Source organism: Streptomyces sp. NPDC054883, from assembly GCF_053610645.1.
Genome location: NZ_JBSGYT010000043.1, coordinates 1 through 57,129, shown reverse-complemented (window position 1 = coordinate 57,129; position 57,129 = coordinate 1). Strand labels below are relative to the sequence as shown.

The following is a 57,129-nucleotide window of genomic DNA, read 5'->3' as shown; positions in this document are numbered from 1 at the left end:
AGTCCAGCAGCAACGGCTACCACCTGCTCCGGATGGACACCGTGGACTACCGCGGCTACCCGACCGTCGCGGACTGGGAGTTCGAACGCGAGCAGCAGGGAACCAAGGTCCGGGTCCTCAACCGGGGCTTCCGGGCGGACGCCAAGCACGGCTACGCCATCATGATCAGCTGCGCCGCCGACCAGTGGGACGCCCCGGAGTGCGCCCAGCTGCGCGACACCGCGTTCCAGACCTTCCAGATCATGGGCTGACCCCCGGGTGGTCCCCCGACCGGGGCGGGCCTCGTCAGGCCCGGGACGTGGGCGCCTCGGGCGACGTATCGTGTCCGCGGGGACCAAAGGGGCCCGGCGCACTCGGGGGAGGCGGAGTGGAGGACTACGCGGGGCGGATCCTGGCGGACCGCTACCGTCTGCCGCTGCCGCCGTCGGACGAGTACGAGCTCGTCGAGACGCGGGCCTTCGACACGCGCAGCGGGCAGGAAGTCCTCGTACGGCAGGTGCCGTTGCCGGAGGTCGTGGACGCGGAGCTGCTGGACGGGACGCGCGGGCCGGTGGCCGGGCGGCGCCCGTCCGGGGAGCTTCCGGCGGTGCGCCGGGCGATCGCCGCGGCGCAGGCGGCGGCTTCGGTGCCCGACCATCCGCGGCTGGACCAGGTCTTCGACGTCTTCGCGGAGGACGGGTCGCTGTGGATAGTCAGCGAACTGGTGCCGGCGAGACCGCTGGCCGCCCTGATCGCCGATGAGCCGCTGAGCCCCTACCGGGCGGCGGAGGTGGCCTCCGACGTGCTGACCGCGCTGCGGGTGCTGCACGCGCACGGCTGGACCCACCGGAACATCACCGTCCGGACCGTGTTGATATGCGAGGACGGGCGGGTCGTCCTGACGGGTCTGGCGGCGGGCGCCGCCGAGGAGGCCCTGTGCGGGTACGACCCGGTGCCCGATGGTTCCGACGGCGGTGGCGGGAGGGGCGGGGCGGGGTGGGACGCCCCGGCCACCGGGACGGGCGGGGACGAGCCGTACGGCCCGGGCCCCGGCGCCGAGGCGCTCGCGCCTGCGGCCGAGGTGGAGCCGTATGCCTCCGGTGCGGGCGCGGAGGCGTTCGGGCCGACGTCCGAGGCGGAGTCGTACGCTTCCGGTCCCGCGGCGGAGGAGTGCGGAGCGGGCTCCGAGGCCGGGCCGTACGCCCCCGTCTACGCGCCGCTCGTCGCGCCCGGGTACGACACCGGGCCCCGCTACTCCGACCACATCCGGCCGGACGCGCGCCCCGAGTCCGGGCCGCAGGACGACGGGCCAGACCGGCAGGCCGCCGCCCGCGCCGGGACCGTCGCCGCCTACCGGGCCGGGGCGCGGGCCGCCGCCGCCCGGGTCGGCGAGGAACGCCGGGCCGCGGCGGCCGGCCTGCCGGAGCCCCGGCCCGAGGCGCTGCCCGGGGGCTCGAACCTGCCGCAGGGGTACTCGTACCCCTACGGCGGCCCGGACACGGCCGCCGCCGCGCCCTGGCACGGCGCCACCCCGCGCCGCCGCCCGGACTCCGGGCCCGAGCACCCGGCGGAGCCGCAGCCGGGGCCCGCCGAGCCGCCCCCGGCCCGGCCCGCACTGCCCGCGCGACTCGCCCTGCCCCAGGGCTACCGCCAGGCCGAAGCCCCCGGTTACGCGCCGGAGCCCGAGCGCGCGCCCGCCGCCTCCCCCGGCTGGACCGGCGGCCCGCGCACCGGTCTCGACGCCGAGCGCGCGCGGCAGACCCGGATGGCCGTCGTCGGGGCCGTCACCGAGCGGTGGGCGCCCGAACAGGCCGGCCCCGTGCACGGCCACTGGCAGCTGGCCCCGCCCGTCGGCCCCGCCACCGACCTGTGGGCGCTCGGCGCGCTGCTGTACCGCGCCGTCCAGGGCCACGCCCCGTACCCCGAGGACAGCGTCGCCGAGCTGGTCGAGATGGTGTGCGCGGAGCCCCCCGCCTTCGCCGAGGAGTGCGGCCCGCTGCGCCCGGTCGTGGAGTCGCTGCTGCGCCAGGACCCGACCGAGCGGCCCGACTTCGAGGAACTCCGCGGCTGGCTGCGGTCCCTGATCCGCTCCGCGCCCGAGCCGGACGCCGGTTCCGCGATGCTGCCGATGCCGGAACCGGACCCGGCGCGGCTGCCCGTCGTGCGCAGGCGCGGTGAGGTGCACGGCCGCCACCGCAGCGCGGAGACCGCCCGGGCCCCGCGTTCCCTGGGCCGGACCCTGCTGGTCGGGATCCTCGCGGTGCTCGCCGCGGCGGTGGCGTACGCGGTGCTGTTCATGCCCCGGTCCGCCGACCCGGGGACGGCGAAGCCCCCGCAGGCCGCCCCGGGCGTGCCCACGACGCCCGCGCCGGGCCGGACACCGCCCAAGGCGAGCGCCGGGACGCCCTCCGGCAGCCCCGAGTCCAAGCCGGCTCCGCAGACGAACGCCCCGGCGCCGCCCGGGTACACGACGCAGCAGGACCCCGAGCACTTCGAGATCGCCGTCCCCGAGGGCTGGGAGCGGCGCGGCATCAACGAGGCGGGCCAGGTCCGGTACACCGACGGCCAGTTCACGCTGACCGTCGTGCCGGGCCGGGACAAGGTCGAGGGCAGCCCCGACCCGGCGACGTACCAGAAGGACAAGGAGCCGGAACTGTCCCCGTACCGCTCCTCCACCTGGGCGAGCGGCGGCGACGTGCGGACCACCAAGGTCGGCAACCAGCTGCGGGCCACCGGCCGGTACACGTGGATCGACTCCGCCGGACGGTCCGTCGTCGCGCGCAATTTCGTCGTGGCGCTCGGCGGCAGCTACCACGTGGTGCTCGTGACGGGTCCGCAGGACGAAGAGGGCAGGGTGACCGAGGTCTTCGACAAGGCCACGGCCAGTTACCGAACCGGGGGTTGACCGGCGACTGACGGCCGGTCAGTGCGCCGATTCCGTCACAGTGCGGTCTCACCGGCCCCGCGCGGTGGGAGCATCGCCCGGGGCTCCGTAATCTGGCCCGGAGTGCACAGAGTGGCGGGGTTTCGTGGAACAGCAGACAGGCGCGGGCGCGGTGCTCGCGAGCCGGTACCGGCTCGTCGAGCCGATCGGCAGCGGCGGCATGGGCAAGGTGTGGCGCGCGCACGACGAGTTGCTGCACCGGACGGTGGCCGTCAAGGAACTGACGGCGGGTCTGTACGTCGCGCAGGCCGACCGGGACGTCCTGCACGCCCGGACGCAGAAGGAGGCCCGGGCCGCCGCCCGGATCCAGCACCCGGCCGTGGTCACCGTCCATGACGTGCTGGAGCACGACGACCGGCCCTGGATCGTCATGGAGTACATCGACGGCCCCTCGCTCGCCGAGGCGGCCAAGGCGGCCGGCCGGATCGAGCCCCGCGAGGCGGCCCGGATCGGTCTGCACGTACTGGGCGCGCTGCGCGCGGCGCACGCGGTCGGCGTCCTGCACCGGGACGTGAAGCCGGGCAACGTGCTGCTCGCGAAGGACGGCCGGGTCCTGCTCACCGACTTCGGGATCGCGGCGATCGAGGGGGACACCTCGATCACCCGCACCGGCGAACTGGTCGGCTCCATCGACTACCTGGCCCCCGAGCGGGTCACGGGAGGGGCGCCCGACCCGGCCTCCGACCTGTGGTCGCTGGGCGCCACCCTGTACACGGCCGTCGAGGCCCGCTCGCCCTTCCGCCGTACGTCGCCGATCTCCAGCCTCCAGGCCGTGGTCAACGACGAGCCGCCCGCGCTGCGCCAGGCCGGCGCGCTGGGCCCCGTCATCACCGCCCTGCTGCGCAAGGACCCCGCCGAGCGGCCCCCGGCGCAGGAGGCCGAGCGGATGCTGCTGGAGGCGATGGAGGGCCGGGAGCCGAAGGCGGCGCAGGCGTACGTACCCACCCGTGCGGTGACGCCCGCCGAACTGGCCCCCGCGCGGGAGGCACAGGCGGACCGGGCGCCCGAGGCGCGGACGGCCCACCTCGCCGAGCAGCCGCAGCCGCAGCCGCCGGCGAGGCCGGGGCCGGACCCGCTGCCCGGCAACCCGGTGCGGGGCCGGATCCGGCGGGCCGCGATCGTCGCCCTGGTGGCGGCGCTGATCGGCGGCGGCGGGGTCTTCGGCGTGCTCAAGTACACGCAGGACAGCGACGGGGGCGGCGGCTCCGACAAGAACGCGAGCGCGCCGGACGGGCAGCAGGACGACGACAACGATGCCGTCGCCCCGCCGGCCGGATGGAAGAAGGTCGTCGACCCGGCCGGTTTCTCGCTGTTCGTCCCCGCCGACTGGTCACGCCGGATGGACGGCGACCAGATCGACTACACGCCGGACGGCGGCAGGCACTTCATCCGGATCGCCGTCGACAAGAGCCCGGACTGGCCGAACCCGTACACGCACCTGCTCGACCTGGAGAAGCAGCTGCGCGAGCGGACCGACTACAAGCGCCACGACCTGCACGGGAACACCTTCCGGGGGACCACCCGGGCGGCCCTGTGGGACTTCAGCTGGACCGAGAAGGGCGCCCAGGCCGGACCGCGCCGGGCCGTCGAGCAGATGTACGTGACGCCGGACGAGGTCGAGTACGCGGTCTACATGTCGGGGCCGGCCGCCGACTGGACGACGACCCGCCAGCAGTTCGACACGGTGCTCAGCGGCTGGCAGCCCGCCGCCAAGGCGGGCTGAACCGGCGTCGGCCGGTCATCCTGCCAGCGGACACTGGCGGAAATGGCAAAATCCGGTTACCGACGGGTACCCAAAGGCCCCGGGGCGGCATACGCTCACCGCCATGACGGACTCGCAGGCCCCCGCCGCCCCCCTCCGCTCCGCACCGCAGCCCACCAACCCGGTAGCCGCCGCCCCGGCCGGCGCCCGCACCGCGGCCGACGTGGTGACCCCCGACCTGGTCGCCCGGCTGACCCGCGGAGTGATCGGCTCGGGCCGCACCGCCAACCACACGCCCTTCACCGGGGCCAAGCTGGCGGACCTGCCCGAGGCCACCCCCGAGGACGTGGCCACGGCCTTCGAGCGCGCCCGGGCGGCGCAGAGCGCCTGGGCGGCCGTCCCCGTACGGCGGCGCGCGGCCGTCCTGCTCCGCTTCCACGACCTCGTCCTGGAGCGGCAGGCCGAGGTGCTCGACCTCATCCAGCTGGAGACGGGCAAGGCCCGCCTGCACGCCCACGAAGAGGTCCAGGCCGTCGCCGTCGGGGCCCGCCACTACGGCCGCAAGGCCGCGTCCTACCTGCGGCCCAAGGGCCACACCGGGGCGATACCCACCCTGACCAAGGTCACCGAGCTGCGCCAGCCGCGCGGCGTCGTCGGCCAGATCGCCCCCTGGAACTACCCCCTCGAACTGTCCGTCGGCGACGCGCTGCCCGCCTTCGTGGCGGGCAACGCGGTCGTCATGAAGCCCGACACGGAGACCGCGCTCACCGCGCTGTGGGCCCGTGACCTGCTGATCGAGGCGGGGCTGCCCGCCGAGGTGTTCCAGATCGTGCTCGGCGAGGGCCCCGTCGTCGGCCCCGAGGTGGTCCGGCACGCCGACTACGTCTCCTTCACCGGCTCCACCCGCACCGGCCGCGAGGTCGCCCAGGGCGCGGCCGCCCGCCTGGTCGGCGTCAGCCTGGAGCTCGGCGGCAAGAACGCCATGCTCGTCCTGCACGACGCCGACGTGGAGAAGGCCGCCGCGGGCGCCGTCCGCGCCTGCTTCTCCTCCGCGGGCCAACTGTGCATCTCCATCGAGCGGCTCTACGTCCACGCCTCGGTCGCGGACGCGTTCGTCGAGCGCTTCGCCGCCCGCACCAAGGCGATGCGGCTCGGCAACTCCCTCGCCTACGGCGCCGACATGGGCTCGCTCGTCGGCGAACGGCAGCTGGAGACCGTACGGCGGCACGTGGACGAGGCCGTCGCCAAGGGCGCCACCCTGGTCGCGGGCGGCGTCGCCCGCCCCGACATCGGCCCGCTCTTCTACGAGCCGACCATCCTCGACGGCGTCGACGCCCCGATGGCGGTGTGCGGGGAGGAGACCTTCGGCCCCGTCGTCTCGATCTACCGGTTCACCGACGAGGACGAGGCCGTCGCCCTGGCCAACGCGACCCCGTACGGGCTCAACTCCAGCGTCTGGACCAGGGACGCCCGCCGGGGCCACGCCGTCGCCGCCCGCCTGCGCACCGGCACCGTCAACATCAACGAGGGCTACGCCCCCGCCTACGGCAGCGCCCAGTCGCCGATGGGCGGCATGAAGGATTCCGGCCTCGGCCGCCGGCACGGCTCCGAGGGCATCCTCAAGTACACCGAGGCGCAGACCGTCGCCCACCAGCGGCTGCTGCCGATGGCGCCCTCGCTGGGCATGGACGACGAGAAGTACGCCGAGTTCATGACCCGCAGCCTCAAGATCATGAAGGCCCTCCGCCTGCGCTAGCACGGCACCACCGACTGGGAGGCACGGCAGTGTCGTACGACTACGACGTCATCGTCATCGGATCGGGCTTCGGGGGGTCGGTCTCGGCACTGCGGCTCACCGAGAAGGGGTACCGGGTCGCCGTCCTGGAGGCAGGACGCCGCTTCACCCGCGAGAGTCTGCCCCGCACCAGCTGGGACCTGCGCAACTACCTGTGGGCCCCGGCCCTCGGGCTGTACGGGATCCAGCGCATCCACCTGCTCGGCAACGTGATGGTGCTCGCGGGCGCCGGGGTGGGCGGCGGCTCCCTCAACTACGCCAACACCCTGTACGTGCCGCCCGCCGCCTTCTTCGAGGACCGGCAGTGGGCGTCGATCACCGACTGGCGCGAGGAACTCGCCCCGTACTACGACCAGGCCAAGCGGATGCTCGGCGTACGGCTCAACCCGACGATGACCCCCTCCGACGTCCACCTCAAGGCGGTCGCCGAGAAGATGGGCGTGGGGGACTCCTTCCACATGGCCCCGGTCGGCGTCTTCTTCGGCGACGGCGAGGATGCCGGCGGGCACGGCGGGGTCCGGCCGGGCGAGGAGGTGCCCGACCCGTACTTCGGCGGCGCCGGGCCCGCCCGCAGGGCCTGCACCGAATGCGGCGAGTGCATGACGGGCTGCCGGCACGGCGCGAAGAACACCCTCACCGAGAACTACCTCCATCTCGCGGAACGCGCGGGCGCCGTCATCCACCCCATGACCACCGTCACCGCGCTCTCCGAACACCCCGACGGCGGCCACCGCGTGCGCACGGTGCCCACCGACAACCGGCGCAGGGGCCGGGCCAAGGTGCTGCGCGCCCGGTACGTGGTCGTCGCGGCGGGCACGTACGGCACCCAGACCCTGCTGCACACGATGAAGGACCGCGGTGAACTGCCCGGCATCTCGGACCGGCTCGGCGACCTGACCCGGACCAACTCCGAGGGGCTGGTCGGCGCACAGACCGACGACCGCCGCTACCGCAGGCGCCACGGCGGGGCCGCCCGGGCCGACTTCACCAAGGGCGTCGCCATCACCTCGTCGGTGCACCCCAACGCGGACACCCACATCGAGCCCGTCCGCTACGGCAAGGGCTCCAACGCCATGGGGTTCATGACCATCCTCCAGGTGCCCCACCACAAGCACCGGGTACGGGCCTGGCTCACCCGGACCGCCACCCACCCCGTACAGCTGCTGCGCTCGCTGTCCAACCGCCGCTGGTCGGAGCGGACCATCATCGGCCTGGTCATGCAGTCCCTGGACAACTCCCTGACCACGTACCGCAAGCCCGGCGGGCTCGGCAAGGGCCTGCTGACGGCCCGCCAGGGCCACGGCGCCCCCAACCCGGTGCAGATCGCGGAAGCCACCGAGGCCGCGACCCTGCTGGCCGAGGAGATCAACGGTTTCCCCGGCAGCAACGTCGGTGAACTGACGGGCACCCCGCTGACCGCTCACTTCCTCGGCGGCTGCCCGATCGGCGCGTCACGCGAGGAAGGCGTCGTGGACCCCTACCACCGGCTGTACGGGCATCCGGGCATCTCGGTGGTCGACGGTGCGGCGGTCTCCGCGAACCTCGGCGTCAATCCGTCGCTGACGATCACGGCGCAGGCGGAGCGGGCGATGTCGTACTGGCCCAACAAGGGCGAGCCTGACCCGCGTCCCGCGCAGGGCGCCGGATACGTCCGGCTGGCCGCCGTGGAACCGGTCGCCCCGGCCGTCCCGAAAGAGGCGTTCGGCGCGCTGCGGCTGCCGTTCCTGGCGGTGCCGGAAATTCCCCCGAGGCAAACGGAATCCGGGCACTGACCGCGCCGGGCACCGGGTACGACAACGGCGGGCACCGCGCTCCCCCTCCGAGCGCGGTGCCCGCCGTGCACACATGAGTGACCGGTGGCCGCCGTAGAAGGTTGTAGCGGAATCCCCGCGACCAGGCTGTGGCGTCCATCACACAGCGGCGCGGGCAACTGCGCCGCGCCTTCGGGGGTCAAGGGGGACATGAGAAAGCGCATCTCCCTGCTGGCCGCGTGCGGCCTGGCGGCCCTGGGTACGGCCGCCGTCCCCGCGAACGCCGCGGATCCCGTCTTTCCCCTCGTCGGCCCCTCTGCCCTGGACCTCCCGCTGCCCGTCGGCGGCGACGGGGCCAGGGAGCAGCGGCTGAGCATCAGCCTGGACCACCCGGCCACCGGGACGCCTTTCGCCGGCCTGTTCACCGTCGACCTGCGCAAGGTCGCAGGCGTCGCCACGGTGCGGGAGCACGCGAGTGGCCCCTCGCACCAGTGCATCGAGAGGGAGGGCGAACTGGTCTGTGCCTACCGCGGCCTGCCGGTCAGCCTGGAACTGGACGTCGCCGCCGCCAAGGGAGCCGCGAACGGCGCGACGGGCGAGATCACGGTGACGGGCAAGGTCCCGGGTGCCACCGTCACCCCCGTCACCACCAAGGTCAGTGTCGGCGGCCCCGACCTGGTGATGCGGGAGATGAAGCTCAAGAAGGAGCTCAAGCCGGGCGAGAGCCAGCCCATGCCGCTGGTGTTCGCCAACGAGGGCACGCAGGCGGCGAAGGGCGTGGTCCTGGAGCTGGGCACCACGCGCGGCATGGAACTCGTCGAGACGTACGACAACTGCCGCTCCCGCACCGCGGGCGACCTGACCACCGTGCTCTGCGCCGTCGAGGGCGACTTCGTCCCCGGCGCCGTCTACGAGCTGGCCGGCGACAGCCCGCTGCACGTCAAGGCCACCGCGCACGCCTACGACGACACCCTCGTCTACGGCATCCACCCGGCCGGCGACGAGCCGAAGGCGGCCTCGTGGAGCAGCAAGGCGGCGACCGGCCGGAAGCTGACCGCGGCCCCCGTGAAAAGCGCCCCGGCCGCGCCCGCGCTGCGCGCGGTGGACCTGAACCCGGGCGACAACCGCCGTGAGTTCACCTTCCGCACCGAGAACACCGCCGACTTCGCGACGAGCCCGGTGTCCCTCAAGGGCAACGCGGGCGACACCCTCAAGACGGCGTTCGTGTTCGAGAACAAGGGCCCGGCCTGGATCCGCGCCGCCCGCCCGGCGGACCCGCTGGCCCGCACGGTCGTCGTGGTGCCCGAGGGTGCGAAGGTCACCCGCAAGCCGGAGGAGTGCCTGGCCGTCGACGCGGACGGCACCAAGCGCGCCGAGCAGCTCGGCGCGCCGCGCTACGAGTGCGCGCTCGGGAACCGGGTGAGCGAGAGCGAGAAGGTGGTCTACCCCTTCGATCTGAAGCTGGAGAAGGTGGTGGAGGACGCGAAGGGCTCCGTCACCGTGGGCGACTGGGGCACGGCCGCGCCGCGGCCGCACGCCTTCGACCCGAACGCGGCGGACAACACCGCCGCCGTCGTCATCAACGCCAAGAGCGGTACGGGCACCGGCCCGACCCCCGGCCCGTCGACGAGCGGCAGCCCGTCCCCGTCCCCGTCCCCCTCCACGAGCGCGTCGGCGAGCGCCTCGCCCACGGCCAAGGCGTCCGGTGCCGGTACCGGAACCACCGCGCAGGGCGGCAACCTGGCCTCCACCGGCAGCACGGTCGGGCCGCTCGCGGTCGGCGCCGCGGCGCTGGTCGCGGCGGGCGGCGCGCTGTACGTGGCCGTACGCCGACGGGGTGTGCGCGGCTAGCGGGCGACGGAACGGCCGGCCCGGGGCGTCCCCCCGGCCGGCCGTCCCCTCGGGGTGACCGGGCTGCTGTCCCCTGCCGTCCGGTCACGCGCGGGAGCGAGGTCCCACGACGCACACCCGTCGGGCGGTACGTCTCACGCTCCCGTGGAGCCACGCGTGGTGGTGCCGACCCGCGCCTGGCTGGCGCGGACACCGGCATCAACGAAGGCGGCCGGGACCGGTCACGCTCCGGACGGGTGACGAACGGCCGCCCGTCGGCGCCCGCACCGCCGCGGCCTCAGACGCGGCCGCGGCACAGTTCCAGCAGGGTCATGGCGAGCGAGGTACCGGGCTTGCCGAGGGCATCGCTCCAATGCGAGAGCACCTCCATCTCGCGCGACAGGTGCACCCGGCGCCCGCCGGAGCCGATCCGGGCCTCCTGGATGACCGTCGAGACGGCCATCCGCTCCTGGATCAGGCCGATGATCCGGTCGTCGATCGCGTCGATGCGCGCGCGGGAGCCGGCGATCAGCTGCTCGGGGGTGGTGGTGATCGTGGTCATGGCAGTTCTCCTGTGGTTCGTGCCGACAGGAGCGGAAACGCGGAGCGCCCCGGTCCTCTCGGACCGGGGCGCTCTGGGAAGTCAGCGGCTCAAGCGAGCATCACGAGGACCCATGGCGACCGGACCGGCCGGTGCCATAGGTAAAGAGGAAGCTCAGCTGCTTGCGCATGGAAGGGATTATTACCACCCGTCCCCTTCCCGGCCAACCCCGCCCGGATCGTGAGACGGCCCGGCGGCCGGGCGCGTGACGCGCGCATGGTCGGTGAACACCCGGCGGAACAGGTCGTGGCCGGTCAGCCCGGTGTGCCGCAGGGCCCAGTCCTGCGCGGCTTCCTGCGCGTCCTGCGGCCCGGAGTCGGCCCCGCAGCGGGGGGCCGCGCAGAACGCCTCGTAGGTGATCCCGCCCTCGGGCGCGTGCCGGATGGTGTGCGCGACGTACCCGTACACCGGCCGCCTCAGCACCCGTCCCGCCCGCGGTGGGCGACGATCTCCACGTTGCAGTCCGACACCGCCGAGCGGTCGCCCCTCCGGTGCGCCTCCGACCGCTGCCTGGCGAGCGCGGCGCACACATCGCACCCGGCTGCGGGTCTGGGCGCCCCGGCGGGCAGGGAGAGGTGGACCGGGGGGCTCATGGTGGTCTGCGTTGCCATGAAACGGACGGTAGGGATGGCGACTTGAGGCCGCGAGGCCGTGTTCTCGTTTGTTCTCACCCCCCGCGTGGATGTTCTCGGATGTTCCCTCATGGTCTTGGGTATGACCTACTGCGCCGTCCGGGATCCGTGGATGCTGGGCGTGGAAGTTCCCGACGGAAGGGGCGAGTTCATGGCACGGCGACTGCGTTTCAACGGCACGGGTTCGGTCGGCGGCGGTTGCCCCGCCGTGCATCAGGATCTGGACAGCGGGGAGATCATCGTTCAGGGAAGGCCACTCACGGACCCGGAGGACATCGAGCAGCTCCAGCATCTCGGTGAGGGCGAGGTCCCGGTCGTGGTCCCGAGGGAGCTGCTGGTGGACTTCGGGCCCAAGGAGGCGGAGCGCGTTCCGCACGTCATCGACCTCGACGCCTTCGGGCGGCTCTTCGAGAACTTCGAGCACACGGCCTGGAGGTTGGAGACCAGGCGGCGCTTCGCGTCCGACGAGGCTGATGAAACCTATGACCAGTTCGTGGCCGGTGAGCCCGTCCAGTGGGACTACGACGACGCCTGGTCCCGCACCGTCCGGGGACAGACGGATCAGGGCAAACGCTTCGAGCGGGTGCGGATCGTCGACAACCCGCCGTCCGTGGGGCAGCTCTACCTGCTCGACAACGCCAAGCGGAACTGCGCCGTGGGTGAGGACATCCGCAACCTCTGGCGGGAGGAGGCGGACCGCCTGCGGCTGCCCGCCGAAGACTTCTGGATCTTCGACTCCCGGTTCGTGGCCCTCCTCAACTTCGACGAGGCCGACAACCTGGTCGACGTGGAGCTGATCACGGAGCCGGTGGCCGTCAACCGTTACGCCCAGATCCGCGACGCGGCGTGGCACTACGCGGTTCGCTACGAGGCGTTCGCGGCGGGCCTGGCCGGCTAGGCGGCCCGTAAGTAGCGTGTGACCGGTGAGCACAGACTTTCAGAAGGCACGGGCCGCGCTCGGGGCCAGGCTCCGAGACCTGCGGGTATCGGGCCCTGCGGGTCGGCTCACCGGCACACAGCTGGCGGAGCTGCTCGGCTGGACGCACTCCAAGGTCTACAAGCTGGAGAACGGGCGGCAGACCGCGACGGCCGACGACCTGCGGGCCTGGGCGCAAGCGACCGGCAGCCCGGACGCCGCCGACGAACTTCAGGCACGGCTCAAGGGCTTCGAATCCCACATCCGCTCATGGCGCCGCCAACTGGCCTCCGGACACCGAGCGGTGCAGGACGCCATCACCGCCGAGCACGCCCGCACCACCACATTGCGCATCTGGGAGAACTGCATCGTCGCCGGCATGCTCCAGACGGCCGACTACGCCCGGGCCGTCTTCACCCGGCACGCCGACCTCATGCAGTCGCCTCGGGACACCGAGGCCGCGGTGCGGGCACGGGTACGCCGCCAGGAAGCGCTGTACGACTCCGGCAAGCGGCACCACATCATGATGTGGGAAGGGGCGCTGCACGCCCTGGTGTGTCCACCGTCAGTCCTCGCGGCGCAGCTCGACAGGCTGCTGAGCGTCATCGGCCTCGACACGGTCGAGCTGGGCATCGTTCCGTTCTCGAACCCTTTGAAGATCCACCCGGGCAACGGTTTCTGGATCTACGACGAGCGGCTCGTGATCGTGGAGGACTGGCACGCCGAGCTGTGGCTCGACGACGCAGACAGCGTCGCGACGTACGACCGCGTCTGGAACACGCTCCGCGAGTCCGCCGTCTACGGCGCCGACGCGCAACGGGTGATCGGCGACGCCCGGCGCGCGGTGTGAGCGGGGGATCGCCCTGCGTCACGGTGCGGGAAGGCTCGGACGGTACGACGAAGCAGGGGGTGCCGTCGCCGTTAGAATCGACAGAACAGCCACCTTTTCTCCGCCGGAAGGCCGCCCCCGTGCCAGAAGCACCCTCCGCCGCCCACGACAGCGCCCCGGACACGGTTCTCGTCGTCGACTTCGGCGCACAGTACGCCCAGCTCATCGCCCGCCGCGTCCGCGAGGCACGGGTCTACAGCGAGATCGTGCCCAGCACCATGCCCGTGGCCGAGATGCTGGCCAAGGACCCCAAGGCGATCATCCTCTCCGGCGGCCCGTCCTCCGTCTACGAAGAAGGCGCCCCGCAGCTCGACCGCGCGATCTTCGAGGCCGGGGTCCCCGTCTTCGGCATGTGTTACGGCTTCCAGCTGATGGCCACCACGCTCGGCGGACAGGTCGACAACACCGGCGCCCGCGAGTACGGCCGCACCCCGCTCGCCGTCTCCAAGGCCGGCTCCACCCTCTTCGAGGGCACCCCCGACAACCAGTCGGTCTGGATGTCGCACGGCGACGCCTGCTCCGCCGCCCCGGAGGGCTTCTCCGTCACCGCCTCGACCGACGTCGTGCCCGTCGCCGCGTTCGAGAACGACGAGAAGAAGCTGTACGGCGTGCAGTACCACCCCGAGGTCATGCACTCCACGCACGGCCAGCAGGTGCTGGAGCACTTCCTCTACCGCGGCGCGGGCCTCAAGCCCACCTGGACCACCGGCAACATCGTCGAGGAGCAGGTCGCGGCCATCCGCGAGCAGGTCGGCGACAAGCGCGCCATCTGCGGCCTCTCCGGCGGCGTGGACTCCGCCGTCGCCGCCGCCCTCGTGCAGAAGGCCATCGGCTCCCAGCTGACCTGCGTGTACGTCGACCACGGTCTGATGCGCAAGGGCGAGACCGAGCAGGTCGAGAAGGACTTCGTCAACGCGACCGGCGTCCAGCTCAAGGTCGTCGACGCCCAGGACCGCTTCCTGAACGCGCTCGCCGGCGTCTCCGACCCGGAGACCAAGCGGAAGATCATCGGCCGCGAGTTCATCCGCGTCTTCGAGCAGGCCCAGGCCGAGATCATCGCGGAGGCCGAGGGCGGCCCGGCCGTGGCGTTCCTGGTCCAGGGCACCCTGTACCCGGACGTGGTCGAGTCCGGTGGCGGCACCGGCACCGCCAACATCAAGTCCCACCACAACGTGGGCGGTCTCCCCGACGACATCGAGTTCGAGCTCGTCGAGCCGCTGCGCCAGCTGTTCAAGGACGAGGTCCGGATGGTCGGTCAGGAGCTCGGCCTGCCGGACGAGATCGTCCACCGCCAGCCCTTCCCCGGCCCCGGCCTCGGCATCCGCATCGTCGGCGAGGTCACCAAGGAGCGCCTGGACCTGCTGCGCGAGGCCGACGCCATCGCCCGCGAGGAGCTCACCGCGGCCGGCCTGGACCGGGAGATCTGGCAGTGCCCGGTCGTCCTGCTCGCCGACGTGCGCAGCGTGGGCGTCCAGGGCGACGGCCGCACCTATGGCCACCCGATCGTGCTGCGCCCCGTCTCGTCCGAGGACGCGATGACCGCCGACTGGACGCGCATGCCGTACGAGGTGCTCGGCCGGATCTCGACCCGCATCACCAACGAGGTGCCGGACGTGAACCGCGTGGTCCTGGACTGCACCAGCAAGCCGCCGGGCACCATCGAGTGGGAGTGATCCCCGCCCGTACCCGCTGACGAAGCCGCCGTTCCCCGGATGGGGAACGGCGGCTTCGCCGCGTGTATGGCCTCTTCGGGTGCCCGCCGGTACCTTGCGCCGCGACCGAAGGAGGGGCCATGGCCGAGCGACCCGCACCCGTGCCCCCGGAGCGGCTGGGCTTCGAGCTGCCGCCCGTGCACACGGACCCGGCGCACGAGCGCGCCCACCGCAAGGAACGGCTCGCCGGGGCGCTGCGGCTCTTCGCGCGGCTCGGCTACGAGGACGGGGTCGGCGGCCACATCACCGCCCGCGACCCCGAGTTCGAGGACTGCTACTGGGTGAACCCCTTCGGCCGGGCCTTCGCCGCCCTGACCCCCGCCGACCTGCTGCTCGCGGACGGGGACGGGCAGGTGCTCCAAGGGCCCCGGCGGGTCAACCAGCTGGCCTTCGCCGCGCACGCCGCCGTACACCGGGCCCGCCCCGACGTGGTGGCGGTGGTCCGCGCACAGGCCCCGTACGGCAGGGCGCTGGCGGCGCTCGGCGAGCTGCTGGCCCCGGTCACCCGGGAGGCCTGCGCCTTCTACGAGGACCACGCGCTGCTGGACGAGTACGCCGAGCCGCAGGACCCCGTACGCACCGCCCGCGCGCTCGGCCCGTACAAGGCGCTGATCCTGCGCAACGACGGGCTGCTGACGGTCGGCGGCTCCGTGGACGCGGCCGCCTGGTGGTTCATCGCCGCCGAGCGGGCGGCGCAGGTGCAGCTGACCGCGCGGGCGGCCGGCAAGCCGGTGCCCGTCGGCCACCGGGCAGCCGTGGCGACGCGGGAGCGCTTCGGGACGGACCTGGCCGCCTGGGTGAGCTACCAGCCGCTGTGGCAGACGGTGGCGGACGGGCCCCGCGCGCGGGCCGCCGAGGACGCCCGGCCGGGTGACGTCAACATCATGAACGGTTAATCACCTGCTCTGACATCGTGCGCAATCCGGAACACTGCCGCAGTGGTGCACAATTCGCTGGCATCGCACCGGAGTTCAGAGAGGCGGCACGCACGTGGCTGTCCAAGAGATCCCCAGAAGTACCCACGGCGGCACCTGCACCTGCGACGACTGCCCGCACGGCGCCCGGGAGGGTCACCGCCGCGCGGTCGCCGCGTTCCTGGAGAAGCGGGAGGAGTTCGCCGCCGGGCAGGGCCTGCCGGCCGCCGTGGCCCGCTCCGCCGGGGCGTCGCGGCAGTGGGTCTCCGACGAGTTGACGCTGTCCGCGCGCACCGTCGCCGACCGGGGCCGGGAGGCCGGCCACTCCTGGCTGTACACGCTCTCCCGGCGGGCCGTCCTTACCCTGTGGATCGCCGCCGGCGTGCTGCTGCTGGTCCAGATCGGCACCGCGCTCGGCACCGGCTGGTCCACCGCCCGCACTGCCGGACTGCTGGCGGCGCTGGTGCTGGCCGGGCTGCTGACCGTCGCCGCCCGGGCCCAGTCGCTGCGCGGCGGCCTGCTGGCCCCGCTGGTCGGCGAGGACAACCGGCTGTCCACCTCGAAGGCCGTGCCGGTCGCCTGGCTGGTACTGACCGCCTTCGCCGCGCTGCTGCCCGCACTGCGGCTGGCCGCCTCCGTGCCCGGACCGGAACGCGAGGCCCTGTACGAGGGGCTGGCGCTCGCGCGGGCGCTGCCGCTGCTGGCGGTGCTCGCGCTGACCTCGGGCGTGGCGGTGCTGGTGCGCCGGGTGGTCTCCGTACGGATCGCCGGCCAGCGGCTGCAGAAGCTGCCCGCTGACCACCCCAGCGGGGCCGACCTGCTCACCGACGACGCGGGGCGGGGCAGCTTCCCCGACGGACAGTACGTCCTGGTCTCCACGGTGGTGCTGGCCTACGCGGCGGTGTCGCTGGCCCGCTTCCCCGACCGGCTGCCGCGGCTCCCGTGGGCGCTGACCCTGCTGGTGGCGCTGTCGGCGGCGGTGTACCTCGCGGCGAAGTACGCGGAGGGCAGCCGCCCGCTGGTGCTCTCGGTGGTGCGCAGACGGGAGCCCGGGGACCTGGACGCGGCCGTCCGCCCCGGCGACGACATCGAGGTCCGGGGCGTCGGGTTCGTGCCGCCCGGCGCGCAGACGCCGGAGATGCTGGCCCGGCTGGTGGTGCGGATCGGGGCCGTGCACGTCCACGTGCCGCTGGTGCCGGTGGCGGGCGGCTTCAGCAACCCGTCGGACACCGTGCTGACCGTGCCCGTCCCGGCGGAGGTGGAACCGGGCCGGGTCGAGATCCAGGTAGTCACGGCCGCGGGGGTGGAATCCAACCGCTGTGCCATCGACGTGGCCGAATGAAGGGGGTACACATGGGGCGTGACCCGAACTGATCTCTCCGCGGCCGACGTCCCTCCCGAGGCCGGCTCCGGCCTGCGGGGCCGCGCCGCCCGGTACGCGCTCCTCCCGCTGCGGATCTTCCTCGGCGTGACCTTCGTCTACGCGGGTCTGGACAAGCTCACCGACTCCGCGTTCCTGTCCGCCTCCGGCCCCGGTTCCATCGGCGAGCTGATGCACGGCGTACGGGACACCTCCGCCGTGCCCGCCCTGGTCGACCTGGCCCTCAAGGCCCCCGTCGGCTTCGCCGTGGCCCTGGCCATCGGTGAACTGCTCGTCGGCCTCGGCGTCCTCGCGGGCCTGCTGACCCGCATCGCGGCCACCGGCGGCGCACTGATCTCGCTCAGCCTGTGGCTCACGGTCTCCTGGGCCGTCTCCCCGTACTACTACGGAAACGATCTGGCCTACCTGATGGCCTGGCTGCCGCTGGTCCTCGCCGGGGCGCCCTATCTGTCGCTGGACGCGCTGCTGCGCTCGCGCCGGTCACGGCGCACCGCGTAGGTCACCAGCCCGGCCAGGGCCGCCAGGACGAAACCGCCGATCGTGATCGGGACGACGGCGTACCAGGGCGCGTCGGCCTCGCCGGTCGCGTCGAGCAGGTAGAGCACGCCCCCCGCGAGCAGGGCCAGGCCCGCGATCAGCCGTCCCGGCTGGAACTCATGACGCCGCACGGGCCACCTCCACCTGTCCCACACCCGCGTCCAGGTGCAGCTCGATCGTCCCGCCGGCCTCGGTGCCGGCGGCCGGGGGCAGGGTCGCCCGCCGGGTTTCGCCCCCGCTCTTGATCCGCACGTCCCGGCTCGTCTCGCCGGGCAGCTGGATGTCGCCCACCCGGACCGAGACGTCGGTCTTCGCGGTGACCTCGCGGGGCACGATCACTTTCAGCCGGCCCGCTGCGATCGACGCCCGGACGGCCAGCGTGCCGCCCTTCGGCACGTCCAGGCGGCTCAGGTCCAAGGTGGCGAGCCCGGTCCCCGAGGAGTACAGCGGCCGTACGTCCGCCACCGCGGCCGGCCGCCACCGCACGTCGTGCCAGTCCGTACCGATGTCGCGGGGCAGTACGGCCGCCCCCGCCAGCAGCCCGGCGGTGATCAGGGACAGCAGCATGGTGCCGGAGCCGGTGCGGCCCTTGACGGAACTGACCGCGAGGCCGAGCCCGAAGACGGCCAGCGCCGCCGCCAGCCCCACCTGGAGGGCGTGCGAGAGGGTGCTGCCCTGCCACACCGCCGCACAGGCGGCGCCGCCCGCCAGCAATGCCAGGACGAACACCCTGCCGCCGATCCCGCTGCCCGGGCGCACCGCCCGGGCGGCGGGCGCCGGAGCCGCCGGGGTGGCCGGGCCGCCCGCGGCGGCGCTGTCGTCCGGCCCCCACAGGTAGCCCGCCGAGCCCACGGGACCGGTCGTACCGTCCTTGACCAGCGGATCCCGCCACCACGAGGGGCTGCCGGGCACCGGCGGCGCCTGCGTCTCGGGCGGCGGCACCGGCCGGTGCGCCGCGCCGCGCTGGGCCTCGGGCGAAGCCGGCTCCGGCGGGGCCGAGGCGCGGTGGCGCCGGGACCAGTACGCGGCCCCGCCGAGCGCCAGGACGACCAGGATGGAGAAGATCCCCAGGCCGCCGTTGTCCAGCATCGACAGGAACAGCGCGCAGCCCACCAGCGCCGCGAACAGCGCCGCCAGCGTCGCCCCCTCCACCCGGCCCGTGAGCAGCCTCTTCGCCTCGGAGTCCTCCTCGCCGTCCAGGGGGAGCAGCAGCCAGGCGAACCCGTAGAAGATCAGGCCCACGCCTCCGGTCACCGCGAGGACACCGAGCACGATGCGGAAGACCACCGGGTCCAGGTCGAAATACCGGCCGAGACCGCCGCACACGCCCGCGAGGACCTTGTCGCGCTTGCTGCGGCGCAGCGCAGGACGCCCGTCCGGGGCGGGGGCCCCGGCGGCGTCCTGCGGTGGGGAGTCGTGTACTTCGGTCATGGGTCCATGGTGACGGGCCGCACGGGTCCGTGGAATCCGGCCCGACCCTGGGACAACCCTGATATCCCCCGGGTTGAACTGGGGGAACGCCCTGATGACCGCGGCCCGCCCGGCGTGTGACCATCGGTGGCATGCCCGTAGCCGCCGCCCCCCGGATCCCGAACGCGCCGAAGGACCCCGAGGACACCCCGCACCGCAAGCTCTACCGCAGCGCCGACGGGCGGATGCTCGGGGGAGTCGCGCGCGGACTCGCCGGGCACCTCGGGCTGCCCGTGATCTGGGTCCGCCTCGCGTTCCTCGCGATGTTCATGTGGGGGGACGGCCTCGGCGTGCTGCTGTACGCCGCGTTCTGGGTCTTCGTACCGCTCGGCGTGGGCGGCCGCACCGGCCACCGCTCCTACTTCGAGACCCTGGCGGACGGTACCCGGCGGTTGCGCAAGCCCGACAAGGGGCAGCTCACCGCCCTGGTCGCGCTGTGCGTCGGCGCCGCCATCTACTTCTCCCAGCTCCGGGTCGGCGGCTCCAACGGCCGTTACGTCTGGCCGACGCTGCTGGTCGGCGCCGGGGTCGTCCTCGTGTGGCGGCAGGCCGACAACGCCCGCCGCGCGCACTGGAACGCCGCCGCGGGACGCCAGAAGCGCCTGCTCCAGGTCGGCCGGGCGCTCGCCGGCGTCGTACTGGTCGGTGTCGGCCTGACCGTCTTCATAGTCGTCCGTGGCTCCGCCGCCCAGCTGGGCAACGTCCTCACCGCCACGCTCGCCGTCCTGGTCGGCGTCGCCCTGCTCGCCGGGCCCTGGCTGATCCGGATGACCCAGGACCTCTCCGAGGAACGCCTGATGCGCATCCGGGCCCAGGAACGGGCCGAAGTGGCCGCCCACGTCCACGACTCGGTGCTGCACACCCTCACCCTGATCCAGCGCAACGCCGAGGACGTCGGGGAGGTGCGCCGCCTCGCGCGCGCCCAGGAACGCGAGCTGCGGAACTGGCTGTACAAGCCCGAGGGCACCGGCAAGGACGAGGCCGAGGAACCCGCCACCCTCGCGGAGGCCGTGAAGCAGACCGCCGCCCACGTGGAGGACCACCACGGAGTCCCGATCGAGGTCGTCGTCGTCGGCGACTGCCCCCTCGACGAGAAGCTGACCGCCCAGATCCAGGCCGCGCGCGAGGCGATGGTCAACGCCGCCAAGTACGGTGGCGACGGCGGACCCGTACAGGTCTACGCGGAAGTCGAGGGCCGCACGGTGTTCGTCTCGGTGCGGGACCGGGGCCCGGGCTTCGACGTCGACGCGGTACCGGACGACCGCATGGGCGTACGAGAATCGATCATCGGCCGGATGCGGCGCAACGGCGGGACCGCACGGCTGCGGTCCGCGCCCGGCGGCGGCACGGAAGTCGAGCTGGAGATGGAGAGGGCGGCATGACCGAGGACAGCGGGGCGCAGGAGACCAGGAACGTCCGGGTGGTGCTCGTGGACGACCACCGGATGTTCCGCACCGGAGTGCAGGCCGAGATCGGCGACACCGCCCGGACCGGTGTCGAGGTCGTCGGCGAGGCGGCCGACGTGGACCAGGCCGTCACCGTCATCACCGCCACCCGCCCCGAGGTGGTGCTCCTCGACGTGCACCTGCCCGGCGGCGGCGGTGTGGAGGTACTGCGGCGCTGCGCCCCGCTGATGGCGGCGGCCGAGAACCCGGTGCGGTTCCTGGCGCTGTCGGTGTCGGACGCGGCCGAGGACGTCATCGGGGTCATCCGCGGCGGTGCCCGCGGCTACGTCACCAAGACCATCACCGGCACCGACCTGGTCGACTCCGTCTTCCGGGTGCAGGACGGGGACGCGGTGTTCTCGCCGCGCCTGGCGGGCTTCGTGCTCGACGCGTTCGCCTCGACGGACGCGCCGCCGGTGGACGAGGACCTGGACCGGCTCACCCAGCGCGAGCGGGAGGTGCTGCGGCTGATTGCGCGCGGCTACGCGTACAAGGAGATCGCCAAGCAGCTGTTCATCTCGGTCAAGACGGTCGAGTCGCACGTCTCCGCCGTCCTGCGCAAGCTCCAGCTCTCCAACCGGCACGAGCTGACCCGCTGGGCGACGGCCCGACGCCTGGTGTGAGGGGTTCCGCGCCCGGCCGGCTGTGATCAACGACGCACCGGGGAACGGGAACCCCGGTGCGCGTGCCGGGCCTCTTGGCAGACGTGATGAGCTTGACCGGCACCCCCCTGTTCGCCACGGCGATCGCCCTGACCGTGCTCGCCGTACTGCTGCCGCTGCTGCTGTGGGGCAGGGCGCGCGGGCCGGTCGTCGTACGCGTCGCCACGCGCTGCCTGATGGTGGCCTTCGCGCAGGTCACGGCCGTCGCGCTGGTGTTCGTCGCGGTGAACCGGCAGGAGACCTTCTACGCCTCCTGGGGTGATCTGCTCGGCACCGGCAGCTACGTCACGGCCGCCCCAGACCTCGGGCTGGACGGGCTCGGCGGGAAGAAGGTCGAGGCCGAGCCCAAGGTGCACCAGGACTTCCAGCCGGTCGAGGGACTCGGCGGCCGCGTCAAGAAGACCGAACTCGACGGCAAGGTCTCCGGGGTCAAGGGCGACGTGATGGTGTGGCTGCCGCCCCAGTACGACGACCCCGCCTACAAGAACAAGAAGTTCCCCGTGGTCGAGCTGATCCCGGGCATACCGGGAACCGGCAAGTCCTGGTTCCAGGGCCTGAAGGCGCACGAGGTGCTGGAACCGCTGATGAAGAGCGGCAAGGTGCAGCCCTTCGTCCTCGTCTCGCCGCGCGCCATGCTGCTCGGCAACGCCGACACCGGCTGCGCGAACATCCCCGGCAAGGTCAACGCCGACAGCTGGTTCAGCGTCGACGTCCGCAAGATGGTCACCGACAACTTCCGGGTCTCGCCGGAGGCCCGCACCTGGGGAGTGGCCGGGTACTCCGCCGGCGCTTACTGCGCCGCCAAGCTGGCGATGGTCCACCCCGACCGGTACAGCGCGGCCGTCTCCCTGTCCGGCTACAACGACCCCGGCCAGGAGCCCTCGTCGCTCGTCGCCAAGGACCCGGAGCTGCGCCGCACGCACAACCTCAAGAACGTGCTGACGGCCGCGCCGGCGCCGCCCGCGGTCTCGCTGTGGATGTCGGGGGCCGAGCAGGACGGCTATCTGTCCGGCATGGACCTCAAGGCGATCGCGAAGAGCCCGACCGCGGTGCACGCGGAGAAGGTGACCGGGGGCCACAACCTCGACTCGTGGTCCAAGCAGCTCCCGCAGACCTTCGACTGGCTGAGCAAGACGGTCAGGGCGCCGTAGCGCCTCAGGCGGGCCGGGCCGCGCCGGCCCAGGGCATCGAGTCGATCGGGGCGATACGGACCGGCGCCCCGGGGTGCGGGGCGTGGATCATCTTGCCGTCGCCGATGTAGAGCCCGACGTGCGTGACCCCGGAGTAGAAGAACACCAGGTCGCCGGGGGCCAGCCGGTCTCGGGAGACGCGCTGTCCGGCGTTGATCTGGGTGTAGGTGGTGCGGGGCAGCGAGATCCCGGCCGCGCCCCAGGCCGCCTGGGTGAGGCCGGAGCAGTCGAAGGCCCCCGGTCCGGTGGCGCCCCACACGTACGGCTTGCCGAGCGCCCCGTACGCGAACGCCACCGCGCGGGCGGCGCGGCTGCCGTCCCCGACGGGGGCGGACAACGGAGCCTGCGGGCCGGCGGGCGCGGACCGCGCCTCGTACGCGGCCCGTTGCTCGGCGGTGAGCTTGTTCAGCAGCTGCCGGGCGGCGTCCAGCTTGCCCTCGACGGTGGCCTTGGCGGCGGCGAGTTCGTCCCGCCGCGCGCGCAGGTCCGCGAGCCGCTCGGCCGCCTCGTCCCGCAGCCGGCCGGCCTCGTCGAGCCCGTGGCGTACGGCGGCCACCTGGGCGGCGGTGCGGTCCCCGGCCCGGTTCAGGAGCGCGGTCCGGTCGAGGTACTCCTGCGGGTTGCCGGACATCGCCAGCTGGACGGTGGGCCCCAGGCCCCCGCTGCGGTACTGGCCCGCCGCGAGCGCGCCGAGCGCGCTTCGGGCCGCGCCCAGGCGGTCGGCCTTGCGGGCGGCCTCGTCACGCAGGCCGGACAGTGCGCGCTCGGCCTCGTCGGCCTTCTCCTTCGCCCCGTTGTACTGCTCGGTGGCCGCTTCGGCGTCCTGGTAGAGCCGGTCCACCTCGGCCTTGACCTGGGTGGGGGTCTGGCGGGGGTCGGCCTGGGAGGTGCCTTCGAAGGCGGTGGCGGTGGCAGCGCCCGCGAGGGCGAGGGTGGTGGCGGCGGTCCGTACGGTGCCGCCGGAGAGCGGGCGCTGCCTGGGCTTTCGATGACTGGCCACGGGGGCCTCACGTCCTTCCGTTGGTCTTGGGGGAGGACGCTAAACCTGGAGGTAACGGGGAGAGGAGGAGATGCTCCGAACTGACCGTTGTTGAACGATCAGTGCCAGAGGACGGCGATAAAGATATTGGCCATGGTCAGACCGCCGACCGCGCCGAACAGCGCCTTGTCCACCTGCTCCTCGTCACGCTTGACGTAGACGAGCGCAAGGACGACGAACAGGACCGCGAGCTTCACACCGATCTTGATGTTGTTGACGCTGCCGCCGTCCATCTCGCGGAAGCCCACCAGCAGCACGCCGGTGACCAGCATCGTCAGCGCGCCGTGCAGCATCGCGGGCACGAAGCGGGCGGTGCCCGCGCCCATCGCCTTCATCTGGGTGAGGAAGCCGCCGAGGAGCGAGGCTATGCCGATGATGTGCAGGCCGAGGAAAACGCTGATCAGTACGTCCATGGCGTCGAGCGTACGGGGCGGCCGGCGGCGGCCCGTGGCCAGGCCGGGCGTCAGCCGAGGAAGCGGAGCAGCTCCCCGGTGACGGCCTCCGGCTGCTCCTCCGGGAGGTAGTGGCCGCTGTTGTCGATGCGGACGACCCGGGTGTCGGTGCCCAGCGGCGGCACCGCCCCGGTCAGCAGTTCGTAGTTGCTGAACTCGCCGCCGAGCGCGAGCAGCGGGGCGGTCACCGGCGTGTAGCCGGCGAGGTCCTCGATGTCCTGGGGGAAGGCGCGGTACCAGTCGTTGGACGCCCGGACCGCCTCGGGGGAGTCGTAGGCGCGGGCGTAGACCGCACGGGAGCGGGCGTCGATGGCGGCGGGGTCGGCGGCGGCGTGCGTGAAGAGCCAGTCCAGGAGGTGGTGGTAGCGGCCGGCGAGGAGCTGTTCGGGGAGGTCCTCCACCTGGTTGAAGGCGAACCACCACTTGTGGAACCGGCCGGGCCGGGGGAGGAGCGTGCCCTCGTACCACTGCGGGTCGGGGTGCGAGACGTCGAGCAGGGCGACCCGGTCGGTGGCCTCGGGGTGGTTGGCGGCGTGGGCGTAGGCGACCATCGCGCCGATGTCGTGGCCCACGAGGTGGGCGCGCTCGATCCCGAGGTGGGCGAGGAGGGCGCGGACGTCGGCGGCCAGCGTCTTCTTGTCGTAGCCGCCCGCGGGCTTGGCGGACCCGCCCATGCCGCGCAGGTCCACCGCGATGACCCGGTGCGTGCGGGCGAGGGCGGGCATCACCTTGTGCCACTGCCACCAGGTCTGCGGCCAGCCGCCGAGGAGCACGAGCGGCCGGCCGGCGCCGCCGTCGACGTAGTGCAGCCGGGTGCCGTTGACGTCGGCGTGGTGGCTGGTGAAGCCGCCGTCGAGGGAGGCGGCGAGAGCGGCGTCGTCCAGGGGTGCGGTGGTGGTCACGGGGGAGCCCTCCGGTCGGAGCGGTATCGTACGAGAATCTCGTACGGTTTGGATGTGGGCAACCGTACGGGATCTTCGTACGATGGCGCAATGTCCGTACGTGATTTGCGTACAGTGGGGGCATGGCCGCAGCCGAGCTCACCCACCCCGACGCCGACGCCCTCGACCTCGCCGAGGTGCTCGCGGCGCTCGGCCACCCCGCGCGGCTGGAGATCGTCCGCAGGCTCGCCTCGGGCGCAGAGGCCTTCTGCGGCGAGGTCGTCCCCGACCTGCCCCGCTCCTCCGTCACGCACCACCTGCGGACCCTGCGCGAGAGCGGTGTGATCTGCCAGCGCCCCGAGGGTCGCAGGCAGTACCTCGCGCTGCGCCGCGACGACCTCGAACGGCGCTTCCCCGGGCTGCTGGAGCTGGTACTGCGCTGAGGCGGCACGCCCCTCGCGGGCGCGGCCGGGTCTGTGAGATTTCCCGGGACGGAACCGGCTGTCGGTCCCGCCCCCTAGACTCGGAAAGCGATGAGCAGCCTCTTTGACGACAGTTTCCTGGCGGACCTCTCCCCCTCCGACGAGGTCCCCCCGCCGCCCGAGGACCACGCCGCCCCGGAGCCGGGCGCGGACGACCTCTTCGGGGGCCGGTTCGACGCGCCCATGACCGGGGACGCCTACTACCGCAACGGGGCGCCCAAGCCCGTCATCGACCCGGCGGCGCTCCTTGAGGGGCTCAACGCGGAACAGCGCGCCGCCGTGGTGCACGCGGGCTCACCGCTGCTCATCGTGGCCGGCGCCGGCTCCGGCAAGACCCGGGTGCTGACCCACCGCATCGGGCACCTGCTGGGCGCCCGCGGCGTCCACCCCGGCCAGATCCTGGCGATCACCTTCACCAACAAGGCCGCCGGCGAGATGAAGGAGCGCGTCGAAGGCCTCGTCGGCCCGCGCGCCAACGCAATGTGGGTCTCCACCTTCCACAGCGCCTGCGTACGGATCCTGCGCCGCGAGTCGAAGCGGCTCGGGTTCACCTCCTCGTTCTCGATCTACGACGCGGCCGACTCGAAGCGCCTGATGGCGCTCGTCTGCCGGGACCTGGACCTCGACCCGAAGAAGTTCCCGCCGAAGGCGTTCAACGCCAAGGTCTCGAACCTCAAGAACGAGCTCATCGACGAAGAGGCCTTCGAGGGCCAGGCGGCCGACGGTTTCGAGAAGACCCTCGCCCAGGCCTACGCCATGTACCAGGGCCGGCTGCGCGAGGCCAACGCCCTCGACTTCGACGACATCATCATGACCACCGTCCACCTCCTCCAGGCGTTCCCGGACGTCGCCGAGCACTACCGGCGCCGCTTCCGGCACGTGCTGGTGGACGAGTACCAGGACACCAACCACGCCCAGTACACGCTGGTGCGCGAGCTGGTCGGCACCGGATACCCGGACCTGCCGCCCGCCGAGCTGTGCGTGGTGGGCGACGCCGACCAGTCGATCTACGCATTCCGCGGCGCGACCATCCGCAACATCCTCCAGTTCGAGGAGGACTACCCGAACGCGACGACGATCCTGCTGGAGCAGAACTACCGCTCCACCCAGACGATCCTCTCCGCCGCCAACGCGGTCATCGAGCGCAACGAGAACCGCCGCGCCAAGAACCTGTGGACCGAGGCCGGCACCGGCGCCGTGATCACCGGCTACGTCGCGGACACCGAGCACGACGAGGCCCAGTTCGTCGCCGACGAGATCGACCGGCTGACGGACGCGGGCGACGCCAAGGCGGGCGACGTCGCGATCTTCTACCGGACCAACGCGCAGTCCCGTGTGTTCGAGGAGATCTTCATCCGCGTCGGCCTCCCCTACAAGGTCGTCGGCGGCGTCCGCTTCTACGAGCGCAAGGAGGTCCGCGACGTCCTCGCCTACCTGCGCGTACTGGCGAACCCCGAGGACAACGTCCCGCTCCGGCGCATCCTCAACGTCCCCAAGCGCGGCATCGGCGAGCGGGCGGAGGCGATGATCGACGCCCTCGCGATGCGCGAGAAGATCACCTTCCCGCAGGCGCTGCGGCGGGTGGACGAGGCCTTCGGCATGGCCGCCCGTTCCACCAACGCCGTCAAGCGGTTCAACGCGCTGATGGAGGAACTGCGCACGATCGTCGAATCCGGCGCGGGCCCCGCCGTGGTGCTGGAAGCGGTGCTGGAGCGCACGGGCTACCTCGCCGAACTCCAGGCGTCGACCGACCCGCAGGACGAGACCCGGATCGAGAACCTCCAGGAACTCGCGGCGGTGGCACTCGAATTCGAGCAGGCCCGCGCCGACGACGCCGGTACGCCGGCGGCCGGCGCGGCGGGCGGCACCCTGGCGGAGTTCCTGGAACAGGTCGCGCTCGTCGCCGACTCCGACCAGATCCCCGACGAGGACACCGAGGGCACCGGGGTCATCACGCTGATGACGTTGCACACGGCGAAGGGCCTGGAGTTCCCCGTGGTCTTCCTGACCGGCATGGAGGACGGGGTCTTCCCGCACATGCGCGCGCTCGGCCAGACCAAGGAACTGGAGGAGGAGCGGCGCCTCGCGTACGTCGGCATCACCCGGGCGCGCGAGCGGCTCTACCTGACCCGCTCCTCGATGCGCAGCGCGTGGGGCACCCCCTCGTACAACCCGCCGTCACGCTTCCTGGAGGAGATCCCGGCGGAGTACCTGCAGTGGAAGCGGACGGGCGCCTCCCAGAAACCGGCCGGTCCCATGCGCAGTTCGGGCGGCGGCAAGGCATCGTTCGGGACCTCGCCCGAGGCGTTCCTCTCCTCGTCGCGCACCAAGTCGGGCCCCTCCGGCTTCGCGACGCGCCGGGCCGCCGAAAAGCCGGTCGTCGCGCTGACCGTCGGCGACCGGGTCACGCACGACCAGTTCGGCCTGGGCACCGTCATGGAGGTCCGCGGAGCGGGCGCGGACGCGCAGGCCACCATCGACTTCGGGGACGACAAGCCGAAGCGGCTGCTCCTGCGCTACGCGCCGGTGCAGAAGTTGTAGCCGGGCGCCCGCGGCACTGCCCGGCGTGGGGCCGGAAGGCCTACGTCGGGTCGAGGCCGTGGTTGCGCAGCCACGCCTGCGGGTCGATCGGGGAACCGGCTCCGGGGCGGACCTCGAAGTGGAGGTGCGGGCCGGTGGAGTTGCCGGAGTTGCCGGAGTAGGCGATGACGTCACCGGCCTTGACCTTGCCGGAGCGGATCTTGGTGCTGCTGAGGTGGCAGTACCAGGTCTCCGTACCGTCGGGGGAGGTCACTATGGCCATGTTTCCGTAGGCGCTGTTCCACTGCGTGCGCACGGTGCCGTCGGTGGCGGCCATGACCGGGGTGCCGTAGGAGACCGGGAAGTCGATGCCGGTGTGCACGGACATCCACATGCCGCCGGCCTGCCCGAACCCGGCGCTCAGGCCGTGCTGTGCGACGGGGACGGCGAACTTGGGGCGGGCGGCCTCCTTGGCCGCGGCCTCCTCGGCCCGCTTCTTCTTCTCCTCTTCCTGACGCTGTTTCAGGTCGAGGCGCTCCTGGGTGCGGCTCGCGCGGTCCGCGAAGTCACCGGCGTCCGCGCTGAGGGCGGTGAGCTGGGTGTCGAGCTTGTTGTTCGCCGCGACGGGTTTCACCGAGGCCGGGTCGGCCGCGGCCATCGTGGTGGTGTCCTGGGCGGGCTTGTCGGTTCCGGTGAGCCCGCCGACCGAGGCGGCCGCGACGCCCGCGACACCCATGACGCAGACAGAAGGCACTGCGACCGTCAGGAGGGCGGAGCGTTTGGCCGGGGTACGGCGCCGGCTGTTTCCGCCGGCGGCGGCCTTGGCGCTGCCCGCCTTACCGCCGGCCACCTTGGAGCCGCTCGATTTGGAGCCGCTCGTCTTGCTGCCGGCCCGGCGCGAGGCGCGCGGCTCGGCCGTCGTGGGACCGGGCGTGACCGGCATCGTCTGGGTGGCCATGGCGTGCACGGCGGCCGAGGACTGCTGCCCGTCGTCGGCGGAGAGGGTCTCGAAGACGGCGGTCTCGGCGGCGTGGATGTCGGCGCCGTGGATGTCGGCGCCGTGGGTGTCGGCGCCGTGGGTGTCCGAGGCCTGCGAGGGGTCGTCCTGCGGCATGACGATCGGGACGACGCTGGTCGCCTCGTAGCCGTAGGACTCATAGCCGTTGTGTGTCGTGCCGTTGTGTGCCGTGCCGTCGTGCTGCGCGCCGTCGTGCTGCGTGCCGTCGTGTGGGGCGGCGTCGTAGGAACCGTCGGCCTGGCCGGTGTTCCAGGCGGTGGCGTCGTACGCGCCGGTGTCCTGTTGCCCGTACCCGGGGAACGTGTTCCACTGCGCGGTCTGGTCGGCGGACTGCTCGGTGCCCGACGGCTCGTAGCCGAAGGAAGTCGGTTGGTAGGCGGCGGTGTTCGCGCCGGCCCAGGCGCTCGCGTCCCACTGACCCCTGGCGTCTTCGGGCCCGGCCTGGCTGGGCACGGAGGAGAGGTAACTCTCCTGTCCCGCCCAGGCGGTGGTGTCGTAGCTGCCGGTCGACTGGTACGAGCCGTAGGCGTCGTACGCGGCGGAATCAACGTAGTTGTAGCCGTGACCCTGCGTTTCGTAGGAAACGTAGGTCGGGTCACCAGCGAAAGTGGTGGTGGAGAGGCCGTCGTACCCGTTTTCGGGGTACTGGCCCGACGAGGGGCGGTCGTTCACCAACTTCTCTTTCGCCTCGGCAGTGGGGGCCTGGGTGGCCGGGGAATGAGAGGTTCCCCGGAGGAGAGCAGTGGCGCGACTGTACCCGGCGGTTACTGGAGACGACAATCTTCGGCGGGTTTCGGCTTCACGGGAACCGGGCATTCGGCGGTCTTTCGGTCGCGTGAAGACCGAGCCTTGGCCTTGAGTTCGAAATTCGTTCGACTGTGGGCCGTTCGGCGTTTCCCCTGCCTCAGATGGCTATGCGGCGCACTTCGGCTCCGTCGGAGCCGGACGAAGAACGGGCCTGCGGGCCGTCCAGGGCGCGCCGGATCGCGCTGATCACGGTGGGGTGGACCGGGAGCGCCAAGTGGCCGATACCGGTGACCAGCACGTTTTCGGCGATCAGGTCGGGGTGGTCGAGGCGGGCCGTCCCCGGGGGCGTCATCAGGGCGTCGAACTCGCTCCAGAAGGCCACGCAGCGGGTCCGGCAGCCCGGGGCCGGAGCGTCGAGTTCCGTCATGACCTCGGAGCCCGGCCGCATCTGCCTGACCAGCGGGTGGGCGTCCATGAAGGGCGCCACGGTGGTGCCGGAGTGCGGGGTGCCGAGGGTGACCAGGGTGCGCACGCGGGCGTCGCCGCCGAGCCGCTGGATGTAGTACCGCGCGACCAGCCCGCCGAGGCTGTGTCCGACCAGGTCGATCCGCTCCTGGCCGCTGCGCTCGCACAGCTCCTCGACGCGGCGGGCCAGGTGCCCGGCGGTGGTGCGCAGGTCGCGGGTGAACGGTGAGTAGTTGTACGACTCCACCCGCCGCAGCCCGCCCGACGCGAGGGAGCGGCGCAGCAGGACGAAGACCGAGCGGTTGTCGGTGAAGCCGTGCAGCAGCAGCACCGGGGGCCGCTGGTCGGCGGCCCCGCCGGCCGGGTCGGCGGCGAGCCGTTCCGCGAGAACCCCAGTGGGGTACAGGACCAGGTGCCCGGTCAGCACCACCGCCTCGAGGACGGCCGCCCGAAGGGCCGCCGCCGACTGGGAGACGGAGAGCGGTAAAGGTGTGGATATCGGCGTGATCGACAGCCCCATGGCGGCCTCCGGGCCTCTTGGGAATGCGGCCGTACTGCCGACGTGCCCCGCCTCCGTGCCGTGCGGCTGTCGGCACGGTGGCGGGACGACTCGGTGCGGCTCCCCCGTGAATCACTGGCGGGGGCGGTGAACCAGTGGCGGTGGTTCCACGCTCCCACGTGTGATTTCCCCCTCCTGCTTGACCGCGAAACGGGCTCGTGCGCGATGCTGTACTTAACGTTCGTTCACTCGGGAGGCAGTGCGATGGGTGTGACCGGTCCGATCCGTGTGGTGGTGGCCAAGCCGGGTCTCGACGGCCACGACCGCGGGGCCAAGGTGATCGCGCGGGCGCTGCGGGACGCGGGCATGGAGGTCATCTACACCGGCCTGCACCAGACCCCCGAGCAGATCGTGGACACCGCGATCCAGGAGGACGCGGACGCGATCGGCCTCTCGATCCTTTCCGGCGCCCACAACACGCTGTTCGTGCGGGTGCTGGAGCTGCTGAAGGAACGGGACGCGGAGGACATCAAGGTCTTCGGCGGCGGCATCATCCCGGAGGACGACATCGCCCCCCTGAAGGAGAAGGGCGTGGCGGAGATCTTCACTCCGGGCGCCACCACCACGTCGATCGTGGACTGGGTCAACGCGAACGTCCGCCAGTCCTGACCCGTGGGTCGAGCCGCCGAGCCGCCGAGCCGCCGAGCCGCCGGGCCCCGTCCCTGCGGCCCGGCGCCGGTTCAGCCGGCCGGGGCGAGTTCCGCGAGCATGGCCGCGCGCAGGTGCAGGGTCGAGGCCAGCCGCTGGAAGGCCTCCTCCCAGTAGGCCGCCGCGCCCGCCGAGGGCTCGGCGGGGTCTTCCGGGGTTCTGATCAGGGCTTCCAGGTGGGCGGCGTCCGCGGGGTCGAGGCAGCGTTCCGCCAGGCCCATCACCCCGCTGAAGCTCCAGGGGTAGCCGCCCGCCCGCCGGGCCGCGTCCAGTGCGTCCACCACCGCCCGGCCCAGCGCCCCCGCCCACGGCACCACGCACCCCCCGAGCAGCTGGAACGCCTCCGACAGCCCGTGCGCCCGGACGAACTCCGCCACCCATTCGGCCCGCTCCCCGTCGGGCAGCACCGACAGCAGCTTCGCCCGTTCCGCGAGTGACGCCGTGCCCGGGCCGGCCGCGGGCGGGGCGGAGGCCGAGCCGAGCAGCGCCTTCGACCACTGGGCGTCACGCTGGCGCACCGCCGCCCGGCACCACGCCGCGTGCAGTTCCTCCGCCCAGCCGTCACCCACCGGCAGGGCCACTATCTCCGCCGGGCCCAGCCCCCCGAACCGCTCCCGCCAGCGGGACAGCGGAGCCGCCTCCACCAGCTGACCCAGCCACCAGGCCCGCTCACCGCGCCCCGCGGGCGGCCGCTTGACCACGCCGTCCCGCAGCATCCCGGCATCGCACTCCGCCGGCGGGTCGATCCCCTCCGGGCCCACACAGGCCAGCGCCCGCTCCGCCATCCGCCCCGCCAGCGCCGAACCCGTCAGCGCCGACAGCAGCTCGGCCGCCGTCGCCCGGACGTTGCGGCTGCGGTCGCCCAGGGCCGCCTCCAGGAACGGCTCGTCCCCGTGGGACAGCCCCACCCGCAGCGAGTCCAGGAACATCAGCCGGTCCTCGGCCCGTTCGGCGGTCCAAGTGGTGGCGAGCAGCCGGGTCGCGGCGGCCGGGTCGTGGGCCCGTACGGCGCCCAGCAGTGCCACCCGTTCGGCGAACAGGCCCTCCTGCCAGAGGCGTTCGACCCCCTCCCGGTCGTCGGGACCGGGCAGCTCCAGCGCGCCGCCCGCCCCGCCGCGCAGCGCGAACCGCCAGTCCGGGTTCAGCCGGGCCAGCCACAGCCCCCGGCTCCCGGCCAGGGCCAGCGCGTGCGGCCGCAGGTCGGTGCGGGCCTTGGCGGCGTCGAGCAGTGCCGGGACCAGCGCCACCGGAGCGCGGTAGCCGTGCCGGACGGCGGCGGCCAGCCACTGCGGCAGCAGCTCCGTCAGGTCCGGGGCGGCCCCCCGCCGCCCGCCGGAGCCGCCCGCACCGCCGCGGCCCGCGAGCAGCTGAGCGAGCCGCCGCCGGGCCGCTTCCGGCGGCTGGGGGCGCGGATCGCGGGGCGCCGGCTCGGGACGCTCCCGCGCCCGCGCGGGCCGCAGCCCGGCCCGGCGCCGCAGCGTCTGTACGGCCGCTTCGCCCAACAGGGCCTGCGGCGAGCCGCCCCGGCGCCGCTCGGTGCCGAGCAGTGCCGCGGCGACCAGCCCGTCCCAGTCGGCGTACGCCTCCTGCCCCTCGTCCCCCGCGTGCGCCGTCCCTGCGGCGCGCTTCGCCCCAGCCGTCTCCATCGGACCCCTCCCTCGTCGTGTGCCGTGCTTGCCGTGCCGTGCTCCGGTCCCGCCCCCTCCGCGGGACCGGAGCAGTATGGTGAAATGTCGGCTCAAATAGTGCGTCAGCTGGCGTGGTTGTCGTTCATCAAAGCCCCCCGGCTTTCTCGGTCCCGCACGACGGCGCCCCCGCGCCGCCGGTCCCTCCCCGGCGCCGGCGCTCCCCCGCGCCGATCGCCTCTTGCTGTTCCGCCGCCGCCTCCCGGCAGGCGGCCCCGCCCGTCAGACCAGAGCCACCGGTTCCGGTGCCTCCGGCAGCCAGGCCGTCAGGGGGGTGAAGCCCCGGTGGCCGACCTCCCCGAACACCGTCACCGGACCCCCGCCCGACAGCGCGGCGAGCTGCCACAGCCCCGACCGGGATCCGCTCCCCGGTCCGGCGAGCGGCACCGGCAGTGCCGACTCCCCTTCCGGGTCCGCCAGTTGCCAGCCCGGCTCACCCGGTACGGGAACCACCGGGCCCAGCACCACCGGCCACGACTCCAGCCACGGGTCCTCCCGCAGCGCGGCCCCGTACGCCTCCAGAGCCGCCTGCGGGCTCACCCCGGCCGGCGCCCGCCCGCCCGGCACCGCGGCCGAGTGCCGTTCTCCGAGGTCCGCCCGCAGCCCCGCCGAACCGGGCCGGAAGCGGGCTTCCGCCTCCAGTACCAGTCCGACCGGCAGCGCCAGCCCCGGAGGCCGCCCGGGCGGCCCGAAGTCCAGCACCAGGGCCGGCCGCCCGCTCGCCAGCCCGCGCAGCCATATCCGGCGGGTGATGAGCCGGCCGTCAGGGGACGCCGAGTCGTACTGGGCCAGCACGAGCCAGCGGTCCCATACGGCTTCGCCCTCCGCCGAAGGCGGAAGTCCCACCCGGGTCCTGACCGTCGCGGCCAGCTGCTCCGGCAGTCCGGACACCCCCAGCCAGGCCCGGTCGAGCAGGTGCAGCAGCGCGAACTCCTCAAGCATCCGGGCGGGCCAGCCGGGGCCGCAACCGGGTATTGTCCCCAACTCCCTTACCCGGGCGGCCAGTCCCGGCGCCTGGGCGTCGACCATCCGGGCCGCCGTCTCCTCCCAGCCCCGGTAGCCCGCCTGCTCCTGGCCGGCCAGGCCACCGCGCAGCAGGTCCACGAGCCGCTGCTCCAGTTCGCCGACCCCCGCCCCGATCCGGGCCGCCCGCCGCTCGGCCCGCTTCCTGGCCGCCTCCTCGTCCACCGGCTTCGCCGCCGCCGGCCGGGACGCCTTCGCCGCCCGCTCCGCCAGCCACTCCCCGGCCCACTCCGGCGCCTGGGCCGGATCGCCCACCCCCTCCGCCGCCCAGAGCAGCAGCAGCCCCAGAGCGTGCTTGCACGGGAACTTCCGGCTCGGGCACGAGCACTTGTACGCCGGGCCCGTCAGGTCCACGACCGTCCGGTACGGCGTCCTGCCGCTGCCCTTGCACAACCCCCACACCGCGCCGGAAGCGGAACCTCCGGTCTGTGACCACGGCCCCGCCCCACCCAGCTTGCCCCCCGCCTTCCGCGACGCATCGTCAGGAGCCAGAGCCAGTACCTGTTCCGCTGTCCAGCGGACCCCCTGCTCAGTCATGTGTCCCACCGTAGAGACCCCCACTGACAATCGCCCTGACCTGCAACAACGGCTTGAGGAAGGGGTGTTGTCAGTGGTGTGGTGCACGGTGGTTCCAGCAGTCGGGAGCGGCTGCCGAGCATTGGAGGGGGACCATGAGCACGCAGGGAACCGAACACCGCGCGCAAGCACTGCGACCGCACGCCGAAGACGCCTTCGCGGAAGAACTGAAAGCCCTGGCGGCCGCCGACGACCGGCCCCGCCCGACCCGCTGGAAGCTCTCCCCGTGGGCCGTCGCCACGTACCTGCTCGGCGGCACCCTGGACGACGGCACCGTGATCACGCCCAAGTACGTCGGCCCGCGCCGCATCGTCGAAGTCGCCGTCACCACCCTGGCCACCGACCGCGCGCTGCTGCTGCTCGGAGTCCCCGGCACCGCCAAGACCTGGGTGTCCGAGCACCTCGCCGCCGCCGTCAGCGGGGACTCCACCCTCCTCGTCCAGGGCACCGCCGGCACCCCCGAGGAAGCCATCCGCTACGGCTGGAACTACGCCCGCCTCCTGGCCCACGGCCCGAGCCGCGAGGCCCTCGTCCCCAGCCCCGTCATGCGGGCCATGGCCGACGGCATGACCGCCCGCGTCGAGGAACTCACCCGCATGCCCGCCGACGTCCAGGACTCCCTCATCACCGTCCTGTCCGAGAAGACGCTCCCCATACCGGAGCTCGGGCAGGAGGTGCAGGCGGTGCGCGGCTTCAACCTCATCGCCACCGCCAACGACCGCGACCGCGGGGTCAACGAGCTCTCCAGTGCGCTGCGCCGCCGCTTCAACACCGTGGTGCTGCCCCTCCCCGCCACCGCCGACGCCGAGGTCGACATCGTCGCCCGCCGCGTCGACCAGATGGGCCGCGCCCTGGACCTGCCGGCGGCGCCCGAGGGCCTGGAGGAGATCCGCCGCGTCGTCACCGTCTTCCGCGAGCTGCGTGACGGGGTCACCGGCGACGGCCGCACCAAGGTCAAGTCGCCCAGCGGCACCCTGTCGACCGCCGAGGCCATCTCCGTGGTCACCGGCGGCCTGGCACTGGCCGCCCACTTCGGGGACGGCGTCCTGCGCCCCTCCGACGTGGCCGCCGGAATCCTCGGCGCCGTCGTCCGCGACCCGGCCGCCGACCGGGTGATCTGGCAGGAGTACCTCGAAGCCGTCGTCCGCGAGCGGGACGGCTGGAAGGACTTCTACCGCGCATGCCGGGAGGTGACGGCATGAACCCGCGGCTCGAGGGCCCCCTCCTGCTGGGGGTCCGGCACCACGGACCGGGCTCCGCCCGGGCCGTGCGGGCCGCGCTGGACGAAGCCCGGCCGTCGGCGGTGCTCATCGAAGGGCCACCGGAAGGGGACGCGCTGCTGCCGCTCGCCGCCGACCCGCAGATGCGCCCGCCCGTCGCCCTGCTCGCCCACGTGGCGGACGATCCGGGGCGGGCCGCGTTCTGGCCGCTGGCCGGGTTCTCCCCGGAGTGGGCCGCCATCCGCTGGGCCCAGCAGCGGGACGTACCCGTCCGGTTCATCGACCTCCCGGCCGCGCACTCGCTGGCCGCGGCGCAGGACCAGGAGGAGGACGCCGACTCCGTACGGATCGACCCCCTGGCGGTGCTGGCCGAGAGCGCCGGGTACGACGACCCCGAGCGCTGGTGGGAGGACGTCGTCGAGCACCGGGACGCGGTACGGGAAGACCCCCTGGCCGCGTTCGGGGCCCTCGGCGAAGCCATGGGCGCGCTGCGCGAGGCGTACGGATGCGGCGGCAACCGGCGCGACCTGGTGCGGGAGGCGTACATGCGCCAGCGGATGCGGGCCGCGCGCCGCGAGTTCGGCGACGCCTACGCCGTGGTCTGCGGGGCCTGGCACGTCCCCGCCCTGCGCGCCCCGTCCACGGCCACCGCCGACAAGGCGCTGCTCAGCGGACTGCCGAAGATCAAGGTCGAGACCACCTGGGTGCCCTGGACCCACCGCCGGCTCGCCCGCGCGGGCGGATACGGGGCCGGCATCAGCTCGCCCGGCTGGTACGAACACCTCTTCACCGCCCCCGACCGGCCCGTCGAGCGGTGGCTGACGAAGGTCGCGGGCCTGCTCCGGGACGAGGACCGGCAGGTCTCCTCCGCCCACGTCATCGAGGCGGTCCGGCTGGCGCAGACCCTCGCCGCCGTACGGGGCCGGCCGGTGGCCGGCCTGACCGAGACCCTGGAAGCGGCCCGGGCGGTCATGTGCGACGGCTCCGACATACCGCTCGCCCTGATCGAGGACCGCCTGGTGGTCGGCGACGTACTGGGCGAAGTCCCGGACGCGGCACCCGTCGTACCGCTCCAGCGGGACCTCACCCGCAGCCTGCGCACCCTGCGCCTCAAAGCGGAGGCGCAGGACCGCGAGCTGGAACTGGACCTGCGCAAGGACACCGACGCGGCCAAGTCCCTGCTCCTGCACCGGCTGCGGCTGCTCGGCATCGACTGGGGGGCACCCACCGCCTCCCGCGGCAGCACCGGCACCTTCCGGGAGACCTGGCGGCTGCGCTGGGAGCCCGAGCTGTCGGTGCGGGTCGCCGAGGCGGGCATCTGGGGCACGACCGTCCTGGGGGCGGCCACCGCCCGGGCCGAGGCGCTCGCGGCAGACGCATCGGAACTGGCCGAGGTCACCGCCCTGGCCGAACGGTGCCTGCTGGCCGGGCTGTCCGAGGCACTGCCCGCCGTGCTGCGGGCCCTCGCGGACCGGGCCGCGCTGGACACCGATGTGGCACGCCTCGCCAAGGCCCTGCCCGCGCTGGCCCGCTCGCTGCGGTACGGGGACGTACGGGGCACGGACGCGCAGGCGCTCGGCACCGTCGCCGCCGGACTCGCGGAGCGGATATGCGTGGCCCTGCCACCCGCCTGCGCGGCGGGGCTGGACGCCGACGGCGCGGCGGAGCTGCGCGGACACGTCGACGCCGTCCACGGGGCGATCGCCCTGCTGGCCGACGCCGACGAGGGGCTGCGGCAGCGCTGGTCCGCGGTGCTGCGGACGCTGGCCGGCCGGGACACCGTGCCCGGGCCGATCCGGGGCCGGGCCGCGCGGCTGCTGCTGGACGACGGCCGGCTCCCGCCCGGGGAGACGGCGCGGCTGATGGGCCTCGCGCTCTCCCCGGCGGCCGCCCCGGCCGACGCGGCGGGCTGGATCGAGGGATTCGCCGGGGGCGGTGCGGGCGGCGGCACCCTGCTGGTCCACGACGAGCGGCTGCTCGGCCTGATCGACGCCTGGCTGGTGTCGGTGCCGGCGGGCGCCTTCGTCGACGTACTGCCCCTGCTGCGGCGGACCTTCGGGGCGTACGAGCCGGGGGTGAAGCGGGCCCTGGGCGAACTGGTCCGGCGCGGGCCGTCCGGCCGGGCGCGCAACGCGGGCCCCGGTCCGGCCCCCGAGGGGTTCGGCCCGGAGCTGGACCCCGTCCGCGCGGACGCGGTGGTGGATCTGGTCCGCCTGCTGCTCGCCGGGGCGGAGGGAGCGCGAACCGCGGCGGCGGGCGCGGGCTGACGCCCGGGCGCCGCGGGACGAAGAAGACGCCGCAGGCGAGAGCGGGCGGCCGGGAAGCGGGATCGGGAACACGGGACGAGGGGGACGGACAGGTGGAGACCAGCACGGGACGGCCGGCGGACGCGGGGGAGCGGCTGCGGCGGTGGCGGATGGTGCTCGGCGGCGGCGAGGGCGAGGGCACCGGCTGCGCGCTCTCCGGGCGGGACGCGCAGATGGACGCCGCGCTCACGGCGCTGTACGGCCAGAGCGCGGGCGCCGGATCGCGCAAGAGGCCGGGAGAGCGGTCGGCCGGGCTCGGCGGGTCCGCGCCGCAGGTGGCCCGCTGGCTCGGGGACATCAGGACGTACTTCCCGAGCTCCGTGGTGCAGGTCATGCAGCGCGACGCCATCGAACGGCTCGGCCTGTCCTCCCTGCTGCTGGAGCCGGAGATGCTGGATGCCGTCGAACCGGACGTCCACCTCGTCGGCACCCTGCTCTCGCTCAACAAGGCCATGCCGGAGACGACCCGCGAGAGCGCCCGCGCGGTGGTCGCCAAGGTCGTCGAACAGTTGGAGAAGCGCCTCGCGACCCGCACCCGCGCCACCCTCACCGGCGCCCTCGACCGCTCCGCCCGCATCAGCCGCCCCCGCCACCGCGACATCGACTGGGACCGCACGATCCGCGCCAACCTCAAGAACTACCTGCCCGAGTACCGCACCGTGGTCCCGGAGCGGCTGATCGGGTACGGCCGGGCGGCGCAGTCCGTGAAGAAGGAGGTCATCCTCTGCATCGACCAGTCGGGTTCGATGGCGGCGTCCGTCGTCTACGCCTCCGTCTTCGGGGCGGTGCTCGCCTCGATGCGGGCGATCGCCACCCGGCTGGTGGTGTTCGACACGGCGGTCGTGGACCTCACGGACCAGCTCGACGATCCGGTCGACGTGCTCTTCGGCACCCAGCTCGGCGGCGGCACCGACATCAACCGGGCCCTCGGCTACTGCCAGTCCAAGATCACCCGACCGGCCGACACCGTCGTCGTCCTGATCAGTGATCTCTACGAGGGCGGCATACGCGACGGGATGCTCAAGCGGGTCGCCGCGATGAAGGGCGCCGGAGTGGAGTTCGTGACCCTGCTCGCCCTGTCCGACGAAGGCGCTCCCGCCTACGACCGCGAGCACGCGGCGGCCCTCGCCGCGCTCGGCGCGCCCGCCTTCGCCTGCACCCCCGACCTCTTCCCCGACGTGATGGCCGCCGCCCTGGAGAAGCGGCCGCTGCCCGTGCCGTGAGCGTCCGCCGCCCGCGGCCGGGGGTCGGCGGATCGTACGAACGCGCAGCTCAACCATGAGGGGATCTGTGACAGGTATCACCGCTCAGGTGCGACCTGTGATTTAGGGACGCACGTCCCACGGGGATAACCTGCGAGACGGACATGCCGCGTCCACGGTCACCGTGTGCGCCTTCCTTGTGACAGCGCCGTCACGTTGCCCTCCGCGGCACGCCCACGCAGATAGCAGACAACCGCGAATCACTGCGAATCTTTGAAGACAAGGGACGGACGCGCGTGGACCTGTTCGAGTACCAGGCGAGGGACCTCTTCGCCAAGCACGGTGTACCGGTGCTGGCCGGTGAAGTGATCGACACGCCTGAGGCGGCTCGCGAGGCCACCGAGCGGCTGGGCGGCAAGTCGGTCGTCAAGGCGCAGGTGAAGGTCGGCGGCCGAGGCAAGGCCGGCGGCGTCAAGCTCGCCGCCACCCCGGACGAGGCAGTCGCCCGGGCGACGGACATCCTCGGCATGGACATCAAGGGCCACACGGTCCACAAGGTGATGATCGCCGAGACCGCTCCCGAGATCCTCGAGGAGTACTACGTCTCGTACCTCCTCGACCGCACCAACCGCACCTTCCTGGCCATGGCCTCGGTGCAGGGCGGCATGGACATCGAGGAGGTCGCGGAGAAGACCCCCGAGGCCCTCGCGAAGGTCCCGGTCAACGCCAACGAGGGCGTGACCATCGAGAAGGCCCGCGAGATCGTCGCGCTGGCGAAGTTCCCGGCCGAGGTCGCCGAGAAGGTCGCCGAGGTCCTCGTGACCCTGTGGCAGACCTTCATCGCCGAGGACGCGCTCCTCGTCGAGGTCAACCCGCTCGCGAAGGTCGCCAACGGCGACGTCATCGCGCTCGACGGCAAGGTCTCGCTCGACGAGAACGCCGAGTTCCGCCAGCCGGGCCACGAGGAGTTCGTGGACCACGCGGCCGCGAACCCGCTCGAGGCCGCCGCCAAGGCGAAGAACCTCAACTACGTCAAGCTCGACGGTGAGGTCGGCATCATCGGCAACGGCGCGGGTCTCGTCATGAGCACCCTCGACGTCGTCGCCTACGCCGGCGAGAACCACGGCGGCGTCAAGCCCGCCAACTTCCTGGACATCGGCGGCGGCGCCTCGGCCGCCGTCATGGCCAACGGTCTCGAGATCATCCTCGGCGACCCGGACGTCAAGTCCGTCTTCGTCAACGTCTTCGGTGGCATCACCGCCTGTGACGAGGTCGCCAACGGCATCGTCCAGGCGCTGGCCCTGCTGGAGGAGAAGGGCGAGGCGGTCACCAAGCCGCTCGTCGTCCGTCTCGACGGCAACAACGCCGAGCTGGGTCGCAAGATCCTCTCGGACGCCAACCACCCGCTGGTGCAGCGCGTGGACACCATGGACGGCGCGGCCGACAAGGCCGCCGAGCTCGCGGCTGCGAAGTAAGGGCAGAGGTCACAGACTCACATGGCTATCTTCCTCAACAAGGACAGCAAGGTCATCGTCCAGGGCATGACCGGTGCCACGGGCATGAAGCACACGAAGCTGATGCTGGCTGACGGCACCAACATCGTCGGTGGCGTGAACCCGCGCAAGGCCGGCACCACCGTCGACTTCGACGGCACCGAGGTCCCGGTCTTCGGCTCGGTCGCCGAGGCGATGGAGAAGACGGGCGCCAACGTCTCCGTCCTCTTCGTCCCGCCTGCCTTCGCCAAGGCTGCCGTCGTCGAGGCCATCGACGCCGAGATCCCGCTGGCCGTCGTCATCACCGAGGGCATCGCGGTGCACGACTCCGCCGCCTTCTGGGCGTACGCGACCGCCAAGGGCAACAAGACCCGCATCATCGGCCCGAACTGCCCGGGTCTGATCACCCCCGGCCAGTCCAACGCCGGCATCATCCCGGGCGACATCACCAAGCCCGGCCGCATCGGTCTCGTGTCGAAGTCCGGCACGCTGACCTACCAGATGATGTACGAGCTCCGTGACATCGGCTTCTCCTCCGCCGTCGGCATCGGTGGCGACCCGGTCATCGGCACCACGCACATCGACGCCCTCGCGGCGTTCGAGGCGGACCCCGAGACCGACCTCATCGTCATGATCGGCGAGATCGGCGGCGACGCCGAGGAGCGTGCGGCGGACTTCATCGCGAAGAACGTCACCAAGCCGGTCGTCGGTTACGTCGCGGGCTTCACCGCCCCCGAGGGCAAGACCATGGGCCACGCCGGCGCCATCGTCTCCGGTTCTTCTGGCACCGCACAGGCCAAGAAGGAGGCCCTCGAGGCCGCGGGCGTGAAGGTCGGCAAGACGCCGACCGAGACGGCCAAGCTGGCGCGCGAGATCCTGAACGCCGCTCAGTAAGCAGTAGCCGTAAGTGCGTACGGGCGTGGCCCGCACCCTCCGGGGTGCGGGCCACGCCCGTTTCCGGGTCCGTCCGGTGCCGCGCTACTCGACCTTCGGGGCGAGGCGGGCGGGACCGGCCGCCGGGTCGGAGCGGAGCCTGTCGTGCAGCTCCTTGCTCTGCTGGGTGAACCGCTGCGGCCCGCTGAGCGGCGGGACCCCGGAGACGCTCGTACCGGGTGCGATAGCGGGGATGTACTGGGTCGGCGCCGTGGTCGCCGTGTACGCCGTCGCGACCGCGATCACCGCCGTCAGCCCGAGCGCCGCCCGGCTCAGCGCCCGGGAACGGCGCTCGCAGGAGGTGCGTACGGAGGCCGCCGGGCGCGGTTCGAGGGAGACGGCCGGGCGGACCGAGCCCATGCGTTCGCGCAGCCGGGCGGACCGCTGCGCGGGCGGCAGGGCGGCCAGCTCGGGAAGCCGGGCGGTGAGCTCGGCGTGCGCGTTCAGCAGGCGCAGGCCCGTGGTCGGGGTCGACGCCTCGATCTCCGCGGCCGTGTCGGGGAGGTCGAGGCCGACGCCGTCGTAGAGCAGGACGGCCCGGCGGTACGGGGTGGGCAGCGCGAGCAGCGCGTCCATCGTGATCCGGTCGGCGGGTTCGGCCGGGGTCTTGTCGGGGTGGCGGAAGGCCCGGCGGAACCGGTGCCAGGGGGAGAGGGCGTACTCGTACGAGACCGCGCGCACCCACCCCACCGGGTCCGGGTCGGTGGCGACCTCGGGCCAGCGGGCCCACGCCTGGAGGAACGCCTTGTCGACGGCCTCCAGGGCGAGGGAGCGGCGGCCGGTGAGCAGGTACGCCTGGCGGACGAGGGCCGGGGCGGCGTAGGCGTACAGGGCGTCGAAGGCCCGAGCGGGAGTCAGGGGGCCGGGGTCGACAGGGGCTTCGGGCTCGGCGTCCGCTTCGGCGGCTTCGGCTTCGGCTTCGGCTTCGGCCTCGACGGTCGGCGTGTCGGGTGCGGGCGCGGGGTCGGGCTCCGTCCGGGATTCGGGTGCGGGTTGCGGCTGCGGCTGCGGCTGCGGCGTCGGTTGCGGTCCGGGTTCCGGCGGGAGCGGGGTGGGGTCGGCGCCGTCGGCCTCGGCGGGGGCCCGGGGTTCCCGGCGCGCCGAGTCGGCCGACGGCTTCGCGGCCCGCTTCGCCGCCACCTTGGGCCGTTTGCGTGAGCCGGCCGGCCGGGCGGGGGCCGGGGAGACCCGTACGGCGCCGGGTCCGGCGGCCTTCGCGGGCCCGGGCTCGGGCCCGGCGGGCGAGCCGGACGTCGCGAGACGGTTGAGGAACCGGGCGTACGCCTTGCGCTTCCGGCCGCGCGGCTGCGTCCGGCCCGACTCCCACGAACGGACCGTGGCCGGGCTGACCCCGACGGCCGCCGCCACCTCACCGTGCGTCAGTTCCGCGGATTCGCGCAGCCTTCGGCGTTCCCGGAGGGAAGGGAGGTCGGCCTCCCCCGCGGCGGAGTTCGTTCCGACGCCTTGTGTCATGCCACTCTCCCCGCGACCCGGCAGCTCTGCGCGAAAAAGTACATAAACGTATATTGGGCGACACCACGGACATTCGCCTGTTACCCGCCCATAGCGCGTGTCGTTGGCACCATGGCGGGGTGACCCAAGTGACCGAACGCGGTACCTCGTTGCCGACGGCCCCGCGGGCCGCCGTACGGCGCCGTTCGCCGGCGGCCGCCGCGTGTGTGCTCGGTGGCGCCGTCGCCGCAGGACTGGGGCTCGGCTTCCTGGCCGTGCTCGTGATCGTGCTGTGGATCAGCTCCCCCTATCCCGACAGCGGCCCCGGCGGCGCGCTGCACCTCGCCGCCGGGTTGTGGCTGCTCGCCCACGGCACCGAACTCATCCGCTACGAGACCCTGTCGGGCGTGCCCGCGCCCGTCGGGGTGACGCCGCTGCTGCTGGTGGCGCTACCGGTGCTGCTGCTGCGGCGGGCCGCGCGGCTCGGCAGCGCCCCGGGCGACGGCCAGGGGGATGACGAGGTGCTGCCGGCCAGTGTCGTGTTCTCGGCGGTGACCTGCGGGTACCTCGGCGTCGGGGCGCTGGCGACGGTGTACGCGGCGGGCGGCCCCATGCCGGCCGACCCGCTCAGCGCGGCGTGGCACCTGCCGCTGGTGGCCGTACTGGCCGCGGCGGGCGGGGTGTGGGCGGCCCGGGGCAGGCCGTTCGGCGAGTTCTCGGGCTGGGTGCCGGAGTGGATGGCTGGGGGCGTGCGGAGGGCCATCGCGCGCCCCCGGTACGAGCTGGCGCTGCGCTCGGGCGCGGCGGGAGCCGTGGTGCTGCTCGGCGGCGGCGTGCTGCTGGTCGGGGCATCGCTGGTGTGGCACGGGGCGGACGTGCGGGGGTCGTTCCTGGGGCTGACCGGGGTGTGGTCGGGGCGGTTCGCGGTGCTGCTGCTGGCGGTGACGCTGGTTCCGAACGCGATGGTGTGGGGCGCGGCGTACGGTCTGGGGCCGGGCTTCGCGCTGGGCGCGGGGGCGACGGTGACACCGCTCGGCTCCGTCGGATCGCACGCGGCATTGCCGAGGTTCCCGCTGCTGGCGGCCCTGCCGGGGGTGGGGGCGGGGACTCCGCTGACGTGGGCGGCGCTCGCCGTGCCGGTGGCGGCGGGGCTGGCGGTGGGGTGGTTCGCGGTGCGGCGGGCGCGGGAGGTCTCGTACGGGGAGACGGCGTGGACGGCGGTGCTGGGCGCGGTGGTGTGCGGGGTGCTGATGGCGGGGCTCGCGGCGGTGGCGGCGGGGCCGCTGGGGACGCGCGAGCTGGTGCGGTTCGGGCCGGTGTGGTGGCAGGTGGGGGGTGCGGCGGTGGTGTGGGCGGTGGTGCTGGCTGTGCCGGTGGCCGTGGCGGTGCACGGGTGGCGGGTGCGGCCGGTGAGGGGGGCGGCGGGGGTGGTGGACGCGGCGGACGAGTGGCACGACTCGGGCGTGCGGGAGTTGCGGTGGGCGGTGTTGCGGGAGGCGGCCGTGCCGATGGTGGCTGTGCCTGTGCCTGTGCCTGTGCCTGTGCCTGCGCCTGTGGGTGTGGGTGAGGCGGGGCCGGTGCCGGGGCCGGTGCCGGGTGCGGCTGTCGGTGAGGCGGTTGCTGACGTGCCGTCGGGGTTGGTCCCGGGGGTGTCCGGGGCGCGGGTGCTGTCGCGCCGGCCGACCGCCTGACGGGCCGGACCGACGGCCGCACGGCGGGTGCGCCGCCGTTGCCGGGGGCCGGCCCCCGGACCCCCGCGCCTCAAGCGCCGGCGGGGCTGGGAGGGGGTGCCGCCCCGGGCCCCGCGCCTCAAACGCCGGCGGGGCTGGGGGGTGCCGCCCCGGGCCCCCGCGCGTCAAACGCCGGCGGGGCTGGGAGGGGGTGCCGCCCCGGGCCCCCGCGCCTCAAGCGCCGGCGGGGCTGGACTTGGTCCGCCGGGGTCAGCGTTGGACCTTGAGGATTTGGCCCACCAGGTTGTCCGGGAGGAGGGTGTTGCATTCGAGTTCGGCCGTCTTCGTCAGGGCGTCGTCGCGGCAGACGTAGAAGTCCTTGTACGCCAGCTGCAGCGCGTACGAGCTCGCCGCCAGCAGCAGGGCGAGTGACGCCGTCACCAGACCGCTGACCGCCGCCGTGCGCTGCGGGCGGGCCGCCGGGCCCAGGGAGGCGACGCCGCCGCGGAGGGCGCTGATGCCCCAGTACAGCGCGAGCGCGCCCAGCAGGAGGCCGACGGAGGGGATCCCGAAGATGCCGAAGAAGAACCCCCACATGCCGGCGAGCAGCGCGTAGCGGGCGCGGCGCTGGAGCGGGTCCGTCGGGTCCCAGCGGGCCGGGCCCTCGGGGGACGGGTCCTTGCCGTCCGGGCCGGGGCCGCCGTCACCGCCGCGCGGCTGCCACGGCTGGTCGGGCTTGCCCTCGGGAGGCGCCGCGAAGGGGTTGTCGTCGGTCGAGGAGTCGGGCTGACGGCGGTCCGGCATCGAGTGCGTTACTTCCCCTGTGTCGTGGACGTGGCATGGGCGTCGGCGTCGGCGTCGGCGTCGGCTCGGCGTCGACGCGTTGCGTCGCGTGGTTCGCGGCTTCCACGCCGCACGCTACCCCCAGGCCGTCCCCCCGTCCCTCGGGGGCGGTCCCGTGTGCCGGTATCGTTGCAGGCGGTCCACCGCTTCGTATGGTTCCCCGTATATCGGGGACCCGGAGTTTCGTATGACCGTACAAGTGCAAGCGATGCCCCCCAAGAAAGGGCCTCCCATGGCCGCCTCTCGCCTGGTCGTGCTGGTTTCCGGTTCCGGCACCAACCTCCAGGCCCTGCTCGACGCCATCGACTCCCACCCCGAGGGCCCCGAGGGCTTCGGCGCCCGGGTCGTAGCGGTCGGCGCCGACCGCGACGGCATCGTCGGCCTGGAGCGCGCCGAGAAGGCCGGGATCCCCACCTTCGTGTGTCCGGTCAAGGCGTACGACACCCGCGCCGAGTGGGACGCCGCGCTCACCGAAGCCACCGCCGCCCACGAGCCGGACCTGGTGGTCTCCGCCGGGTTCATGAAGATCGTCGGGCCCGAGTTCCTGGCTCGCTTCGGCGGCCGGTTCATCAACACCCACCCCGCCCTGCTGCCCGCCTTCCCGGGCGCGCACGGCGTCCGCGACGCCCTCGCCTACGGGGCCAAGGTCACCGGCTGCACCGTCCACTTCGTGGACGGCGGCGTGGACACCGGCCCGGTCATCGCCCAGGGGGTCGTCGAGATCCGGGACGGGGAAGACGAAGCCGCTCTCCATGAGCGCATCAAGGAAGTCGAGCGCACGCTGCTCGTCGACGTCGTGGGGCGCCTGGCCCGGCACGGCTACCGCATTGAGGGACGAAAGGTAACAATCCAGTGACCGCCGTAGAGACCGCAGACAGCAGCAACGACCCGACCACGACCCAGCGGCCGATCCGTCGTGCGCTCATCAGCGTCTACGACAAGACGGGACTGGAAGAGCTGGCCCGCGGCCTGCACGAGGCGGGCGTCGCGCTCGTCTCCACCGGCTCCACCGCTTCCAAGATCGCCGCGGCCGGGGTGCCCGTCACCAAGGTCGAGGAGCTGACCGGCTTCCCCGAGTGCCTGGACGGCCGGGTCAAGACCCTGCACCCGCGCGTGCACGCCGGCATCCTCGCCGACCTGCGCCTGGACAGCCACCGCGAGCAGCTCCAGGAGCTCGGCGTCGAGCCCTTCGACCTGGTGGTCGTCAACCTGTACCCCTTCCTCGCCACCGTCCAGTCCGGTGCCACCGCCGACGAGTGCGTCGAGCAGATCGACATCGGCGGCCCCTCGATGGTCCGCGCCGCCGCCAAGAACCACCCCTCGGTCGCCGTCGTGACCAGCCCCGAGCGGTACGCCGACGTCCTCACCGCCGCCGCCGGCGGCGGCTTCGGCCTGACCGCCCGCAAGCGGCTCGCCGCCGAGGCCTTCCAGCACACCGCCGCCTACGACGTGGCCGTCGCCTCCTGGTTCACGGGCGCCTACGCCCCCGAGCCCGGGGCCGTCCTGCCCGAGTTCCTGGCCGGCGCCTGGGAGCGCAAGTCCACCCTCCGCTACGGCGAGAACCCCCACCAGGCCGCCGCCCTTTACACGGACGGGCAGCCGGGCGGACTCGCCAACGCCGAGCAGCTGCACGGCAAGGAGATGTCCTTCAACAACTACGTGGACACCGAGGCGGCCCGCCGCGCCGCCTACGACCACGAAGAGCCCTGCGTCGCGATCATCAAGCACGCCAACCCGTGCGGCATCGCCGTGGGCGCCGACGTCGCCGCCGCCCACCGCAAGGCCCACGCCTGCGACCCGCTCTCCGCGTTCGGCGGCGTCATCGCCGTCAACCGCCCGGTGACGGTCGAGCTCGCCGAGCAGGTCGCGGAGATCTTCACCGAGGTCATCGCCGCCCCCGGCTACGAGGACGGCGCGGTCGAGATCCTCGCCAAGAAGAAGAACATCCGCGTCCTGAAGGTGGACGGCACCCCGCACCAGCCGGGCGACCTCAAGCCGATCTCGGGCGGCGTGCTGCTCCAGCAGTCCGACACGTTCGAGAAGGGGAGCGGGGCCGAGGGCGACGACCCGCAGAACTGGACCCTCGCCACCGGCGAGGCCCTCTCCGCCGACGGGCTCGCCGAGCTGGCCTTCGCCTGGAAGGCCTGCCGGGCCGTCAAGTCGAACGCGATCCTGCTCGCCAAGGACGGCGCCTCGGTCGGTGTCGGCATGGGCCAGGTCAACCGGGTCGACTCGGCGAAGCTCGCGGTCGAGCGGGCCGGCGCCGAGCGCGCGCAGGGCTCGTACGCCGCCTCCGACGCCTTCTTCCCCTTCCCGGACGGGCTGGAGATCCTCACGGCGGCCGGCATCAAGGCCGTGGTCCAGCCGGGTGGTTCGGTCCGTGACGAGCTGGTCATCGAGGCCGCGAAGAAGGCCGGCGTGACGATGTACTTCACCGGTACCCGGCACTTCTTCCACTGACGGACCCCGGCAAAGGCCGAAGGCCGCGTCCCCCATCGGGGGGCGCGGCCTTCGCCGTACTGCGGCGGATCGGGGCCGGCGGGCGGTCAGGCCGCCCGCCGGCCCGTCACGACCTGCTACTTCTTCACGACGATCGTGCCGGCGGCACGGTCGTGCCAGCCCTGCAGCTTGCCGGAGTTGTCGAAGAAGGGGGAGAGGTAGGTCAGGATCTGGCCGATGCCGCAGAGCAGCGCGCCGACCATCGGGATGATCCAGCGGATGAAGCCGCCGCCGATGCCCGGGACCTGCCCCGTGTTCTCCTTGACGACCTTCACGCCCAGCGCCAGCTTGCCGACCGTCGCGCCCACGAACGCGATCATCAGCCATTCGTAGAGCAGGGTGGCGATGAAGAAGATGAGGATGAAGCCGAAGAAGGTGGCGACGATGCCGCCGGCGGCCTCGGCCTGGTCGTTCACGCAGGACTGGTAGGCGGAGGACGCGTAGTCCATGCCGGTGCAGTCCTGGATGCTCTTCGAGGCGCCGAAGACGCTGGCGAGGCCGATCGCACTGAGGATCGAGTACAGGACGCCGATGACCAGACCGTCGATCACACGGGCGCCGAAGCGGCGGCCCATCGTGGCGACCTCGACGGTGCCGAGCCCGGCCACGTTGATGTAGCCGTTGTTCGCCTGGAGCGTGCCGGGGGCCGGGGGCATCGCACCGTACGGCGGCTGCCCGGGCTGCTGCGGGTAGCCGTAGCCGGGCTGCCCCTGCGGGGGGATGCCCTGCGGGGCCTGCTGCGGGTAGCCGTAGCCGGGCTGGCCCTGAGGGGGCTGCGGGGGCTGCTGCTGTCCGTACGGGTTGTTCGGGTCGCCGAAACTCATCTTGGGGTTGTTCCTCCGTGGAAGTGCGGGGACGCACGGCACTTTCGGAGGAAACACTGCGTGTTTGCGGTCCACCCCCCGGCACTGCCCGCGGCACTCATTGCCCGTCATCGTGGTCCCGCCGAAGGGGGATTGTCCAGCCGGTTCGCGTACCGGCCGGGACTTGTTGTGCAAGTGCAATGAAATGACCAAGGCTGTTCCCGGGCCGCGGGGCGGCTGCGCGGGCCCCTTGAGTGGAAGCGGGACCGCTCCATCCGGGAGGATGGGGGGTATGACCGCCCAGATTCTCGATGGCAAGGCCACCGCAGCCGCGATCAAGTCCGAACTGACCGCCCGCGTGGCGGCGCTGAAGGCCCGGGGCATCACCCCCGGCCTCGGCACCCTGCTGGTCGGAGACGATCCGGGCAGCCGCTGGTACGTCAACGGCAAGCACAAGGACTGCGCGGAGGTCGGCATCGCCTCCATCCAGCGCGAACTTCCGGCCACCGCCTCCCAGGAGGACATCGAGGCGGTCGTGCGGGAACTCAACGAAAACCCGGAGTGCACGGGTTACATCGTGCAACTCCCCCTCCCGAAGGGCATCGACACCAACCGCGTCCTGGAGCTGATGGATCCGCTCAAGGACGCCGACGGACTGCACCCCATGTCCCTCGGGCGGCTGGTGCTCAACGAGCCCGGCCCGCTGCCCTGCACCCCGTACGGGATCGTGGCGCTGCTGCGCCACCACGGCGTGGAGATCAACGGCGCGCACGTCGTCGTCCTGGGCCGCGGCGTCACCGTCGGACGCTCCATCGGCCTGCTGCTGACCCGCAAGTCGGAGAACGCGACCGTCACCCTGTGCCACACCGGTACGCGGGACCTCTCGCGCCTGCTGCGGCAGGCGGACGTCATCGTCGCGGCCGCCGGTGTCCCGCACCTGGTCAAGCCGGAGGACGTGAAGCCGGGCGCGGCCGTGCTCGACGTCGGCGTCAGCCGCGACGAGAGCGGGAAGATCGTCGGCGACGTGCACCCGGGGGTCGCGGAGGTCGCGGGCTGGCTGTCCCCCAACCCCGGCGGTGTGGGTCCGATGACCCGCGCCCAGCTTCTCGTCAATGTCGTCGAGGCGGCGGAACGGACCACCAGTGCGGGTTGAGCACACCACCGGTCCGGCCGCCGGGGGCGAGGATTCGCCGGAGCCCCCCAAGTCCCGCCGGTTCCCGTCCGTCACCCGGGACACCGCCCGCCCCGAGGGCGGTGGCCGGGCCGCTCCCGGGGACGCCCCCGCGCCGGCCCGGCAGTGGCCGATGCTCAGCGTCCTCGCCGCCACGGCGGCCGGGCTGCTGACGACGGCCACGGGTCACCCCCGGGTGGGCTGCCTGATCATCGGCATCGCGCTGATCGCGGCCGCCGTGATGCGGCGCGTGCTGCCCTCGGTGGGGATGCTCGCGGTCCGCTCCCGCTTCACGGACCTGGTGACGTACGGGGTGCTCGGCGTGGCCATCACGCTGCTGGCGCTGGTGATGGAACCCAAGCCCTTGGTGCACATCCCGTTCCTGGAGACGGCGGTCCGCTTCACGGTCCGCTGAGCCCCGGCCGGGCCGCCGGCACCGCCGGCCGCGCCGTGCCGGCGGCCCGCACGGGGGAACACCGTCAAGTTGCTCGAAGGACACCGGACCCGCCGCCGGTTACGGGTGGAATCAGGGTCCGGGCGCCCCGCCGGCCTTCGAACATCCGGGTTCGTGTGCCGCGCACCACAGGGGCCTGGGGGTTAGCCGCCCCCGGGGTCGGATAGCCTGACGGCGGATGTCTCTTCACGTCAAGACTTAGAGGACAGCGAAGCGGCGTCCTCCAGCACATGGGGCAGGGACGCCCCACCGCCAGCTGTCTAACGGAGAAGGCCATGACCCGCACTCCCGTGAATGTCACCGTCACCGGCGCCGCCGGCCAGATCGGCTACGCGCTGCTCTTCCGCATCGCGTCCGGTCACCTCCTCGGCGCGGACGTGCCGGTCAAGCTCCGGCTCCTCGAGATCCCCCAGGGCATGAAGGCCGCTGAGGGCACCGCCATGGAGCTCGACGACTGCGCCTTCCCGCTGCTCCGCGGCATCGACATCTTCGACGACCCGAACAAGGGGTTCGAGGGTGCCAACGTCGCGCTGCTCGTCGGCGCCCGCCCGCGCACCAAGGGCATGGAGCGCGGTGACCTGCTCTCCGCCAACGGCGGCATCTTCAAGCCGCAGGGCGCCGCGATCAACGCGCACGCCGCGGACGACATCAAGGTCCTGGTCGTGGGCAACCCGGCCAACACCAACGCGCTCATCGCGCAGGCCGCCGCCCCGGACGTACCGGCCGAGCGCTTCACCGCGATGACCCGCCTGGACCACAACCGCGCGATCTCGCAGCTGGCCGCCCGGACCGGTGCCGCCGTCTCCGACATCAAGCGCCTCACCATCTGGGGCAACCACTCGGCGACCCAGTACCCGGACATCTTCCACGCGGAGATCGCCGGCAAGAACGCCGCCGAGGTCGTCAACGACGAGCAGTGGCTGGCCGACACCTTCATCCCGACCGTCGCCAAGCGCGGCGCCGCGATCATCGAGGCCCGTGGCGCTTCCTCGGCCGCCTCCGCCGCCAACGCCGCCATCGACCACGTCCACACCTGGGTCAACGGCACGGCCGCCGGCGACTGGACCTCGATGGGCATCCCGTCGGACGGCTCCTACGGCGTACCCGAGGGCATCATCTCCTCGTTCCCCGTCACCACCAAGGACGGCAAGTACGAGATCGTCCAGGGCCTCGACATCAACGAGTTCTCCCGTACGCGCATCGACGCCTCCGTGGCGGAGCTGGTCGAGGAGCGCGACGCGGTGCGCGGGCTCGGCCTGATCTGATCGGAATCCGATCCGGACGCCAGTGGCCGGTCCCTGACCGGACCGACCCGTTCGAACCAGTACGAACGACGAAGCGCCCCGGCCAAACCCGGCCGGGGCGCTTTGGCGTAATTCGGCCTGTCGCGTGATGTAGGGGGAACCTAAGGTCGGTCGGTGACCGAGACCCCGATTCCCCACCAGCCGACCGGTCCGGCCGGCTGGGGCGATCCACGTGCCGGCCGCCCGCCGGTACACCCCTCGCTCAGTGAGGCCGGCCGGTTCCTGTGCGCGGGCACCTACCTCGACGCCGCGTTCCGCGACCGGGTCATCGACGAGCTCTACGTCCACGAAGAGCGGATAGTCGCCCCCTCCTACGGCTACGACGCCTCCCGGGTGCTCGCCCACGCGCTGCGCGCCCGCCGCACCGAGCTCGGCTGGGCGGCCGGGGTGCTCGGCGCCTGGTTCGTCGGCTCGCTGCTCACCGGCGGCGCCCTCATGCTGCTGGTCCTGCCCTTCCTCCTGCTGAGCCTGGCCGACTGGCTACGCCGCCGGAACACGCCGCTGATGCGGGCGCTGGCCGTGATCCTGCGCGTCTACGTCTTCCTGACGCTCGCCGTCACCCTGTTCCTCCTCGTCTTCGGCGGATTCGTCCTCATGAGCGCGCTCGGCGGGTCCGGCGGACCCGGCGCCCTGCTCCTCGCCCCGTCCTTCGGGGACACCGCCGCGGCCACCGCCGTCCTCTGGTGGGTGCCCGTCGTCTTCGCCGCCGTGGTCACCGTCGTGGGCCTCCAGCGCGGCCACGTCTACCGGACCATCACCACCGACCTCAACGAGCGCCGCTACGCCGACCACGCCGGCGACCCCGCCGAAGCGGCTCCCGGCGTGCGTTTCCAACGCGTGCGCGCCCGCATCCGGGCCGAACAGCACGCGCCGGTGGTCATGTACGACATCAACGACCCGTTCTGCGGCGCCGGCGACCCCTACCGGCCCTGGCAGCTCTCCGTCGAACTGCGCCCGCGGGAGGACCTGGGCCCCGACCGCAAGCCGACGCCGGTCACCAACGCCCACCTCGTCTCCCGGATCGTCCCCCTGCTGGAGCGCCTGCGCGTGCCCTCGCCGCACGGCTCGGCGGAGGCGCAGGCCGCCGTCGGCGACCGGATGCGGGAACTGGTCGTCGACGAGTGCGTGTTCCTGCCCGCCAACGGGCTGCCGCACCGGGACGCCGCGCAGACCATCCACGCCCAGTACGCGCAGCAGCGGGCCGCGGCCATCGAGGAGGGCGGCGAACGCCGCCGGCACTTCCTGCGCGTGCGGGTGGGCGGCTGGGACGAGAACCTCGTCGTCACCGTCTTCGTACGGGTCCACACGCAGGGCGGCATGATGATGCTGGAGGTGGCGCCGCACGTGCTGCTCCCCGTGGACGTCGCCTTCCACAACGCGGACGCCGACGCCCAGCGCTACCGCAACAACAACGCCTTCGGCAAGGCCGTCTGGGCCCTGCGCCAGACCCCCGGCTCCATCGCGGCCTCCGTCACCACCCTGGCCCGCGGCCTGGCCAGCTGGTGGCGGATCGCGACCGGCGGCCACGGCGGCGCCCGGCCCGAGGGGCCGCGCCTGTCGGTGCGCGAACTCGCCTCCGAGGACAACGGGTCGCTGTTCCACCTCATGGACCTGGACCGGTTCCTGAAAACCGTTCAGGACCGGGTGGTCGGCGGCATTATCGTCGCCTTGCACGAAGCGGGCTGGCACACCGAGGAGTTCGCGGCGCGCGCCGTCAACGTCGCCGAAGGCGGGGTGTTCATCCAGTCGGTGAACGGCAGCGCGTTCAGCGTCGGCGGCAGCAACAACACCAACACCGGTCACCACACCAGCGGCAAGGGCAGGGGGAGCAGCGGTGGCAACTGACGGGAGCAACGCGGGCACGACGGACCCGGCGGAGCCGTCCGTACGGCTCGGCGACGTCAACGGCAGCGCGTTCAGCATCGGCGGCAGCAACAACACCAACACCGTCCGGAACGAGGGCGCGGCGGGCGGGGCCGTGACGCCGCAGGTGCTGCTCGACGCGGTACTGGAGCTGCGCGCCGCCCTCGTACGGGCGCCACGGGGCGCGGACCGGTCGGCGCTGGACGCCGAACTGGACAACGCCGCCGAGGAACTGGAGACGGCGGAGGGGATCCGGCCCGGACTCGCCGCCCGGCTGCGCGCGGCGCTGACCCGCTGGGCGCCGCTGGTGGAGACGGTCAGCGCGGCGACCGCGCTGGGCGAGCTGCTGACCTCGCTGGGAGGCTGAGCCGTGACCCCGCAGCCGCAGGGCGCGCCCCGCTGGGACGCGCGCACGCAGCGCTGGGTCTGGGACGCCCCCGCCGACGCCCCGGGCCCCGCCGCACCGCCGCAGGCACCACCGGCGTACGACCCGCTCGCGCCGACCGCGCCGCAGGCCTACGACCCGGGCCGGCCGCCGGTGCCGTCCGCGGACGAGGGGAACCTGCCGCCGCTGCCTCCGGTGTACGACCCGCACCTGCCGCCACCGCCGCCCGTACCCCCGGGGCCCCCGAGCCCCGGGGGTACGGGCGGGCGGTGGCTGACGCCGACCACGGCCGGCATCGCGGTGGCCGCCCTCGCGATCGGGGCGGCCGCCGTCTGGTTCGTCGAGCGGAACCCGGCGCAGCCGCCCGCGCACGCGGGGGCGACCGCGTCGAGCGGCCCGACCGGCGGCGGTGCGTCCCGCTCGCGGTCGCCGCTCACCCCGTCACCCGCCGACAGCCCCTCCGCGAGCACCGGCCCCACCGCGGACGACGCCCACGAGACGGTCCGGGACCCGAAGGGGTTCACCATCGCGGTGCCCACCGGATGGGCCCGGGAAGAGAGCGAGAGCGGCGTCTTCTACCGCTCGCCCGACCGGACGTCCCTGCTCCAGGTCTTCCGGGTCAGCGAAGCGGAACTCAGCCCGCTGCAGGCCGTCCAGGGAGCCTCCGCCGACCTGCGGGCCCGCACCTCGGGCTACGAGGAGATCCGGGTCGGCCGGGTCGCCGGGGCCGATGACGCCGCGGAACTGGTGTACGAGTACGACAGTGCGGAATCCCACGGCCGCCGCCGGGGCGTGGAGCAGGTCTCCCGTACCCAGGACGGCGGCAAGTGGGCCGTCCTGACCGCCGGCCCGGCCGCCGAGTGGGCGGTCACCCGGCAGCACCACGCGGCGGCGTTGGAGGCCTTCCGGCCCGGCGGCTGAGGCGGCGGGCGCCGGTGCCCCGGCGCCGCCGCCCGGCCTCCGGTGGTTCAGTGCCCCAGCATGCCCGGCGTGTAGTGCCCCGGGACCAGGCGGCAGCTGACGCCGAACCGGTTCCAGGCGTTGATCGTCGTGATCACGGCGATCAGCCGGGCCAGTTCGGCCTCCTCGAAGTGCCCGGCGGCGGTCGCGTAGACATCGTCGGGAACGAAACCGTCCGTCAGGACGGTCACCGACTCCGTCAGCGCGAGCGCGGCCAGCTCCTTCTCGGTGTAGAAGTGCCGGGACTCGCGCCAGGCCGAGAGCTGCACGAGCCGTTCGACGCTCTCGCCCGCCGCCAGGGCGTCCTTGGTGTGCATGTCCAGGCAGAAGGCACAGTTGTTGAGCTGCGAGGCGCGGGTCTTGACCAGCTCGACCAGGACCGGGTCGAGGCCCTTCTTGGAGGCGATCTCCAGGGCCACCATGGCCTGGTAGACCTCGGGCGCGTGCTTGTACCAGTTCAGGCGGGCGGGTTCTTCGGGGGCGTGCTGCGCGGCTGCGGTCGTCGTCGTCATGCCCCCACCGTAAGAGGGAGGCGGCCCGCCGATATGGTCCACATCCATGACGGAATCCTGGGCCACTTTCGGCGCCGACCTGCACCTCGACCTCGCCGCCGGACGGGGCCTGCGCGCCGGGCTGGCGGAGGCCCTGCGCGAGGCGGCGCGCAGCGGGCGGCTGGCGCCCGGGACCCGGCTGCCGTCCTCGCGCTCGCTCGCGGCGGACCTGGCCGTCGCCCGGAACACGGTCGCGGAGGCGTACGCGGAACTCGTCGCCGAGGGCTGGCTGACGGCCCGCCAGGGCTCGGGCACCCGGGTCGCTGAACGGGCCAGGCCGCGCCGGTCCGGACCGGCGCCCGCCGCCCGGGTACGTGCTCCCGCGCGCCGGGGGCCCGCGTACAGCCTCGTCTCGGGCACCCCGGACCTGGGCAGCTTCCCGCGCGCGGCCTGGGCGGCGGCGACCCGGCGGGCGCTGACGGACGCCCCCAACGAGGCGCTGGGGTACGCGGTGGACGCGCGCGGCCGGGTCGAGCTGCGCGAGGCGCTGGCCGGGTACCTGGCGCGGGCGCGCGGCGTGTACGCGGACCCCGGGCGGATCGTGCTGTGCGCGGGGTTCGCGCACGGGCTGATGCTGCTGGCGAAGGCGCTGCGGGCGCGGCGGGTACGGGCCGTGGCGGTGGAGGGGTACGGCCTCGGCGTGCACCGCGAGCTGCTCACCGGGGCGGGCCTGCGGACGCACCCGCTGCGGCTGGACGGGTCCGGTGCGCGGACCGACGAGCTGCCCGGCGCGGTCGTGGGCGCGGTGCTGCTGACCCCGGCGCACCAGTTCCCGACGGGCGTCGCGCTGACGCCGGAGCGGCGGGCGGCGGCGGTCGACTGGGCGCGGACCACGGGCGGGCTGATCCTGGAGGACGACTACGACGGGGAGTTCCGCTACGACCGCCAGCCCGTCGGCGCGCTCCAGGGCCTGGACCCGGACCGGGTGGTGTACCTGGGGACGGCGAGCAAGTCCCTCGCGCCGGGGCTGCGGATGGGCTGGATGGTGGTGCCGGACGCGTGGCTGGAGGAAGTGCTCGCGGCGAAGGGCCACACCGACTGGACCTCCGGCGCGGTGGAGCAGCTGACGCTGGCCGAGTTCATCAGGTCGGGGGCGTACGACCGGCACGTGCGGGGGATGCGGACGCGGTACCGCAGGCGCCGGGACGCGGTGGTGCGGGCGGTGTCCGACCGGCCGTCGGTGACGGGGGTCGCGGGCATCGCGGCGGGGCTGCACGTGGTCCTGGACCTCGCGGCGGGCATGGAGCGGCCGGTGCTCCAGGCGGCGGCGGGCCAGGGCCTGGCCCTGGAGGGCCTGTCGGCGTTCCGCCACCCCGCGTCGGGGCTGCCGCGGCGGGAGGCGGTGGTGGTGGGCTACGGCGCCCCGCCGGACAGCGCGTGGTCGCTGACGCTGTCGGCGCTGCTGTCGTCGCTCCCGTAGCCGTTGCCCGGGCCGGGCGTTGGGGGGTGCCGTTGCGGGTTGCCCGTGCCGTCGGGCGGGGGCGGTGCCGAGTTCGGCTGGCGCGCCGTTGCGCGAAGCGGTCCCGGCTTCGCCGGGCGCCTCAATCGCCGGCGGGGCTGGGTTTGGCTGCGCTC

General features: G+C 73.3%; 49 protein-coding genes (1 of these 49 only partly in view). 33 read left to right on the top strand and 16 right to left on the bottom strand.

Annotated elements, in window-relative coordinates:
- From ACWGH1_RS26850 to ACWGH1_RS26825, 6 genes are all read left to right on the top strand, one after another.
- Window positions 1–251: the final stretch of a protein kinase domain-containing protein gene (locus tag ACWGH1_RS26850; RefSeq protein ID WP_453409077.1), read on the top strand. Its footprint begins 2,128 nt before the window's first position; 251 of the gene's 2,379 nt are visible here — the last part of the coding sequence; its start codon lies beyond the left edge, outside the window; it ends in the stop codon at window positions 249–251.
- A gap of 116 nt (window positions 252–367) precedes the next feature.
- Entirely contained in the window at window positions 368–2,884 is a 2,517-nt protein-coding gene (locus ACWGH1_RS26845; protein WP_453409076.1) for a protein kinase, read from the top strand.
- 124 nt (window positions 2,885–3,008) lie between these two features.
- Window positions 3,009–4,646: a serine/threonine-protein kinase gene (locus ACWGH1_RS26840; RefSeq protein WP_453409075.1), complete on the top strand. Its 1,638-nt coding sequence runs from the start codon at window positions 3,009–3,011 to the stop codon at window positions 4,644–4,646.
- Between the two features lie 103 nt (window positions 4,647–4,749).
- Window positions 4,750–6,381 carry a succinic semialdehyde dehydrogenase gene (locus ACWGH1_RS26835; RefSeq protein ID WP_453409074.1) on the top strand — a complete coding sequence of 544 codons (1,632 nt, stop codon included), beginning with the start codon at window positions 4,750–4,752 and terminating at the stop codon, window positions 6,379–6,381.
- 14 nt (window positions 6,382–6,395) lie between these two features.
- Complete coding sequence (locus ACWGH1_RS26830; RefSeq protein ID WP_453357063.1) at window positions 6,396–8,192, top strand: GMC oxidoreductase; 1,797 nt, start codon at window positions 6,396–6,398, stop codon at window positions 8,190–8,192.
- 189 nt (window positions 8,193–8,381) lie between these two features.
- On the top strand, window positions 8,382–10,022 hold the full coding sequence (locus tag ACWGH1_RS26825) for a peptidase (RefSeq protein ID WP_453409073.1): 1,641 nt from the start codon (window positions 8,382–8,384) through the stop codon (window positions 10,020–10,022).
- 277 nt (window positions 10,023–10,299) lie between these two features.
- Here the strand turns inward: ACWGH1_RS26825 and ACWGH1_RS26820 are convergent, their stop codons facing one another.
- The 3 genes from ACWGH1_RS26820 to ACWGH1_RS26810 all read right to left on the bottom strand — a co-directional run bounded on the left by ACWGH1_RS26820 (window position 10,300) and on the right by ACWGH1_RS26810 (window position 11,213).
- Complete coding sequence (locus tag ACWGH1_RS26820; RefSeq protein ID WP_453409072.1) at window positions 10,300–10,563, bottom strand: chorismate mutase; 264 nt, start codon at window positions 10,561–10,563, stop codon at window positions 10,300–10,302.
- Between the two features lie 180 nt (window positions 10,564–10,743).
- Window positions 10,744–11,010, bottom strand: a complete 267-nt coding sequence (locus ACWGH1_RS26815) for a DUF7848 domain-containing protein (protein WP_453356511.1) — start codon at window positions 11,008–11,010, stop codon at window positions 10,744–10,746.
- An 8-nt stretch (window positions 11,011–11,018) separates the two neighbouring features.
- Window positions 11,019–11,213, bottom strand: coding sequence for a hypothetical protein (locus ACWGH1_RS26810; protein ID WP_453356512.1), 195 nt, complete (start codon window positions 11,211–11,213; stop codon window positions 11,019–11,021).
- A gap of 172 nt (window positions 11,214–11,385) precedes the next feature.
- Between ACWGH1_RS26810 and ACWGH1_RS26805 the strand changes: the two genes are divergently transcribed.
- The 6 genes from ACWGH1_RS26805 to ACWGH1_RS26780 all read left to right on the top strand — a co-directional run bounded on the left by ACWGH1_RS26805 (window position 11,386) and on the right by ACWGH1_RS26780 (window position 17,544).
- Window positions 11,386–12,132 carry a DUF6879 family protein gene (locus ACWGH1_RS26805; protein ID WP_453356513.1) on the top strand — a complete coding sequence of 249 codons (747 nt, stop codon included), beginning with the start codon at window positions 11,386–11,388 and terminating at the stop codon, window positions 12,130–12,132.
- A gap of 25 nt (window positions 12,133–12,157) precedes the next feature.
- Window positions 12,158–13,000: a helix-turn-helix domain-containing protein gene (locus tag ACWGH1_RS26800; RefSeq protein ID WP_453356514.1), complete on the top strand. Its 843-nt coding sequence runs from the start codon at window positions 12,158–12,160 to the stop codon at window positions 12,998–13,000.
- 119 nt (window positions 13,001–13,119) lie between these two features.
- The gene (gene guaA / locus ACWGH1_RS26795; protein WP_453356515.1) at window positions 13,120–14,712 is read left to right on the top strand and encodes a glutamine-hydrolyzing GMP synthase; all 1,593 of its coding nucleotides are present in this window, start codon (window positions 13,120–13,122) and stop codon (window positions 14,710–14,712) included.
- Between the two features lie 119 nt (window positions 14,713–14,831).
- Window positions 14,832–15,647 (top strand): class II aldolase/adducin family protein, encoded by an 816-nt coding sequence (locus ACWGH1_RS26790; protein WP_453356786.1) that lies wholly within the window; start codon window positions 14,832–14,834, stop codon window positions 15,645–15,647.
- Between the two features lie 94 nt (window positions 15,648–15,741).
- The gene (locus tag ACWGH1_RS26785; RefSeq protein WP_453356787.1) at window positions 15,742–17,007 is read left to right on the top strand and encodes a hypothetical protein; all 1,266 of its coding nucleotides are present in this window, start codon (window positions 15,742–15,744) and stop codon (window positions 17,005–17,007) included.
- Between the two features lie 18 nt (window positions 17,008–17,025).
- A complete protein-coding gene (locus tag ACWGH1_RS26780) occupies window positions 17,026–17,544 on the top strand; it encodes a DoxX family protein (protein WP_453356788.1) in 519 nt (172 codons plus the stop codon).
- Here the strand turns inward: ACWGH1_RS26780 and ACWGH1_RS26775 are convergent.
- Together ACWGH1_RS26775 and ACWGH1_RS26770 are read right to left on the bottom strand one after the other, a co-directional pair.
- On the bottom strand, window positions 17,490–17,714 hold the full coding sequence (locus tag ACWGH1_RS26775) for a hypothetical protein (RefSeq protein ID WP_453356789.1): 225 nt from the start codon (window positions 17,712–17,714) through the stop codon (window positions 17,490–17,492). The genes ACWGH1_RS26780 and ACWGH1_RS26775 overlap by 55 nt on opposite strands.
- On the bottom strand, window positions 17,701–19,014 hold the full coding sequence (locus ACWGH1_RS26770; RefSeq protein WP_453409071.1) for a PspC domain-containing protein: 1,314 nt from the start codon (window positions 19,012–19,014) through the stop codon (window positions 17,701–17,703). The genes ACWGH1_RS26775 and ACWGH1_RS26770 overlap by 14 nt, the downstream gene beginning before the upstream one ends.
- A 131-nt stretch (window positions 19,015–19,145) precedes the next feature.
- Here ACWGH1_RS26770 and ACWGH1_RS26765 point away from each other — a divergent pair, with 131 nt between their 5' ends.
- From ACWGH1_RS26765 to ACWGH1_RS26755, 3 genes are all read left to right on the top strand, one after another.
- On the top strand, window positions 19,146–20,435 hold the full coding sequence (locus ACWGH1_RS26765; RefSeq protein WP_453352858.1) for a PspC domain-containing protein: 1,290 nt from the start codon (window positions 19,146–19,148) through the stop codon (window positions 20,433–20,435).
- Window positions 20,432–21,121, top strand: a complete 690-nt coding sequence (locus tag ACWGH1_RS26760; RefSeq protein WP_453352859.1) for a LuxR C-terminal-related transcriptional regulator — start codon at window positions 20,432–20,434, stop codon at window positions 21,119–21,121. The genes ACWGH1_RS26765 and ACWGH1_RS26760 overlap by 4 nt, the downstream gene beginning before the upstream one ends.
- An 86-nt stretch (window positions 21,122–21,207) precedes the next feature.
- On the top strand, window positions 21,208–22,311 hold the full coding sequence (locus tag ACWGH1_RS26755; RefSeq protein ID WP_453352860.1) for an alpha/beta hydrolase: 1,104 nt from the start codon (window positions 21,208–21,210) through the stop codon (window positions 22,309–22,311).
- A gap of 4 nt (window positions 22,312–22,315) precedes the next feature.
- Here ACWGH1_RS26755 and ACWGH1_RS26750 read toward each other — a convergent pair whose 3' ends face one another.
- The 3 genes from ACWGH1_RS26750 to ACWGH1_RS26740 all read right to left on the bottom strand — a co-directional run bounded on the left by ACWGH1_RS26750 (window position 22,316) and on the right by ACWGH1_RS26740 (window position 24,743).
- On the bottom strand, window positions 22,316–23,350 hold the full coding sequence (locus tag ACWGH1_RS26750; RefSeq protein ID WP_453352861.1) for an NlpC/P60 family protein: 1,035 nt from the start codon (window positions 23,348–23,350) through the stop codon (window positions 22,316–22,318).
- A 98-nt stretch (window positions 23,351–23,448) separates the two neighbouring features.
- Entirely contained in the window at window positions 23,449–23,802 is a 354-nt protein-coding gene (locus ACWGH1_RS26745; RefSeq protein ID WP_453352862.1) for a hypothetical protein, read from the bottom strand.
- Between the two features lie 50 nt (window positions 23,803–23,852).
- On the bottom strand, window positions 23,853–24,743 hold the full coding sequence (locus ACWGH1_RS26740) for an alpha/beta fold hydrolase (RefSeq protein WP_453352863.1): 891 nt from the start codon (window positions 24,741–24,743) through the stop codon (window positions 23,853–23,855).
- A gap of 122 nt (window positions 24,744–24,865) precedes the next feature.
- Here ACWGH1_RS26740 and ACWGH1_RS26735 point away from each other — a divergent pair, with 122 nt between their 5' ends.
- Complete coding sequence (locus tag ACWGH1_RS26735; protein WP_453352864.1) at window positions 24,866–25,165, top strand: ArsR/SmtB family transcription factor; 300 nt, start codon at window positions 24,866–24,868, stop codon at window positions 25,163–25,165.
- Window positions 25,166–25,255: 90 nt separating this feature from the next.
- Window positions 25,256–27,745, top strand: coding sequence for a DNA helicase PcrA (gene pcrA / locus ACWGH1_RS26730; protein ID WP_453352865.1), 2,490 nt, complete (start codon window positions 25,256–25,258; stop codon window positions 27,743–27,745).
- A 40-nt stretch (window positions 27,746–27,785) separates the two neighbouring features.
- Here the strand turns inward: pcrA and ACWGH1_RS26725 are convergent, their stop codons facing one another.
- The gene (locus tag ACWGH1_RS26725) at window positions 27,786–29,417 is read right to left on the bottom strand and encodes a M23 family metallopeptidase (RefSeq protein WP_453409070.1); all 1,632 of its coding nucleotides are present in this window, start codon (window positions 29,415–29,417) and stop codon (window positions 27,786–27,788) included.
- 229 nt (window positions 29,418–29,646) lie between these two features.
- Window positions 29,647–30,474 carry an esterase/lipase family protein gene (locus tag ACWGH1_RS26720; RefSeq protein WP_453352867.1) on the bottom strand — a complete coding sequence of 276 codons (828 nt, stop codon included), beginning with the start codon at window positions 30,472–30,474 and terminating at the stop codon, window positions 29,647–29,649.
- 243 nt (window positions 30,475–30,717) lie between these two features.
- Between ACWGH1_RS26720 and ACWGH1_RS26715 the strand changes: the two genes are divergently transcribed.
- Window positions 30,718–31,122 carry a cobalamin B12-binding domain-containing protein gene (locus ACWGH1_RS26715; protein ID WP_453352868.1) on the top strand — a complete coding sequence of 135 codons (405 nt, stop codon included), beginning with the start codon at window positions 30,718–30,720 and terminating at the stop codon, window positions 31,120–31,122.
- Between the two features lie 71 nt (window positions 31,123–31,193).
- On the opposite strand, the gene ACWGH1_RS26710 is transcribed toward ACWGH1_RS26715, so the two are convergent.
- Window positions 31,194–32,807: a DUF5691 domain-containing protein gene (locus tag ACWGH1_RS26710; protein WP_453409069.1), complete on the bottom strand. Its 1,614-nt coding sequence runs from the start codon at window positions 32,805–32,807 to the stop codon at window positions 31,194–31,196.
- 261 nt (window positions 32,808–33,068) lie between these two features.
- Window positions 33,069–34,406: an SWIM zinc finger family protein gene (locus ACWGH1_RS26705; RefSeq protein ID WP_453355740.1), complete on the bottom strand. Its 1,338-nt coding sequence runs from the start codon at window positions 34,404–34,406 to the stop codon at window positions 33,069–33,071.
- Between the two features lie 134 nt (window positions 34,407–34,540).
- Between ACWGH1_RS26705 and ACWGH1_RS26700 the strand changes: the two genes are divergently transcribed.
- From ACWGH1_RS26700 to sucD, 5 genes are all read left to right on the top strand, one after another.
- The gene (locus ACWGH1_RS26700; RefSeq protein WP_453355739.1) at window positions 34,541–35,647 is read left to right on the top strand and encodes an ATP-binding protein; all 1,107 of its coding nucleotides are present in this window, start codon (window positions 34,541–34,543) and stop codon (window positions 35,645–35,647) included.
- Entirely contained in the window at window positions 35,644–37,932 is a 2,289-nt protein-coding gene (locus ACWGH1_RS26695; protein ID WP_453355738.1) for a DUF5682 family protein, read from the top strand. The genes ACWGH1_RS26700 and ACWGH1_RS26695 overlap by 4 nt, the downstream gene beginning before the upstream one ends.
- Before the next feature lie 149 nt (window positions 37,933–38,081).
- Complete coding sequence (locus ACWGH1_RS26690) at window positions 38,082–39,194, top strand: VWA domain-containing protein (RefSeq protein WP_453356750.1); 1,113 nt, start codon at window positions 38,082–38,084, stop codon at window positions 39,192–39,194.
- A 275-nt stretch (window positions 39,195–39,469) separates the two neighbouring features.
- Window positions 39,470–40,648 (top strand): ADP-forming succinate--CoA ligase subunit beta, encoded by a 1,179-nt coding sequence (sucC, locus tag ACWGH1_RS26685; RefSeq protein ID WP_329197633.1) that lies wholly within the window; start codon window positions 39,470–39,472, stop codon window positions 40,646–40,648.
- Window positions 40,649–40,669: 21 nt separating this feature from the next.
- Entirely contained in the window at window positions 40,670–41,560 is an 891-nt protein-coding gene (sucD, locus tag ACWGH1_RS26680; protein ID WP_136213293.1) for a succinate--CoA ligase subunit alpha, read from the top strand.
- A gap of 84 nt (window positions 41,561–41,644) precedes the next feature.
- On the opposite strand, the gene ACWGH1_RS26675 is transcribed toward sucD, so the two are convergent.
- Window positions 41,645–43,072 (bottom strand): helix-turn-helix domain-containing protein, encoded by a 1,428-nt coding sequence (locus ACWGH1_RS26675; protein ID WP_453409068.1) that lies wholly within the window; start codon window positions 43,070–43,072, stop codon window positions 41,645–41,647.
- A 119-nt stretch (window positions 43,073–43,191) separates the two neighbouring features.
- Here ACWGH1_RS26675 and ACWGH1_RS26670 point away from each other — a divergent pair, with 119 nt between their 5' ends.
- Window positions 43,192–44,742, top strand: a complete 1,551-nt coding sequence (locus ACWGH1_RS26670) for a cell division protein PerM (protein ID WP_453357524.1) — start codon at window positions 43,192–43,194, stop codon at window positions 44,740–44,742.
- Between the two features lie 249 nt (window positions 44,743–44,991).
- Here ACWGH1_RS26670 and ACWGH1_RS26665 read toward each other — a convergent pair whose 3' ends face one another.
- Window positions 44,992–45,525, bottom strand: a complete 534-nt coding sequence (locus tag ACWGH1_RS26665; RefSeq protein WP_453409067.1) for a hypothetical protein — start codon at window positions 45,523–45,525, stop codon at window positions 44,992–44,994.
- A 271-nt stretch (window positions 45,526–45,796) separates the two neighbouring features.
- On the opposite strand from ACWGH1_RS26665, the gene purN reads away from it, so the two are divergent.
- Complete coding sequence (gene purN, locus ACWGH1_RS26660) at window positions 45,797–46,420, top strand: phosphoribosylglycinamide formyltransferase (protein ID WP_453409066.1); 624 nt, start codon at window positions 45,797–45,799, stop codon at window positions 46,418–46,420.
- On the top strand, window positions 46,417–48,024 hold the full coding sequence (gene purH, locus ACWGH1_RS26655) for a bifunctional phosphoribosylaminoimidazolecarboxamide formyltransferase/IMP cyclohydrolase (RefSeq protein ID WP_453357385.1): 1,608 nt from the start codon (window positions 46,417–46,419) through the stop codon (window positions 48,022–48,024). The genes purN and purH overlap by 4 nt, the downstream gene beginning before the upstream one ends.
- Window positions 48,025–48,140: 116 nt before the next feature.
- Here purH and ACWGH1_RS26650 read toward each other — a convergent pair whose 3' ends face one another.
- Window positions 48,141–48,887 (bottom strand): RDD family protein, encoded by a 747-nt coding sequence (locus tag ACWGH1_RS26650; protein WP_453357372.1) that lies wholly within the window; start codon window positions 48,885–48,887, stop codon window positions 48,141–48,143.
- Window positions 48,888–49,158: 271 nt separating this feature from the next.
- On the opposite strand from ACWGH1_RS26650, the gene ACWGH1_RS26645 reads away from it, so the two are divergent.
- The 6 genes from ACWGH1_RS26645 (at window position 49,159) to ACWGH1_RS26620 (ending at window position 54,964) form a co-directional block, all read left to right on the top strand.
- Window positions 49,159–50,019: a bifunctional methylenetetrahydrofolate dehydrogenase/methenyltetrahydrofolate cyclohydrolase gene (locus tag ACWGH1_RS26645; RefSeq protein WP_453357371.1), complete on the top strand. Its 861-nt coding sequence runs from the start codon at window positions 49,159–49,161 to the stop codon at window positions 50,017–50,019.
- Window positions 50,009–50,452, top strand: a complete 444-nt coding sequence (locus tag ACWGH1_RS26640; RefSeq protein ID WP_453357370.1) for a DUF3017 domain-containing protein — start codon at window positions 50,009–50,011, stop codon at window positions 50,450–50,452. Before ACWGH1_RS26645 ends, ACWGH1_RS26640 begins: the two co-directional genes overlap by 11 nt.
- A gap of 314 nt (window positions 50,453–50,766) precedes the next feature.
- Window positions 50,767–51,756 carry a malate dehydrogenase gene (locus ACWGH1_RS26635; RefSeq protein ID WP_453357782.1) on the top strand — a complete coding sequence of 330 codons (990 nt, stop codon included), beginning with the start codon at window positions 50,767–50,769 and terminating at the stop codon, window positions 51,754–51,756.
- A gap of 153 nt (window positions 51,757–51,909) precedes the next feature.
- Window positions 51,910–53,640 carry a hypothetical protein gene (locus ACWGH1_RS26630; RefSeq protein WP_453357528.1) on the top strand — a complete coding sequence of 577 codons (1,731 nt, stop codon included), beginning with the start codon at window positions 51,910–51,912 and terminating at the stop codon, window positions 53,638–53,640.
- A complete protein-coding gene (locus ACWGH1_RS26625; protein ID WP_453409065.1) occupies window positions 53,630–54,025 on the top strand; it encodes a hypothetical protein in 396 nt (131 codons plus the stop codon). Before ACWGH1_RS26630 ends, ACWGH1_RS26625 begins: the two co-directional genes overlap by 11 nt.
- A 3-nt stretch (window positions 54,026–54,028) precedes the next feature.
- On the top strand, window positions 54,029–54,964 hold the full coding sequence (locus ACWGH1_RS26620; protein WP_453409064.1) for a hypothetical protein: 936 nt from the start codon (window positions 54,029–54,031) through the stop codon (window positions 54,962–54,964).
- Window positions 54,965–55,011: 47 nt separating this feature from the next.
- Here ACWGH1_RS26620 and ACWGH1_RS26615 read toward each other — a convergent pair whose 3' ends face one another.
- A complete protein-coding gene (locus tag ACWGH1_RS26615) occupies window positions 55,012–55,515 on the bottom strand; it encodes a carboxymuconolactone decarboxylase family protein (protein ID WP_453357484.1) in 504 nt (167 codons plus the stop codon).
- Window positions 55,516–55,561: 46 nt separating this feature from the next.
- Here ACWGH1_RS26615 and pdxR point away from each other — a divergent pair, with 46 nt between their 5' ends.
- The gene (gene pdxR, locus ACWGH1_RS26610; RefSeq protein WP_453357483.1) at window positions 55,562–56,974 is read left to right on the top strand and encodes a MocR-like pyridoxine biosynthesis transcription factor PdxR; all 1,413 of its coding nucleotides are present in this window, start codon (window positions 55,562–55,564) and stop codon (window positions 56,972–56,974) included.
- Window positions 56,975–57,129: the final 155 nt, after the last annotated feature.

What these genes read in the sequence shown, in the direction of transcription:
- ACWGH1_RS26675 (WP_453409068.1), bottom strand. Translation starts at nt 43,072, where the DNA reads ATGACACAAGGCGTCGGAACGAACTCCGCCGCGGGGGAGGCCGACCTC.
- ACWGH1_RS26650 (WP_453357372.1), bottom strand. Translation starts at nt 48,887, where the DNA reads ATGAGTTTCGGCGACCCGAACAACCCGTACGGACAGCAGCAGCCCCCG.
- sucD (WP_136213293.1), top strand. Translation starts at nt 40,670, where the DNA reads ATGGCTATCTTCCTCAACAAGGACAGCAAGGTCATCGTCCAGGGCATG.
- pcrA (WP_453352865.1), top strand. Translation starts at nt 25,256, where the DNA reads ATGAGCAGCCTCTTTGACGACAGTTTCCTGGCGGACCTCTCCCCCTCC.
- ACWGH1_RS26805 (WP_453356513.1), top strand. Translation starts at nt 11,386, where the DNA reads ATGGCACGGCGACTGCGTTTCAACGGCACGGGTTCGGTCGGCGGCGGT.
- ACWGH1_RS26810 (WP_453356512.1), bottom strand. Translation starts at nt 11,213, where the DNA reads ATGGCAACGCAGACCACCATGAGCCCCCCGGTCCACCTCTCCCTGCCC.
- ACWGH1_RS26825 (WP_453409073.1), top strand. Translation starts at nt 8,382, where the DNA reads ATGAGAAAGCGCATCTCCCTGCTGGCCGCGTGCGGCCTGGCGGCCCTG.
- ACWGH1_RS26690 (WP_453356750.1), top strand. Translation starts at nt 38,082, where the DNA reads ATGGTGCTCGGCGGCGGCGAGGGCGAGGGCACCGGCTGCGCGCTCTCC.
- ACWGH1_RS26745 (WP_453352862.1), bottom strand. Translation starts at nt 23,802, where the DNA reads ATGGACGTACTGATCAGCGTTTTCCTCGGCCTGCACATCATCGGCATA.
- ACWGH1_RS26695 (WP_453355738.1), top strand. Translation starts at nt 35,644, where the DNA reads ATGAACCCGCGGCTCGAGGGCCCCCTCCTGCTGGGGGTCCGGCACCAC.
- ACWGH1_RS26645 (WP_453357371.1), top strand. Translation starts at nt 49,159, where the DNA reads ATGACCGCCCAGATTCTCGATGGCAAGGCCACCGCAGCCGCGATCAAG.
- ACWGH1_RS26755 (WP_453352860.1), top strand. Translation starts at nt 21,208, where the DNA reads ATGAGCTTGACCGGCACCCCCCTGTTCGCCACGGCGATCGCCCTGACC.
- ACWGH1_RS26615 (WP_453357484.1), bottom strand. Translation starts at nt 55,515, where the DNA reads ATGACGACGACGACCGCAGCCGCGCAGCACGCCCCCGAAGAACCCGCC.
- ACWGH1_RS26790 (WP_453356786.1), top strand. Translation starts at nt 14,832, where the DNA reads ATGGCCGAGCGACCCGCACCCGTGCCCCCGGAGCGGCTGGGCTTCGAG.
- ACWGH1_RS26715 (WP_453352868.1), top strand. Translation starts at nt 30,718, where the DNA reads ATGGGTGTGACCGGTCCGATCCGTGTGGTGGTGGCCAAGCCGGGTCTC.
- pdxR (WP_453357483.1), top strand. Translation starts at nt 55,562, where the DNA reads ATGACGGAATCCTGGGCCACTTTCGGCGCCGACCTGCACCTCGACCTC.
- ACWGH1_RS26820 (WP_453409072.1), bottom strand. Translation starts at nt 10,563, where the DNA reads ATGACCACGATCACCACCACCCCCGAGCAGCTGATCGCCGGCTCCCGC.
- ACWGH1_RS26705 (WP_453355740.1), bottom strand. Translation starts at nt 34,406, where the DNA reads ATGACTGAGCAGGGGGTCCGCTGGACAGCGGAACAGGTACTGGCTCTG.
- ACWGH1_RS26710 (WP_453409069.1), bottom strand. Translation starts at nt 32,807, where the DNA reads ATGGAGACGGCTGGGGCGAAGCGCGCCGCAGGGACGGCGCACGCGGGG.
- ACWGH1_RS26665 (WP_453409067.1), bottom strand. Translation starts at nt 45,525, where the DNA reads ATGCCGGACCGCCGTCAGCCCGACTCCTCGACCGACGACAACCCCTTC.
- ACWGH1_RS26835 (WP_453409074.1), top strand. Translation starts at nt 4,750, where the DNA reads ATGACGGACTCGCAGGCCCCCGCCGCCCCCCTCCGCTCCGCACCGCAG.
- ACWGH1_RS26770 (WP_453409071.1), bottom strand. Translation starts at nt 19,014, where the DNA reads ATGACCGAAGTACACGACTCCCCACCGCAGGACGCCGCCGGGGCCCCC.
- ACWGH1_RS26700 (WP_453355739.1), top strand. Translation starts at nt 34,541, where the DNA reads ATGAGCACGCAGGGAACCGAACACCGCGCGCAAGCACTGCGACCGCAC.
- ACWGH1_RS26735 (WP_453352864.1), top strand. Translation starts at nt 24,866, where the DNA reads ATGGCCGCAGCCGAGCTCACCCACCCCGACGCCGACGCCCTCGACCTC.
- purN (WP_453409066.1), top strand. Translation starts at nt 45,797, where the DNA reads ATGGCCGCCTCTCGCCTGGTCGTGCTGGTTTCCGGTTCCGGCACCAAC.
- ACWGH1_RS26720 (WP_453352867.1), bottom strand. Translation starts at nt 30,474, where the DNA reads ATGGGGCTGTCGATCACGCCGATATCCACACCTTTACCGCTCTCCGTC.
- ACWGH1_RS26635 (WP_453357782.1), top strand. Translation starts at nt 50,767, where the DNA reads ATGACCCGCACTCCCGTGAATGTCACCGTCACCGGCGCCGCCGGCCAG.
- ACWGH1_RS26765 (WP_453352858.1), top strand. Translation starts at nt 19,146, where the DNA reads ATGCCCGTAGCCGCCGCCCCCCGGATCCCGAACGCGCCGAAGGACCCC.
- ACWGH1_RS26760 (WP_453352859.1), top strand. Translation starts at nt 20,432, where the DNA reads ATGACCGAGGACAGCGGGGCGCAGGAGACCAGGAACGTCCGGGTGGTG.